The 57,671-nt window shown below is 73.2% G+C and carries 41 protein-coding genes, 2 tRNA genes and 3 pseudogenes (1 of these 46 running past the window's edge); 22 read left to right on the forward strand and 24 right to left on the reverse strand.

The genetic code is table 11. The annotated features are described in order from the left end of the window. On the reverse strand, window positions 1–252 hold a 252-nt coding region (locus VKV23_05505), incomplete at its 3' end, for an aminopeptidase P family N-terminal domain-containing protein (GenBank protein ID HLI15495.1). Between the two features lie 119 nt (window positions 253–371). Here VKV23_05505 and VKV23_05510 point away from each other — a divergent pair. The 4 genes from VKV23_05510 to VKV23_05525 are packed head-to-tail and all read left to right on the forward strand — an operon-like array spanning window position 372 to window position 3,758. After that, window positions 372–1,250: a sugar phosphate isomerase/epimerase family protein gene (locus VKV23_05510; protein HLI15496.1), complete on the forward strand. Its 879-nt coding sequence runs from the start codon at window positions 372–374 to the stop codon at window positions 1,248–1,250. A 55-nt stretch (window positions 1,251–1,305) separates the two neighbouring features. After that, on the forward strand, window positions 1,306–1,995 hold the full coding sequence (locus tag VKV23_05515; GenBank protein HLI15497.1) for a cyclase family protein: 690 nt from the start codon (window positions 1,306–1,308) through the stop codon (window positions 1,993–1,995). A gap of 7 nt (window positions 1,996–2,002) precedes the next feature. Continuing rightward, window positions 2,003–2,773 (forward strand): GntR family transcriptional regulator, encoded by a 771-nt coding sequence (locus tag VKV23_05520; GenBank protein HLI15498.1) that lies wholly within the window; start codon window positions 2,003–2,005, stop codon window positions 2,771–2,773. Next, window positions 2,760–3,758, forward strand: a complete 999-nt coding sequence (locus tag VKV23_05525; GenBank protein ID HLI15499.1) for an aldo/keto reductase — start codon at window positions 2,760–2,762, stop codon at window positions 3,756–3,758. Before VKV23_05520 ends, VKV23_05525 begins: the two co-directional genes overlap by 14 nt. 19 nt (window positions 3,759–3,777) lie before the next feature. Here VKV23_05525 and VKV23_05530 read toward each other — a convergent pair whose 3' ends face one another. The 5 genes from VKV23_05530 to VKV23_05550 form a co-directional block, all read right to left on the reverse strand. Continuing rightward, window positions 3,778–4,950 (reverse strand): ABC transporter permease, encoded by a 1,173-nt coding sequence (locus VKV23_05530; GenBank protein HLI15500.1) that lies wholly within the window; start codon window positions 4,948–4,950, stop codon window positions 3,778–3,780. A 23-nt stretch (window positions 4,951–4,973) separates the two neighbouring features. After that, entirely contained in the window at window positions 4,974–6,545 is a 1,572-nt protein-coding gene (locus VKV23_05535; GenBank protein HLI15501.1) for a sugar ABC transporter ATP-binding protein, read from the reverse strand. A gap of 249 nt (window positions 6,546–6,794) precedes the next feature. Further along, entirely contained in the window at window positions 6,795–8,087 is a 1,293-nt protein-coding gene (locus VKV23_05540; protein ID HLI15502.1) for a substrate-binding domain-containing protein, read from the reverse strand. A gap of 122 nt (window positions 8,088–8,209) precedes the next feature. Then, window positions 8,210–9,478: a hypothetical protein gene (locus tag VKV23_05545; protein ID HLI15503.1), complete on the reverse strand. Its 1,269-nt coding sequence runs from the start codon at window positions 9,476–9,478 to the stop codon at window positions 8,210–8,212. A 43-nt stretch (window positions 9,479–9,521) separates the two neighbouring features. Beyond that, entirely contained in the window at window positions 9,522–10,430 is a 909-nt protein-coding gene (locus tag VKV23_05550; protein HLI15504.1) for a sugar phosphate isomerase/epimerase family protein, read from the reverse strand. Between the two features lie 115 nt (window positions 10,431–10,545). Here VKV23_05550 and VKV23_05555 point away from each other — a divergent pair, with 115 nt between their 5' ends. Then, on the forward strand, window positions 10,546–11,307 hold the full coding sequence (locus tag VKV23_05555) for an SDR family oxidoreductase (GenBank protein ID HLI15505.1): 762 nt from the start codon (window positions 10,546–10,548) through the stop codon (window positions 11,305–11,307). Window positions 11,308–11,311: 4 nt separating this feature from the next. Here the strand turns inward: VKV23_05555 and VKV23_05560 are convergent, their stop codons facing one another. From VKV23_05560 to VKV23_05575, 4 genes are all read right to left on the reverse strand, one after another. Further along, window positions 11,312–12,283, reverse strand: a complete 972-nt coding sequence (locus VKV23_05560) for a phytanoyl-CoA dioxygenase family protein (GenBank protein ID HLI15506.1) — start codon at window positions 12,281–12,283, stop codon at window positions 11,312–11,314. Between the two features lie 110 nt (window positions 12,284–12,393). Further along, a complete protein-coding gene (locus tag VKV23_05565; protein ID HLI15507.1) occupies window positions 12,394–14,976 on the reverse strand; it encodes a glycoside hydrolase family 3 C-terminal domain-containing protein in 2,583 nt (860 codons plus the stop codon). 164 nt (window positions 14,977–15,140) lie between these two features. Then, the gene (locus VKV23_05570) at window positions 15,141–19,712 is read right to left on the reverse strand and encodes an IPT/TIG domain-containing protein (protein HLI15508.1); all 4,572 of its coding nucleotides are present in this window, start codon (window positions 19,710–19,712) and stop codon (window positions 15,141–15,143) included. Between the two features lie 150 nt (window positions 19,713–19,862). After that, window positions 19,863–20,303 (reverse strand): pyridoxamine 5'-phosphate oxidase family protein, encoded by a 441-nt coding sequence (locus tag VKV23_05575; GenBank protein HLI15509.1) that lies wholly within the window; start codon window positions 20,301–20,303, stop codon window positions 19,863–19,865. A gap of 192 nt (window positions 20,304–20,495) precedes the next feature. Between VKV23_05575 and VKV23_05580 the strand changes: the two genes are divergently transcribed. Both VKV23_05580 and VKV23_05585 read left to right on the forward strand, forming a co-directional pair. After that, window positions 20,496–21,548, forward strand: coding sequence for a site-2 protease family protein (locus tag VKV23_05580; GenBank protein ID HLI15510.1), 1,053 nt, complete (start codon window positions 20,496–20,498; stop codon window positions 21,546–21,548). Between the two features lie 92 nt (window positions 21,549–21,640). Then, entirely contained in the window at window positions 21,641–22,096 is a 456-nt protein-coding gene (locus VKV23_05585) for a universal stress protein (GenBank protein HLI15511.1), read from the forward strand. Here the strand turns inward: VKV23_05585 and VKV23_05590 are convergent. After that, the gene (locus tag VKV23_05590) at window positions 22,093–24,516 is read right to left on the reverse strand and encodes a heavy metal translocating P-type ATPase (GenBank protein HLI15512.1); all 2,424 of its coding nucleotides are present in this window, start codon (window positions 24,514–24,516) and stop codon (window positions 22,093–22,095) included. The two genes, VKV23_05585 and VKV23_05590, sit on opposite strands and share 4 nt — an antisense overlap. Window positions 24,517–24,699: 183 nt before the next feature. Between VKV23_05590 and VKV23_05595 the strand changes: the two genes are divergently transcribed. The 3 genes from VKV23_05595 (at window position 24,700) to VKV23_05605 (ending at window position 29,965) form a co-directional block, all read left to right on the forward strand. Beyond that, window positions 24,700–27,114, forward strand: a complete 2,415-nt coding sequence (locus tag VKV23_05595) for an HAD-IC family P-type ATPase (protein ID HLI15513.1) — start codon at window positions 24,700–24,702, stop codon at window positions 27,112–27,114. Window positions 27,115–27,170: 56 nt separating this feature from the next. Further along, the gene (locus VKV23_05600) at window positions 27,171–28,622 is read left to right on the forward strand and encodes an AAA family ATPase (protein ID HLI15514.1); all 1,452 of its coding nucleotides are present in this window, start codon (window positions 27,171–27,173) and stop codon (window positions 28,620–28,622) included. Between the two features lie 530 nt (window positions 28,623–29,152). Beyond that, a complete protein-coding gene (locus VKV23_05605) occupies window positions 29,153–29,965 on the forward strand; it encodes an SDR family NAD(P)-dependent oxidoreductase (protein ID HLI15515.1) in 813 nt (270 codons plus the stop codon). Between the two features lie 44 nt (window positions 29,966–30,009). Here the strand turns inward: VKV23_05605 and hisD are convergent, their stop codons facing one another. The 3 genes from hisD to VKV23_05620 all read right to left on the reverse strand — a co-directional run bounded on the left by hisD (window position 30,010) and on the right by VKV23_05620 (window position 33,537). Further along, window positions 30,010–31,281 (reverse strand): histidinol dehydrogenase, encoded by a 1,272-nt coding sequence (gene hisD / locus VKV23_05610; protein ID HLI15516.1) that lies wholly within the window; start codon window positions 31,279–31,281, stop codon window positions 30,010–30,012. A gap of 274 nt (window positions 31,282–31,555) precedes the next feature. Next, on the reverse strand, window positions 31,556–32,560 hold the full coding sequence (locus VKV23_05615) for an ABC transporter permease (protein ID HLI15517.1): 1,005 nt from the start codon (window positions 32,558–32,560) through the stop codon (window positions 31,556–31,558). Beyond that, on the reverse strand, window positions 32,557–33,537 hold the full coding sequence (locus VKV23_05620) for an ABC transporter permease (GenBank protein HLI15518.1): 981 nt from the start codon (window positions 33,535–33,537) through the stop codon (window positions 32,557–32,559). The genes VKV23_05615 and VKV23_05620 overlap by 4 nt, the downstream gene beginning before the upstream one ends. Window positions 33,538–34,057: 520 nt before the next feature. Between VKV23_05620 and VKV23_05625 the strand changes: the two genes are divergently transcribed. Then, a tRNA-Ser gene (locus VKV23_05625) sits at window positions 34,058–34,147 on the forward strand. Window positions 34,148–34,193: 46 nt separating this feature from the next. Here VKV23_05625 and VKV23_05630 read toward each other — a convergent pair. Continuing rightward, the gene (locus VKV23_05630; GenBank protein HLI15519.1) at window positions 34,194–35,231 is read right to left on the reverse strand and encodes a glycerophosphoryl diester phosphodiesterase membrane domain-containing protein; all 1,038 of its coding nucleotides are present in this window, start codon (window positions 35,229–35,231) and stop codon (window positions 34,194–34,196) included. 110 nt (window positions 35,232–35,341) lie between these two features. Between VKV23_05630 and VKV23_05635 the strand changes: the two genes are divergently transcribed. Together VKV23_05635 and VKV23_05640 are read left to right on the forward strand one after the other, a co-directional pair. Continuing rightward, a tRNA-Arg gene (locus tag VKV23_05635) sits at window positions 35,342–35,415 on the forward strand. 145 nt (window positions 35,416–35,560) lie between these two features. Continuing rightward, on the forward strand, window positions 35,561–36,697 hold the full coding sequence (locus VKV23_05640) for a tyrosine-type recombinase/integrase (protein HLI15520.1): 1,137 nt from the start codon (window positions 35,561–35,563) through the stop codon (window positions 36,695–36,697). Window positions 36,698–36,714: 17 nt separating this feature from the next. On the opposite strand, the pseudogene VKV23_05645 reads toward VKV23_05640, so the two are convergent. The 4 genes and pseudogenes from VKV23_05645 to VKV23_05660 form a co-directional block, all read right to left on the reverse strand. Beyond that, window positions 36,715–37,502 (reverse strand): annotated as a pseudogene (locus tag VKV23_05645) (transposase). Between the two features lie 195 nt (window positions 37,503–37,697). Beyond that, a pseudogene (locus tag VKV23_05650) lies at window positions 37,698–38,933 on the reverse strand (IS256 family transposase). Between the two features lie 137 nt (window positions 38,934–39,070). Then, a pseudogene (locus tag VKV23_05655) lies at window positions 39,071–39,361 on the reverse strand (transposase). A 150-nt stretch (window positions 39,362–39,511) separates the two neighbouring features. Continuing rightward, entirely contained in the window at window positions 39,512–40,435 is a 924-nt protein-coding gene (locus tag VKV23_05660) for a hypothetical protein (GenBank protein ID HLI15521.1), read from the reverse strand. Between the two features lie 318 nt (window positions 40,436–40,753). Between VKV23_05660 and VKV23_05665 the strand changes: the two genes are divergently transcribed. The 3 genes from VKV23_05665 to VKV23_05675 all read left to right on the forward strand — a co-directional run bounded on the left by VKV23_05665 (window position 40,754) and on the right by VKV23_05675 (window position 43,632). Next, window positions 40,754–42,013, forward strand: a complete 1,260-nt coding sequence (locus VKV23_05665; GenBank protein ID HLI15522.1) for a hypothetical protein — start codon at window positions 40,754–40,756, stop codon at window positions 42,011–42,013. A gap of 100 nt (window positions 42,014–42,113) precedes the next feature. Continuing rightward, entirely contained in the window at window positions 42,114–42,740 is a 627-nt protein-coding gene (locus VKV23_05670; GenBank protein HLI15523.1) for a hypothetical protein, read from the forward strand. Between the two features lie 481 nt (window positions 42,741–43,221). Continuing rightward, on the forward strand, window positions 43,222–43,632 hold the full coding sequence (locus VKV23_05675) for a PPOX class F420-dependent oxidoreductase (protein HLI15524.1): 411 nt from the start codon (window positions 43,222–43,224) through the stop codon (window positions 43,630–43,632). Between the two features lie 427 nt (window positions 43,633–44,059). Here VKV23_05675 and VKV23_05680 read toward each other — a convergent pair whose 3' ends face one another. The 4 genes from VKV23_05680 to VKV23_05695 form a co-directional block, all read right to left on the reverse strand. Beyond that, window positions 44,060–46,642, reverse strand: a complete 2,583-nt coding sequence (locus VKV23_05680; protein ID HLI15525.1) for an ATP-binding cassette domain-containing protein — start codon at window positions 46,640–46,642, stop codon at window positions 44,060–44,062. Between the two features lie 127 nt (window positions 46,643–46,769). Next, the gene (locus VKV23_05685) at window positions 46,770–47,918 is read right to left on the reverse strand and encodes a substrate-binding domain-containing protein (GenBank protein HLI15526.1); all 1,149 of its coding nucleotides are present in this window, start codon (window positions 47,916–47,918) and stop codon (window positions 46,770–46,772) included. An 85-nt stretch (window positions 47,919–48,003) separates the two neighbouring features. Further along, on the reverse strand, window positions 48,004–49,272 hold the full coding sequence (locus VKV23_05690; GenBank protein ID HLI15527.1) for an ABC transporter permease: 1,269 nt from the start codon (window positions 49,270–49,272) through the stop codon (window positions 48,004–48,006). Further along, complete coding sequence (locus VKV23_05695; protein ID HLI15528.1) at window positions 49,269–51,086, reverse strand: thiamine pyrophosphate-binding protein; 1,818 nt, start codon at window positions 51,084–51,086, stop codon at window positions 49,269–49,271. The genes VKV23_05690 and VKV23_05695 overlap by 4 nt, the downstream gene beginning before the upstream one ends. Before the next feature lie 330 nt (window positions 51,087–51,416). On the opposite strand from VKV23_05695, the gene VKV23_05700 reads away from it, so the two are divergent. From VKV23_05700 to VKV23_05725, 6 genes are all read left to right on the forward strand, one after another. Next, the gene (locus VKV23_05700) at window positions 51,417–52,385 is read left to right on the forward strand and encodes a Gfo/Idh/MocA family oxidoreductase (protein ID HLI15529.1); all 969 of its coding nucleotides are present in this window, start codon (window positions 51,417–51,419) and stop codon (window positions 52,383–52,385) included. Further along, on the forward strand, window positions 52,385–53,833 hold the full coding sequence (locus tag VKV23_05705; protein HLI15530.1) for an aldehyde dehydrogenase family protein: 1,449 nt from the start codon (window positions 52,385–52,387) through the stop codon (window positions 53,831–53,833). The genes VKV23_05700 and VKV23_05705 overlap by 1 nt, the downstream gene beginning before the upstream one ends. 75 nt (window positions 53,834–53,908) lie before the next feature. Next, window positions 53,909–54,319: a cupin domain-containing protein gene (locus VKV23_05710; protein HLI15531.1), complete on the forward strand. Its 411-nt coding sequence runs from the start codon at window positions 53,909–53,911 to the stop codon at window positions 54,317–54,319. Continuing rightward, the gene (locus VKV23_05715; GenBank protein HLI15532.1) at window positions 54,319–55,830 is read left to right on the forward strand and encodes an aldehyde dehydrogenase family protein; all 1,512 of its coding nucleotides are present in this window, start codon (window positions 54,319–54,321) and stop codon (window positions 55,828–55,830) included. Before VKV23_05710 ends, VKV23_05715 begins: the two co-directional genes overlap by 1 nt. Beyond that, the gene (locus VKV23_05720; GenBank protein HLI15533.1) at window positions 55,827–56,660 is read left to right on the forward strand and encodes a sugar phosphate isomerase/epimerase family protein; all 834 of its coding nucleotides are present in this window, start codon (window positions 55,827–55,829) and stop codon (window positions 56,658–56,660) included. Before VKV23_05715 ends, VKV23_05720 begins: the two co-directional genes overlap by 4 nt. A gap of 31 nt (window positions 56,661–56,691) precedes the next feature. Then, the gene (locus VKV23_05725) at window positions 56,692–57,603 is read left to right on the forward strand and encodes an IclR family transcriptional regulator (GenBank protein ID HLI15534.1); all 912 of its coding nucleotides are present in this window, start codon (window positions 56,692–56,694) and stop codon (window positions 57,601–57,603) included. Here the strand turns inward: VKV23_05725 and VKV23_05730 are convergent. After that, window positions 57,564–57,671: the final stretch of a N,N-dimethylformamidase beta subunit family domain-containing protein gene (locus tag VKV23_05730; GenBank protein ID HLI15535.1), read on the reverse strand. Its footprint extends 1,527 nt past the window's final position; 108 of the gene's 1,635 nt are visible here — the last part of the coding sequence; its start codon lies off the right edge, out of view; it ends in the stop codon at window positions 57,564–57,566. The genes VKV23_05725 and VKV23_05730 overlap by 40 nt on opposite strands.

A 57,671-nucleotide genomic window follows, 5' to 3' on the forward strand; every position in this document is an offset into this window, starting at 1 on the left:
GTCGCCCTGCTCGTAGAGGATCGGCTCGCGCCCTTCGACCAAGATCGCGTAGCGCAGCCCCGGCTTCAGGCGGTTCCAGCCCGGGGTGAGCGTCGAGGTGATGTAGCGGACGTTCTCGTCGTACATGCACAGGATCGCCCCGAGGCCGTGGCGGCGCATCGCCTCGCGTGCCCGGCCGAGGCGGTACTCGCGCATGCGGGCCCAGTTGATGCGCTCCTGCCAGTCCATCCCGACCGTGCCGAACGAGGCCATGGCGCTCCTTTCCCCGCTCCCAGGCGGGCACGTCCCCGCCTCCCGGCGGGCAGGCGCTGCGATCTTATAAGATGTGGCGCGACGACCCGCAAGTCCGCCCAGCCCTCGAGGAGACGCGCATGGCCGCACGGGACACGCAGGTCGAGCCGCGGCTCTCGATCAGCGCGGCGACGACCTACGACGCCAGCTACGAGGAGGACCTCGCCGGCTACGCGGCCGCGGGCGTCGCCGGGATCGGCATCTGGGAGTACAAGATCGTGGGACGCGACGACGCTGCCCTCGTCGACGCGCTCGAGGCGAGCGGCCTGCGCGCGACCGTGTGCGTGCCCGGCGCGCCGAGCATGTTCCCGAACACGCTCTTCCCCGCGCCGGCCGACCCGCGGGACCGGCTGGCGAGCCTGCGCGCGTCGATCAAGCGCTTCGCCCGCTTCAACCCTGCCTCCTGCCTCGTGCTCGCCAGCTTCCCCCCGGACGACGACCCGGAACGGGCGCGTCCGGTGATCGTCGACGGCCTGCGCGCCGCCGCGGAGACCGCCGGCGAGGCGGGCGTGCGCCTCGTGCTCGAGCCGCTGCGCCGCGAGCTCGGGACGCTCGCGGTGCTGCCATCCGAGGCGCTGGCGCTCATCGAGGAGGTGGGCGCCACGAACATCGACCTCCTCCTCGACACGTGGCACTTCTGGGACCTCCCGGGGATCCGCGAGGAGCTCGCGGCGCACGTCGGGAGGATCGGCGCGGTGCAGATCAACGGGCGCGCGCCGCAGCCACGGTCGTGGTGCGACCGCCTCCTGCCCGGCGAGGGCGTGATCGACCTCCCGGGGTTCATCGCCACCTTGGAGTCGGCCGGCTACCGCGGCTGGTACGACGTCGAGGTCTTCTCGGACAACGGCCGCTACGGCGAGCGCTACCCCGACTCGCTGTGGGCGCTGCCCGCCGCGGAGGTGGCCCGGCGCGCCGTGGAGGGGTTCCGCCGGGCCTGGGCCGCCTACGAGCAGCGATGACCGGACCACGACGGCGGTATCGTGTGCCGTCGCGGCGTGCAGGGAGGAGACCGACGTGCGCCTGATCGACCTCTCCCAGGACATCTACGAGGGCATGATGGTCTACCCGGGCCACTCGAAGACCGCGCTGTGGGACCACGCCTCGCACGAGGAGACGGCCTCCCGCTTCGAGGGCGGCTTCTCGTTCCAGACCAAGGCGTTCACCATGAACGACAACGGCCCGACGCACGTGGACTCGTTCTCGCACCTCGACCCGACGCCCGGCGCGCTCACGATCGACCAGATGCCGCTCGAGCTGTTCATGGGGACGGGCGTGTGCCTCGACGTGAGCGACGTTCCGGCGCGCACCGACATCGAGGCGTCGCACCTCGACGAGGCGAACGACCGGTCGCCGGAGAAGGTGGCGCCCGGCGACGTCCTCCTCCTCTACACGGGCACCTGGAACCGCTACCGGGGCGAGCGTCGGTACCTCACCGAGCACCCGGGCCTCGGCGAGAGCGGGAGCCAGTGGATCCTCGACCACGGCGTGAAGATCTTCGGCGTGGACTCGCCGACGCCCGACAACCCCGTGAGCCGGACCTATCCGTGCCACATGATGTGCCGGCGGTCCTCCATCACGCACTACGAGAACCTCGCCAACCTCGACCAGGTCGCCGGACGGCGCTTCACCTTCATCGGCTTCCCGCTGAAGCTCCGAGGCGCCCACGGCGGCCCGACGCGCGCGGTCGCGCTCGTCGAGGACTGAGGCCGCGGTGTCACCCGCCGAGCCCGAGACCAGCGCGCCGAGGACGCGCAGACCGGCCAGGCCCCGGTCCGCGAGCGACTTCCTCGACGACACCCTCGGGCGGCGGACCGCGCACGAGCTCGTGCGCGAGCACCTGCGCCGCGCCATCCTGAGCGGGGCGGCACCCGGCGGGTCGCGCCTCGTCCAGGCCGACGTCGCCGCGCGCCTTCGGGTCAGCACGACACCGGTGCGCGAGGCGCTGCGGGACCTCGTCACCGAGGGCCTCGTCGAGTTCGATCCCCACCGCGGCGCCGTCGTGCACAAGCCGAACCTCGAGGAGGTCCTCGAGCTCTACGCCGTGCGCGAGCTCATCGAGCCCTTCGCGCTGCGCTTCGCCTACGCGCGCCGGCCCGACACCACGCTCGCCGAGGCGAGCGCGATCCAGGCGCAGCTCGACGAGACGACGGACCCGAGCACGTGGGCGGAGCTCAACTGGCGCTTCCACGAGGCGCTCATCGCGCCGGCGAGCCAACGCCTGCGCTCGATCGTGAAGATGCTGCACGACGCCTCCGCGCTCTACGTCGCCCGGGCCGTGACCGTCGACGCGGAGCGGATCGCGTCCGGCAACCGCGAGCACCACGAGATGCTGGCGGCGCTCAAGCGCGGCGACGTCGATACCGCCGCGAGCCACCTCAAGGCGCACATGAGCTCGACGCTCACCGGCATCCTGATCTTCGCGCGCACCGAGCTCGACGGGGAGGTCGCCACCGAGGGCGCGCCGGCCGGTGACGCCCGCTGAGCCCGTGGAGTACGTCAACCTCGGCGCCTGCGGGCTGCGCGTCTCCCGGCTGTGGCTCGGCATGATGAGCTACGCCGACCACAAGCTGCGCGACTGGGTGCTCGACGAGCGCGACGCGCTCCCGATCCTGCGCGCCGCGGTCGATGCCGGCATCACCTGCTTCGACACCGCCGACATCTACGAGAAGGGGGGCAGCGAGGAGCTCTGCGGGCGGCTGCTCCCCAAGCTCCTGCGCCGCGACGAGCTCGTCCTGGCGACGAAGGTCTTCCTGCCGCTCGAGCCGGGCGAGAACGCCGGCGGACTGTCGCGCAAGCACATCCTGTCCGCGATCGACGCCTCGCTGCGCCGCCTCAACATGGACTACGTCGACCTCTACCAGATCCACCGGTGGGATCCGCGCACGCCGATCGAGGAGACGATGGAGGCGCTCCACGACGTCGTGCGCGCCGGCAAGGCCCGCTACATCGGCGCCAGCAGCATGCGAGCCTGGCAGTTCGCCAAGGCGCAGCACGTGGCCGCGGTGAACGGCTGGACGCGTTTCGTGTCGATGCAGAACCACTACAACCTCCTCTACCGCGAGGAGGAGCGGGAGATGATCCCGCAGTGCATCGACCAGGGGGTCGGCGTCCTGCCCTGGAGCCCGCTGGCGCGGGGACGGCTCGCCGGCAACGTGACCCGCAGCGGCGAGCGCCGGACGGTGCGCGCTCGCTCCGACGCCTTCGCCGAGTCGCTCTACGACGAGCCCGCGGACTTCGACGTCATCGAGCGCGTCGCGGAGGTGGCGAGGGAGCTCGGCGCGACGCCGGCGCGCGTCGCCCTCGCGTGGCTGCTCGGCCGGCCGGGCGTGACGGCCCCGATCATCGGCGCGACGCGCCTCGAGCACCTCGAGGACGCGCTCGCGGCCCTCTCGCTCCGGCTCGAGCCCGAGGTGTGCCAGCGCCTCGAGTCCCCCTACCGGCCGCACGCGGCGCGCGACTACTACTGAGCGCGTCGCGCCCCGTCTTCTACGGCCGGGCCTGCAGCTCCTGCGGGCGGCCGCGCCGGACGAAGTGCGCGATCGACTGCGCCACGCCGGACTGGCCGCCGCGGCGGGACCCCCGCCGTGAGCTGATCACCACCGTCGCGATGATGATCGCGCCCTCGGCCATGAGCTCCTCGGGACTCGAGACGCCGAGGATGACGAGGGCGTTGCCGATCACGCCGAGCAGCAGGGAGCCGACGAGCGCCCCGACGACGCTGCCGCGCCCGCCGGTGAGCGCCGTGCCGCCGATGATCACGGCTGCGAGCACGTTGAGGAGGTCGGACGAACCGCCGAGCGTCGCCGTCGCCGTCGTGTACTGGCCGAGGTAGATGAGGCCGCCGAGGGCGCCCCCGAGCCCGGCGAAGATGAACACGAGGACGCGCACTCGCTTCGTCTTGATCCCCGAGAACCGGGCGGCCGCCGCGTTGCCGCCCGTCGCGAGCACCTGGCGGCCGGCGCGGGTGTAGCCGAGGACGTAGACGCCGAGCAGGACGGCTCCGAGCGTCCAGAACACCGTGACGCTGATCGGGCCGACGTGGCCCTGACCGAAGATGCGGATGTAGGCGCGGTTCGAGACGCTGAGGGTGGCGTCGTTGGCGATCACCTCGGCGTAGCCCGACAGGAACCCGAGCATGCCGAGCGTCACGACGAACGAGGGGATGTTGAGCCCGACGGTGACGATGCCGTTGATCAGGCCGACCCCGAATCCGAGCCCGAGCGCGGCGAGGACGGCGATGACGACGCCGTGGGTCGGCATCAGGATCGCCGCGACGTAGGCGGCGACCGGGATGACGTAGGCGAAGGAGAGGTCGATCTCGCCGGCGCAGATCACGAAGACCAGCGGCACCGCCATGACCGAGTCGGCGCACGTCGTGTTGACGATGCTGACGAGGTTCGTCGTGCTGAAGAACGACGTGTGGTTGAGGACGATGGCGAAGATCCCGACGAACGCCACGAGGACGATGACGAGCAGCCCGGCGTTCTCGCCGTGCAGCGTCTTCGAGGTCGTCTGGCGCAGCCAGCTCCTGAACGGCGACGACCCACCGGCCTCCCAGGCGGCGGGGACGGGCTCGGGCTCTTCGGTCCCGTGGCGAGCGCCGGCCTGCGGGGGCGCCGGCGTCAGCGTTCCTGGATGTCCGCTCTCACCTGATGACATCGACGGCGCCTCCGTTCGCACCTCTAGCCTCCCGCTGGCAGCGCCTGTGCATGCGCCGCTGCCAGCTGCGAGCGCCGCTGCATCTTCGCGAGGATCGTGGACTCGTCGAACTCGGGCGTGCCTCGCCCGATGCTCTCCTGGATCGTCCCGTCCGACAGGACGAGGATGCGGTCGGCGACGGTCAGCAGCTCGTGCAGGTCCGAGCTGACCCACAGCGCAGCGTTGCCGGCGGCGACGAACTCGTGCACGTAGCGGGCGACGTCGCGCGAGGCGCCGATGTCGACGCCGAAGGTCGGCTCGTCGAGCAGGAGCAGGCGCGCGTCGGTCTGCACCGCCTTGGCGATGACCACCTTCTGCTGGTTGCCCCCGGAGAGCTCGGACACGACCTGGTCCGGGCCCTTCGCGCGGATGCCGAGCTGCTGCATGGCGCTGCGAGTCCGCCGCCGGGCACGCGACATGCGCAGCACCCCCCACGACCGAAGTCGGTCGAGCACCGACAGCGCCACGTTCTCCACGATCGCGCTCGACAGGACGAGGCCGTGCACGGCCCGGTCCTCGGGAATGAGGTAGATGCCGCGCCTGATCGCATCGGCCGGGTGCCCGGGCCGCACGGGCCTGCCGAACAGCCGGACCTCGCCGGCCGCCGGGCGGATGTCCCCGTAGAGGACCTTGAGGAGCGTGGACCGCCCGCTTCCCGCGAGCCCGACGAGACCCACGATCTCGCCTGGCAGCACCTCGAAGGAGACGTCGTGCAGCTTGCCGGGCACGAGGAGCGACCGGACCTCGAGCGCGACCTCGCGGCCCTCCCCGGGTCCCGTCCCCGTGGCCGCGGACTGGCGCGCCTGCGACGCGTACTGCTGGGCGAGCGCCGAACTCTCGCCGACGATCGCGGTGATGAGCTCGTCGATGTTCGTCTGCTGCGTCGGGCACGACAGCGTGACGCGTCCCTCGCGCAGGCACGTCACGAAGTCGGCGATGTCGAAGACCTCGCCGAGGTGGTGCGTGATGAGGACGACGCCGACGCCCGTCGCCGCTGTCGCCCGGATCACCTTGAACAGGTCCTGGACCTCGCTCCCGCCGAGGGGTCCGGTCGGCTCGTCGAGGATGATGAGCCGGCGGGCGACGCGCAGCGCCTTCGCCACCTCGAGCATCTCCTGCTCGACGGCGCTCATCTCGCCGACGCGGCGGCCGAGGAGCGCCGGCGAGACGCCGAGGCGAGCGCAGATCTCGGCAGCCTGCCGGTACTCGACGCCCCGGCGGATCCGGCGCGTGATGCCGCGCACCTCGTTGTTCAAGAACAGGTTGTCGAGGCCGCTGAGCGTGGGCACGAGGCTCCGCTCCTGGTAGACCATGCCGACGCCGAGCGACCGCACGAGCGAGGGCGTTGGTCGCCTGAGGACGTGACCGCCGAGAAGGATCTCGCCGGCGTCGGCCTGGTGCACGCCCTGCAGGATCTTCATGAGCGTCGACTTGCCCGCGCCGTTGTGGCCCACGACCGCGTGAATCTGGCCGGGCTGGACGGCGAGGCTCACGTCCTGGAGGACGTAGGTCCCGGCGAAGCTCTTGTAGATGTGCCGCAGCTCGACAGCCGGCACTGGCGAAGTGGCCGACATCAGGACTTCCCCTCGGGTCCCTTCCGGCACCGGCGCGGCCCCCGCTCGCCCGCGCCCTTGACCCACGCACAGCATGCCACAGCGGCGGGCACCTCGGTTCCCGGGGCCCGCACTGCGTCAGGGCCGACAGCGTCCTTCGACGGCGGGGGGCCGCCCGCCCGGCGGGTCGTCCGACCCGTCGGGCGGTGCGGCCCCCGGATGCCGGTGTTCAACACGACACCCGTTGCGGCCTCAGCAGTCGGCCGGCGGGCACGGGATGTTCGGCCCGTGCATGTAGATCCAGGCGTTCCGGTAGTTCTTCGACGTGACCGCGTCCGTGGGGACGATGACGAAGCGCGGGTACTTCGCGTGGATCGCGCGCAGCGCACCGAGCGCCGCCATGATCCGGCCGCCGTCGTAGATGTTCTGGGCCATGTCGACGGTGATCAGGCCGCCGTGGGCGAGGGAGTGCGTCCCGGCCTCGGCGAGGTCCATCGTCACGACCTTCACCTTGTTCTGCAGGTGCAGCGCCGTGATGGCAGCCGCCTCGCCGAGCGCGGGCGGGTTCTCCCACGGGGCGAAGATGACCTGCACGTTCTTGTGCGTCTGCAGGAACGACTCGGTGTAGGACTCGGCGCTCGTCGCCGTCGGGCTCGAGAAGCCGGAGTTCGTGCACGAGGCGCACGCCGGTCCGTTGGCCGCGACGACGTGGATGTTCGGGTACTTCTTCAGGCCGTCGAGCAGGCCGCTCTCGCGCAGCAGGATCGCCTGGACGTCGTTGATCCAGTGGATGTACCCGAGCGTGACCCCGTGCGGGTACTTGTCGTGGATCGCCTTGGCCATCTGCAGACCCAGGTAGTACCAGTCGTAGCCGACCAGCGCGTTCAACTGGCCGCTGGGCCCGAGCGCGAGGCCCGGGCCGTCGTTGCCCCACGAGATGAGGATCTTGTGGGCGCGGATCACCGGGCCCATGAGGCTCGCCATCTGCGACGGGTTGAGCGTGCCACCCGCGATCACGATGTCGGGGTTGAGCGGCATGACGGCGCTCACGTCACCGGCGACGCCGGTGGGCGAGAACTCGGAGTCGGTGACCCGGATGAGCCGCACGCCGAGCGCGTTGAACTCGTTCCGGATGCCGTCGATCATCGCCTGGTTGTAGGTGACGTTGCTCCAGTTCAAGAAGACGGCCTTGAGGTGCAGCTTGCAGATCCGCTGCGCCTGGGCCGGCGTGATCTTCACCTGCGTGTAGGGAACCGGGAAGATCGAGGCCGCCGAGGCCGGTCCCCCCCAGTCCTTCGCCGAGTCGTGCACCTTGATGAGCGACGGCGGCGGCAGCGTCGTCGCCGGGTCGAGGTTCGCCGGCAGGGTCGGGTTCGGCAGGAAGTGCGCCTTGGCGCAGTTCGTGACGAGACCGCCGGGCTTGGGCAGGAACGCCGGCCGGCTCGTGGCGCTGGCGGGCACTGCCAGGGGCGCGACCAGCCCGAGGAGCCCGACGGCCCCCGCGAGGGGCCAGGCGGCCCTGCGGAATCGACGCTTCAGTCTCACGTGCTCTCCCCCATGCTCGGGCGCGCCGGACCGTCGCCACCCGGACGACCCCGGCTCTCGCCATTTCTTGTAAATTGCATAATACCTCGGTTACCGCTCGTCAAGGAGGTCGAGGCGCTCGGTCAGCGACTCGCCGAGCGGTCGAAGGCCAGGACGTAGACGCCGCTGTTCTTCTCCGACACGTAGATCACGCCGCGCCGGTCGACGAGGACGTCCTCGGCCTGGTGCACGAGGGTCGTCGGGAGCGGCCCCCGCCGCTCGGTGGGGTCGTCCGGGATGAAGTAGCCGACGATGTGCGGGTCGCGTGGGTCGCGCACGTCGTAGATCTGCAGGCCGGCGTTGAAGTAGGTGAGGTAGACGAGGTCGTCGTTCGGCGCCAGGCAGGCGAGCCCCTGGTGCTGGTGCTGGTTGTGCGGACCGAACCTCCCGCCCTTCTCGCAGAAGCTCGGGGCGTCGTAGCCGGGGGGGACCCGGGGCTGGGGGAAGAGCGCGAGGAGGACCGGGTCCTCCTCGTCGCTCACGTCGACCGTGCCCGCGAAGCCCGCCGGCTCGTCGCAGCGCTCCCGCAGGGCCTCGCTGTTCACGACGACGACGTCGCGTCCCGGGAGCGGCACCGCGGAGTGGAGCGCGATCGTGCTCCCGAGCGGGGGGTGGAAGGGCAGGTTGGACACGAGGCGCGGGGCACGCACGTCCTCGACGTCGAGGATCACGAGACCGCCGCGCATCCACGGGCAGTAGGCCCTCGTCCCGAGCACGTAGGCCCCGCCGTGCAGCGAGAGCCCGTGGCTCGGGTGCTCCTCGCTCGGGTAGGGCCTGCCGCGACGCAGCCGGCGCAGGTCGTCGGACGAGTACTGCTCGCCGCCGGCGCGGTGCTGCCCTGGGTACCACCAGGTCCCGAGGTGGCGAGGCGAGGCCGGTTCGGAGATGTCGACGGTCGCATAGACGTGGCCGTCGAAGCCGGGAAGGGTCGTGGTCGCGTGGACGACGTCGCCCCCGTTGTAGAAGTTGCGGTGCGTACCGCTCGCCCCGCTGCGCCACTGGCCGAGCAGGCGCGGGTCGTCGGGCTCGGAGACGTCCCAGACGAAGAAGCCGTCCATCGGCTCGGCGTCCGAGCCGCCCGCCGACCAGCCAGGGGGGACGTGCTCGAGCGCGGTGATCATCTTGCCGTCCGCGACCTGCACCTGGATGGTCCAGGTGTTCGGAGGACCCTCGACCCAGCGCAGGAAGCGCGGGCGCTCCGGCTCGGTGACGTCCACGATCGACCATCCCGAGTGCCACAGCGCCGCGACGTACAGGAAGAATCGTCCGTCGCGCTCTTGCAGCGCGAGCTTGAAGCTCGAGCGTCCCTGCAGGTCCTCGTACGCCAGGAGCTCGACGTTCTCGCTCCACACGGAAGGGTCCTCCCCTCGCTCGTCCCCAGGCGCGGGCGTCGCCCTAGGCCGGTCGGCGCCGCTCGCTCCAGAGCCGCTCGAAGGACGAGACGCACCGCCGGCACACCTCGTAGGGATCGAGCGCCCAGACGGAGTCCGGGACCGCGCTGCCGAAGCGCCCGTCGTCGGAGAACACCTCGACGTCGTACCATCCGTCGTAGCCGGCAGCGTCGAGCACGCCGAAGATCGACCGCAGGTCGATCTTCCCGTCCCCCGGCAGCCGCCGGTCGCACCACCCCAGGTAGGGATCGCGCCGGTCGTTGATCTGGACGCCGACCAGCCGGTCGGCGAACCGTGCGAGGTCCGCCTCGATCCCCGGGAGGTCCCAGAAGTGCCAGGTGTCGGCGATCACCGCGACGTTCGGCTCGCCGACGTCGTCGATGAGCCGCACCGTGTCGGGCAGCGTGGTCACGAGCGAACCGGCGTCCGCGCGGTACGGCTCGAGCCCGATGGTGATCCCGAGGCTGGCCGCGAAGCGGGCCACGGTGCGCAGCCCCTCGACCGTCACGCGGCGCATCTCCTCGACGTCGCGTCCGCGCGGGTCGCCCGTCACGCACAGGACGGCGACCGGGTCGAAGGCCGCCAGGCGCTCGATCGACGCACACATCGCCTTCACCCGCTCGGCAGGCTCGCTCGGCTCGGTGAAGTAGGCGTCCGGGTAGACCGAGGGAACGGTCCCGGTGCACAGCGTGGCTCGCAGGCCAGCCTCGCGCACCGCGGCGACGACGTCGTCGTCCCGGCCGGAGGGCGGGAGCTTGAACTCCCAGATGCCGATGCCCGGAGCACCAGCCGCCTTGCACGCCGCGATGTCGACCTCGACGGGGGCGCCGTAGGTCGTCACGGCAGCGATCGACAGACGTGGCAGCGACATCTCGCGTCCCCCCTGGAACGAGGCTGACGGCCCAACGGCCATCAGATATCCTACACGATCTGCTCAGATCGGGCCGGCCCGGACGGCGCCGTGCCCGTCGGCACAACACCCGGGCAGCCGCCCGCCGGCGGCGAGCCAGCGAGCAAGGGGGCTTGAGGTGGCGACGAACGTGATCGTGACCGGCGCGGCCGGCGGGATGGGCGCGGCGACGGTGCGCCTGCTCGCCGAGCGGGGCGTCAACGTTCTGGCGGTGGACCGCGACGCGGAGGCGCTCGAGCGCCTCGCGAGCGAGCTCGACGGCAAGGGCTGCGAGATCGTCGGGCGAGTCGCCGACGTCGGCAGCGCGACCGACGTGAAGGCGTTCGTCGACGAAGCCGCCGAGCGGTGGGGCGGGCTCGACGGGATCTTCAACATCGCCGCCATCCTCGGCGAGTTCGCGCCGATCACCGAATCCTCCGACGAGGGCTTCGACGAGGTGATCCGGGTGAACACGAAGAGCGCCTGGTACGGCATGAAGTACGCCATCCCGCACCTCATCGCGCGCGGCGGTGGCGCCGTCGTGAACACCGGGTCCTACCTGGCCTGGCACGGCTGCGGCCTGCTCGGTCCGTACAACGCGTCGAAGCACGCGCTCGTCGGTCTCACGAAGACGGCGGCGATCGAGTACGCGAAGTACAACGTGCGCGTCAACATCATCTGCCCCGGCTCGATGGACACGAAGATGAACATCGACACCGCCGCGGGCTTCCACCCCGAGGACCCCGAGGCGGGTCTGCGCGAGCTCGCCGCGAACACCTTGACCGGCCGGGTCACCCGCCCGGAGGAGGTGGCCACCGTCGGCGTCTTCCTCCTCCTCGATGCACCGATCCAGATGACTGGTGCGCTCGTGCCGGTCGACGGCGGCTACTCGGCGAAGTAGGGCGCTACGCGCAGAGGTTCCCCGTCGGGCCCCAGCGGAAGAACTGCTCGGGCACGAGCTCGTCGGGCAGCTGGCCGCGCACCTCGTCCCACAGGCGCGCCCAGGCGGCGGGATCGGCCAGGGCGGACGCGGGCGCTGCCGCGGAGCGCGCGACGAAGGCCGGGAACAGCGGCCGGCCCGTCGCCTGCCCCGTCGGCTGGTAGCGCAGGTCGAGGCTGACTCGCACGTCCGACTCGCTCGTGTTGTGGAGCGAGGCGTGCACGGTGCGCCGGTCGAGGAAGACGACGCTGCCGGCCGGCACCTCGAGCGCGACGGGCTCGCCGAGCTCGCAGACGAGCTCGGCCGGTATCTCGTACTGGTTGACCTGGAGGCAGTGGCGAAGGACCGGCGCGCGCTGCGAGCCGGGGACGACCTGGAGACAGCCGTTGCGCACCGTGGCGTCGGTGACCGCCACCCACGCGGTCACGAGGCAGGTGTCGTCGGCCTCGGCGAGCACCACACCGCTGTCTTGGTGCCAGGGGACCATCGCGGCGAGGAAGCCGGCGTCGCGCGGCATCGCCGCCTGCGGCAGCTTGATCCGCAGGTGCTGCACCGGGTTGCAGGTCACCTCGGGACCGACGAGGCAGGCGACGGCGTCGAGCAGGCCCGGGTCCACGAGGACGTCGAAGACGCTCCGGCGGGTGTTCATCGGCGTGTCGCGATCGACGTGGCCGCGCACGGGGAGGCTGATGTCGAAGTGCTGGCTGTGGTCGCGACCGGTCGCTCGCGCCAGCTCGACGAGCTGGCGCTGCCAGGGGAGCGCGGCGACCGCCGCCTCGACCTCGCCACGTTCGATGGCCGCGGCGACGAGCCCGACGGCGATCTCGGCGCAGTCGTCCAGCACGGCGGCGAGGCGCGCCGCGCCGACGACGCCCTCGACGACGAGGTAGCCGTCCTCGAAGAAGCGGCCCAGCTGGTCGGCACCGAGCGTTGCCATCCGCACCACACCCCCACGGAGGCGGCGACGGCCCGCCTGCGCGCCCGCGCACGATAGGCCCCGGCGCACGCCGTGTACAGGGCGAGGGGGGCGCGCCCCCCCGGGCCGCCTCAGGGCAGCTCGACGGTTCCCGAGAGGCGGAGACGTCCGGACGACTGGCCCACCCAGACGACGTAGCGGCCGGGGACCGTCGACCAGGTGCCGTCGACGAGGCAGCGGAGCGCGCCGGCCGGGACCGACAGCGTCACCCGCCTGCTCGCCCCCGGCCCGAGCGGCACGGTGGCGAAGGCCACGAGCTTGCGCGGCTCGCCCGCCGCGCTCGGGAACGCGAGGTAGGCCTGGACGACCGCCGTGCCGGCACGGCGCCCGAGGTTCGCCACCGACACGGACGCGGCGATCGAGTCGCCCGCTCGCTCGACGGCGAGGTCCGAGAGGAGGAAACGGGTGTAGGACAGCCCGTAGCCGAAGGGGAAGAGCGGCGTCTGCCCGGTGAGCTCGTCGTAGCGGTAGCCGATGGCGAAGCGCGTGCCGAAGTGGACCACCCCGTCGACGCCCGGCCACGACGCGACCGAGGCCGCGTCGCCCTGCGAACGGGAGGCCGGGAAGGTGATCGGCAGGTGCCCCGCCGGGTCGAACCGCCCGAAGAGCACCGCCGCCGTGGCCGCCCCGTCCTCCTCCCCCGGGTACCACGCCTCGAGGACGGCGCCGACGCGCCCGAGCCAGGGCATGAGGACCGCGCCGCCGGTGTTGAGGACGACGACCGTGCGCGGGTTCGCCCGGGCGACGGCCTCGATGAGGGCGTTCGCGTCCCCGGGGAGCGACAGTCCTGGACGGTCGACGCCCTCGCTCGACCAGTCGCTCACGAACACGACGGCGGCCTGCGCGTGGCGGGCCGCTCGCGCCGCGGCCTGGATCGCGGGCGTCTCGAAGCGCATGCCGATGCGGGGAGGGCCGGCGAGCGTCGGGAACCAGGCGACGTCGAGCGCGTAGCGGCGACCGGCGACGAGGGGCACCGACACGGCCCACGTCGAGCGGCCCTGCTCGCCTGGCTTCGCGTACAGCAGCCGGCCGTCGATCCGGAACCAGATGTCGCCGCCCCCGGTGATGGAGAAGGTGTACAGGCCGCTTCGCGCCACGACGAGCGTCGGGCGCCAGTGGTCGAGGTAGGTGAGGTCTCGCTGCGGGATCGATCCCGTCGCGGCGGCCTTCGAGGCGTCGAGCTCGGCGAGCACCGCGGCCTGGCCGAAGGGGGTCATGCCGATCGGGGGGTCGGGGACCGGCTCGTCGCTCGATCCCGGCCCGAGGTCCCCGAGGGGGATGGGCGGGAGCGGCCGATCGCCGCTCCCGCCGGGCTCGTAGGTCACCGCGCGCCGCAGGTTCCGGCGGATCGCGCCGAGCGGCGTGATGCGGAACGGCGCCACGACGTTGGCGCTGCCGAACCCCGCCGTCATCGCCTGGCTCGAGGCGTCGACCCCGATGACCGCGAGGGACCGCAGCCTGCGCGCGTCGAGCGGGAGCAGCCCGCCCCGGTTCTTCAGCAGGACCATCGAGCGCTCGGCGGCGGCGAGCGCGAAGGCGGCGTGCGCCGGACTGTCCACGTGCCGCCCGATCCAGCCCCGGCGCGGGCGGGAGATGAGCCCGTAGGCGAACATCTCGGCGAGCACCTTCTCGACCGCGTCGCGGACCGTCGAGCGCCTGAGCGCGCCCGAGGCGACGAGCCCGGCGAGCTCGCCGGGCGAGGCACGCTTGATGAGGTCGAGACCGGCAGCGAAGGCCCTCGCCGGCTGGGCCACCGAGTCGAGATCGGAGCGGACGAAGCCCGCGAAGCCCCAGCGCCCGCGCAGGACGTCGTAGAGTCCGGGGTCCTGGCACGCGTTCGTGCCGTTCACGAAGCCGTAGGCGCACATGACCGACGCGACGTGGGCCACCTCGACGGCGGCGCGGAAGGGCGGCAGGTACACCTCCGCGAGGGCGCGGCGCGAGATCACCTGGTCGAGGTGGACGCGGTCGATCTCCTGCGTGTAGCCGGCGAAGTGCTTCGCCTGGGCCATGACGCCTTGGGACTGGATCCCCTCGATCTCGGCGACGCCCATCCTCGCGACGAGGAGCGGGTCCTCTCCGTAGCTCTCGAAGGCGCGCCCGGACTCCGGGACGCGCTGGACGTTGAGGTCGGGGGCCTGGACGACGTCGATGCCCTGGCCGCGGGCCTCGGCGCCGAGCACCTCGCCGTAGCGGCGGGCGAGGTCGGGGTCGAAGCTCGCGGCGATCCCGAGGGACGAGGGCAGCTGCGTCACGCCCACGTCGTGGAAGGCGAGGCCGTTCGGGCCATCCTGGAGGGTGAGGGGCGGGATGCACAGCGAGGGGACGCCGGTGTTCTCGTTCTCGTAGCCGTTGCGCGCCCGAAGGACGAGGAAGGCGAGCTGCTCGCGAAGCGTCATCCGCCGGACGACCTCGGCGGCGAGCTGGTCGGGCGAGCTCGCCGCCGCCGCGGCCGGGCTCGCCCACGGGCAGCGCGCCCCCCGGTGGTGCCCGGCCGGGTGCGGGTGCCGGGTTCGCGCCGCGGCGACGGGCGCGAGTGCGAGGGCGGGGAAGCAGCACGCCAGCGCGAGGGCGGCGAGACCGTGGCGCGCGGTGCGCGAGCGCCTCGGGCCGGCCGCGAGCAGGCGAACGGGAGGGCTCGGCCGCAGGAGCACGCTCGGACCTCGTGGGGGGCTTGGTCGGGCGACGGGGAGGCTAGCACCGCCCGTCTCGCACCGGTCCCCGCCCGCCTCGCCGCGGGCGGGCGGCACCTCGCCGCGGCGCCTCGAGGGCCGAGGGTGCCCCTGCCAGCGGGCCGGGGACGGCGAGGCCCGGACCGCTAGTTCGTCGCCAGCCCCACCACGCTCCCCGCGCTCGAGCCGGCCCGCCCCTCGTAGCGGGCGTCGCCGAAGGCGTAGACGGCGCCGGTTCGGGTAGCGAGCCAGTAGCCGCGGCCGTCCGGGGTGGCCGCGAGCGCGACGACGGGTCCGTCGGCGACGCCAGCGGCGGAGCCGTAGCTGCGGGCATCGCCGAAGGCGTAGACCGCGCCGGCGCGCGTCGCCACCCAGTACCCCTTCCCGTCCGGGGTGGCCGCGATGGCCGCCGCGACGTCGCCGGCGCCGAGGACGGGCGAGCCGAGCCGGACCGCCGAGCCGAGCGCCTCGACGCTGCCGTTCGCGCCGAGGAGCCAGCACCCGTGCCCGCCCGAGGAGGGCGCGAGGCCCACGACGGGGGAGGAAGGCCGGGGGCGCGCACCGCCGAAGGCGGGGGCGTCGCCGTAGGCGTAGACGGCGCCCGAAGGCGAGAAGAGCCAGTACCCCCCGCCGTCGGCGTCGGCGACGATCCCCGCGACGTGCACCGCCGGGCCCCCGTGCGGTGACGCGTCCCCGAACGCGTAGACGTTCCCGCCGGCGGTGGCGAGCCAGTAGCCCTGGCCGCTCGGCGTCGCCGCGATACCGACGACGCGCGCGCCGGGCGGCGAGCCGACGAGCCCGCCGAGGGCCGGGAGGCTGCCGAAGCCCACGACCTCGCCGGCCGAGGTCGCGAGCCGGTACCCGTCGGCGGAGAACCGCACCTCCACCGGGCCACGCCTCGCGGCCGGCCCGACGCCGTGCCGCTCGTTCACCGCGGCGACGGAGAAGGTGTACGCCGCCCCCACCGAGAGCCCGCTCGCCACGGCGGCGCGGGCACCGGGTCCGACGCGCCAGTGCAGGACCGGCACGCCCGGCGCGCTCGCCGAGACCGCGTAGCCGGTGATCGGCGAGCCGCCGTCGCTGAGCGGGGCCCCCCAGCGCAAGAGCGCCCGGTCCCCGTCGATCGCGACGCGAAGGCCGACGGGCGGGCTCGGCGGGCTCGGCAGGTAGCGGAAGGTCGTCGCGGGCGACGTCAGGGTGCGCCCGGCGCGCGTCACGACGCGGATCGGCACGCTCGCGCCGGCCCGCCCGGGAGCGGAGCTGACGACGAGGAGGTAGGGGTCGCCGTCGGGGTAGCCCGACCCGGCGGCGAGGCGGCGCGCCAGGTTGCGCCCGAAACGGACCGCGACGGCGCCGTCGAGGTTGTCCCCGAACAGCGCGACGCGCGTCCCGCCGGCGGCGGGGCCGCTGCGCGGGTGCACCGCCGCGAGGCTCGGCGAGGCGGGGTTGAAGTAGACGAAGGTGTCGACCGACGGGTTGCGCCGGGCGCAGCCCGTGGGGCTGCACGGGACGACGTCCACGGGGCCCGGCAGGCTGCTCGGCGCGACGACCGTGATCGAGCGGTCGGAGACCACCCGCACGTCGTAGCTCGTCGCCGCGCCCGATGGCGAGGTCACGTCGAAGGGGATGAAGGCGACGTCGCGCACCTGGGCGAGGCCGGAGCCGGTGATGCGCACGAGCGTGCCGCCCGTCGTCGGACCGCCGTAGGCGCCGATCCGGCGGACGAGGGGGATGCCCGCGTAGGCGAAGCGCACCACGTTGCTCCGGCCCCCGACGCTCTGCACGCTGACGCCTCCTGCCAGCGGCTTCGGCTCCGCGCTCGCGCTGGAGGCCGCCGGCGGCGGGTCGATCATGATCGTGCTCGAGGAGATCTCGGTGATCTGGAGCTGCTCGCTCGAAGGATCGCTCGGCGGGCCGAAGTTGACCCACTCGAAGCTGTTGAAGGCGAAGCCGCTGCCGTGGATCGTCACCGGCGTGGACCCCGACGCGTCCGCGGGGTTCGGGGAGATCGAGGTGATCGTAGGTGCCGGCGCGTAGTCGTACTCGGTCGCCGCGGGAGCGACCTCCGTCTCGGGCGTGGGGTCGACGACGCCAGCGGGTGTGAAGACGACGGGCCCCGAGAGCGACGGCAGGATCGGCGCCGTCGGGCTCGTCCCGCCGGCGCCCGCCACGACGACCTGCACCTGGCACAGCGTGGCCGGGTCGAAGCCGGGGCCCGAGGCGCAGCTCGTCGCGCTCGACTCCGGCGGCACGGTCGCCGTGAGCTCGAAGTCGCTCACGACGTGGACGTCGCTCGCCGGAACACCGCCGAAGGTCACCGAGACGGGCCCGCCCACGAGGAAGCCCGCGCCGAAGACGTCGACCGTGTTGCCGCCAGCGACGTTCCCACCGCTCGGCCCGATCCCCGTCACCACCGGCACGGGCGAGGAACCGCTCTCGGCGACGTAGTCGTAGGTCGCCGCCGGGCCGGGAGCGCTCGTCGCGATCGCGTCCTTTGCGAGGACCGTCACGGTGACATCGACCGGGCCGGCGCCCGCGAAGCTCGCCGCGCTCGGTGAGCGCGTGCTCGGCGGCGCGACCACCGTCACGGAGCTCGCGCCGACCGAGGTCACCTGCGCCGGCGCGGCGCCGAAGTCGACGCGCAGCGCCCCTGGGTCGCCCGCGGGGAAGCCCGAGCCGGTGATCGTCACCGCGGTGCCGCCCCCGCTCGGGCCGTACGCAGGGCTGAGGCCGGTCACCGTGGGTCTCGGCGGCACGACGAGGGAGCTGCCCGTCGCGAGGGCGCACAGGGTGTCGGCGAGTCCGCCGCCGGCGGGCCGCGTCAGGACCGGCGAGCCGAGCCCGGTGGCGAGGTCGTAGCCGGGACCGGCCGAGTAGCCCTGACCCAGGCCGAAGACGTCGTTGGACCCCCGGGTCACGTCGTTGAAGTCCCCGGGGTAGTCGAGGGCCGCCGCCCGGTAGAGCAGGGGCGCGAGGAAGCCGAGGGTCGGACCGGCCGCCGTCGTCGAGAGCGAGGCGCAGGCCGGCGAGCTCGCCGTGTCCGCCATCATCGCCGCCCAGATCGGCGTCGCGGACGAGGTCCCCCCGAGCGTGGTCCACCCCGCCGAGCGACGCGGCCGGCGCGGGGCGTCAGCGCCGAGGCGCGGCGTCGGGCCGAAGGAGCTGCTGTAGACGGTGATGCCCCGCCACTCGTCGGCCGACGCGCTCACGTCCGGGACCTGGCGGTTGGCGGTCGGGTCGACGCCGGGGACGCCCGAGTCCGCCTGCCAGGCGGGGCTCGGCCACGTCGTCGAGATCCCGCCGCCCGTGCCGCCCCAGTTGGCCCCGTCGTTCCACACCGTCTCGGCCCCGGCGAGCGGCGGGTCGTCGCGGCTGAGCGAGGTCCCGCCGACCGCGACGACGTAGGGCTGGGCAGCCGGGTCGTCCACCGAGAGGTACGGCTTCACCGGCACGTTCGAGGCGAAGGGCGTCCCGGCGCAGTCGTCGGACCCCGTGTCCCCCGTGGCGGCGAAGACGGTCTGGCCCTGGGCGGCAGCCTCCTCGAACAGGTAGTTCTCGAGCTGCTGGGCACCGGGCGCGGCGACCTGGAGCGCCGACTCGCACTGGCCCCAGCTCGTCGAGACGATGTTCGCCGCGTCCTGGCTGACGATCGCGTTGTACTCGTCGAGGGCGCCGAAGGTGGTGTTCGGCGCCTCGTACACGAGGACCTGCGCCTGGGGGGCGAGGGCGACGAGGTTCTCGAGGTCGAGGATCGACTCGCCCGAGCCGGACCCGCTCAGGTCGAAGCCGTCGACGGGGACCGTGGTCACCTGGCTGGTGCGGTCGGCGCCGAAGTAGCAGCGCTCGAAGGTGGCGAGGTCGTGCCGCGAGAAGGGCTCGAGCTCGTAGAGCGCGATGCGCTGCCCTGCGCCGAGGCCACCGCGGGCGAACAGGCCGCTCAGGCCGTAGGCGGCAGCCACCTGGGTGTCGGTCCAGCCTCCCGCCGCCCGCGCGGCCGCCGTCGCCGCGGCGCACGCCCGCGGCGTCGTCGAGGCCGGCCCGCCGCCACCGACCCTCGGCGCGAGGCGCGCCCGTGCGGGCGGGTGCGCCGGGCGCGCGAGGAGCGCGTGCGGCACGACGAGGTTGTCGAGACCGAGCACGCTCGCCACGTCGCCCGCCCAGCGCGCCGGCAGGAGCGGCGCCGAGGTCGCGGCCCAGCCCTCCTGTCTGCCTGGGAGCCGGTAGCGCTCGAGGCGCACGTGGAAGGCGGCCTCCACGCGCGCCGCGCTGCCGGCAGCGGGGACGACCATCCGATTCGCCGGGACCCGACCGACCTCGAGGCCGGCCGCGCGGAGCCCCCGCGTCACCGCCGCGACCGCGGCCTCGGTCGGCCCGAAGCGGCGGGCGAAGGCGGCCGGCGTGAGGAAGTGCCGGTACAGGCGCGAGCCGGGATCGGCCACCGCGGCCGCGTAGGCGGCGAGGCCGGCCGGGTCGCGCGGCCGCAGCGCCACCCCCACCTGGAGGATCCGGCGCGCCCCGAGCGCGCCGCCGGGGCGGGCCGAGCGCGGCAGGCGGGCGGGGGCGCCGACCGCCACGAGCGCTACCGGCCCCGGCTCGGCCCCGGCGGCCGCCGGCGAGGCGGCGACGGCGGCCAGCGCGAGCGCCGCGCCGAGGAGCCGCGGTCCGGCCCGGCGCGCCCGGGCGGCGGGCCCGCGGCGCTGCTCGGCGCTCGGCGCCACGACCACCCCCTCCCCGTCTCGGCACGCTCCTGACACGGCTCGACCCCCGGCGTGGCCCGCTCGGACCAGGTGCGGGGCAGGGGCCGTACAGCCCCCGAGCGGGCGCACGATAGCCTGCGGCGCGCGCGGGACCGGACGCGCGGGCCCCGTTCAGGAGGGCGGCGCCGGGGCCTCGGAATGCCGGAGACGCCGCCCGGTGATCTCGCTCGCGACGATCCGCACCCAGTGGCCTCGCTCGCCCGTCACCCACGTGCGCAGCGGGAGGGCGCGCTGGCGCTCCGAGCGCTCGTCGAGCGCCGAGGTGATCTCGCGGCCCACGCCGCGCACGAGGACGCTCCAGCCTTCGCGGACCGCCGGATCCAGCTCGTCGACCTCGAAGGCCACCTTGTCGAGGCTCGAGTGGGCGAGCTTCGTCCCCGGGTCGCTCCTGAAGACGATGTCGTCTCCGTCGAGGACGTAGTTGACCGGGACGACGAGCGGCTGGCCGTCAGCGACCACCGCGAGCCGACCGACGTCCTTCGTCGCGAGCAGGCGGCGGCACTCGCTCTCGTCGAGCTCGTCCAGGCTCCCTGTGCCGCTGTCGGTGTCCATCGCAGATCGCGCCTCCCATCGAGGTCACGCTCGGGCCCGCTGCCGCGAGGCTGCACACGAGTCTGCGTCGCTCGCGTCCCGCAGGCCAGGGCGGAAGGTCACGGCCGGCTGCAGGACCTCGCCGCGTCCCGGGTCGAGAAGGGGCCGGGCGCCCCTAGCGCGCCGCACCCGGCGCGCCTCGACTCGGGGTCGATGAGAGGTTCGGTCCGCGTCGCGACGGTGGCCGGCATCCCCCTGCGCGTCCACTGGAGCCTCGGCCTCCTCGTGGTCCTCGTCCTCGCCACGACTCCCTCGGGCGGCAGCGCGCTAGCCGGGCGCGCCGCCTACGTCGCGGGCCTGTTCGCCTCGGTGACCGTCCACGAGCTCGCCCACGGGATCGTGGCTCGCCGGCGCGGCCTCGTGGTACGCGACGTCGTGCTGCTCCCGATCGGCGGCGTCACCGAGGTCGAGCACCTCGGTGAGTCCGCGCGCGACGAGCTGCGCGTCGCGATCGCCGGGCCGGCCTCGTCGCTCGCGATCGGCGCGCTCCTCGCGGCGGCCGCGGCCGGCGCGGGCTCGGCGCTCGTGCCGCCGGCCATCTTCGAAGGTGCCTGGCTGCCTCGCTTCGCCTGGGCGAACCTCGTGCTCGGCGCGTTCAACCTCCTCCCCGCGATCCCCCTCGACGGCGGGCGCATCCTGCGCGCGCTCCTCGCCCAGAAGGACGAGGAGCGCGGGACGGTCGTCGCCGCGCGCGTCGGCGAGGTGCTCGCCGTCGCGATGGTCGTCGCGGGGCTGCTCGTCGACCTCTGGCTCGTCGTCATCGGCGCCTTCGTCCTCGTGGGCGCTCGCGCCGAGCGGGCCGCCGCCGTGCTGCGCGCCTCGCTGCACGGCGCGCGCGTCGTCGACCTCATGAACCTCGAGCCCGCCGTCCTCGACGCCGCCGCCACGCGGGTCGAGGCCGCGCGAGCCCTGCGCCGCGCGCCGGATGGCGTCGTCTTCGTCACCGAGGCCGGCCGCTACCTCGGCACCCTCACCGAGCGGGCGCTCGAGCGCAGCGACGCCGAGCACGCGGGCGGCGCCGCCGACCGCGACGCGCCCGTTCTCGAGGCGACGGCCGAGCTCTACCCGGACGCGGCCGAGGCGCTGGCGCGCTCCCGCCTGCCCGCCCTCGCCGTCGTGTCCGACGGCGAGATCGTCGGCGCACTGCGTGCCGACGACCTCGACCGCCTCGTCCGCCGACAGGCTCGCGCCGGCGCCCGCCGCTGACGCCCCGCCCGCCAGGACGAAGGTCCCTGGCGGCGCGAGGTAGCGGGCGCCCATCCTCGAGACGACCACGAACCGCACCGAGCCGGGGCGCCATGTACGAGATCCTCGCAGCGATCGACGGCTCGCTCGCATCCGACCGGGCCCTCGAGGCGACCGTCGAGCTCGCGAGGGCGACGGGCGGGCACGTGCACGTCGTGCACGTGCGCGAGCTCGCCACCGTCGGCGCCTACGGCGCCGTCTACCGGTCCGAGCCCGAGGAGGCGGAGCGCCTCGTCCAGGGCTACGTGGAGCGCCTGCGCGCCGCAGGCGTCGAGGCCGACGGAGCGCCTCGCGACGCCACGCACCCCGAGGTGGCGCGTGACATCGTCGAAGCCGCCCGGGAGCACGACGCGTCGGTGATCGTGGTCGGCTCGCGCGGCAGGGGCGACATCGGCTCGATCGCCCTCGGGAGCGTCTCCCACGACCTGCTGCGGCGCGCCGACCGCCCGGTGCTCGTCGTCACCGCGCGCTGCGCGCGAGGCCCGGGCGACGGCCAGCGCTCGGCCTAGGCCTCGCTGCCCACGCGGTCGGCCGCCGGCGCCCCGTCAGTGCTCGCGAGCGAGAAGTAGGCCTCCTCCTCCTGGGCGTTGTGCAGGCGGACGAGCGCGTCGAGCCCGTAGAGCAGGCGCGCGAGCTCGCGCTGCTGCTCGTCGTCGGGACCGCCCTGGTCGAGCTCGCCGGAGAGGCCGGCGAGGAGGCGGGCGAGGTGGGCGATCTCGACGTGGGAGCGGCTCATCGGCCCGGTCGGGTCCCGGCCGCCGAGCACGCGCGCGACCGCCGGGTAGAGCTTCTCCTCCTCCAGGCGCTCGTGGGGCAAGAGCTCGCGCTCGAGGAACTCGCACAGCGCGCGCAGCTCGGCCCGCGCCACCTCGGGCGCCAGCGTGCCGAGCGAGTCGGCGAGCGCCCGCCCGCGCGCGAGGCGGTCGGCGAGCTGGCGGTGCTCGCCCTCGAGGCGCCGGGCGAGCTCGGCCGGCGGGCCCACGAGGCCGCGCGCTGGGCGCTCGCCGAAGGCGGCGCGCAGGGCGTTGGCGATCGCGACCACGTCGATCCCCTCCTGGAGGATCGCCCCGGCCAGCGGGGGCAGCCGGCCGAGCGCCGCCGCGACCATCGCGACCAGCGACAGCGCCATGCCGACGGCGGCGCTCTCGAGCGCGATGCGACGTGCCCGGCGCGCGACGCGCAGCGTCGCCACGAGGCCGTCGAGGCGGTCGAGGGTGAGGACGACGTCCGCGGCGTCCGACGAGGCGGACGCCCCGCGCCCGCCCAGCGCGACGCCGACGTCAGCCGCCGCGAGCGCCGGAGCGTCGTTCACGCCGTCGCCGACCATCACCGTGGTCCCGGCGGCCCGCTCGACCCCAATCGCAGCGACCTTCTCCTCGGGGCTGCGCTCGGCGAGCACCTCGTCGACGCCGAGCACGGCCCCGACGGCCTCGGCCGCCGGCTCGCGGTCGCCGGTCGCCATCACCACCCGCGACACGCCGAGCTCGCGCAGCGCGCGAATCGAGCGCGCCGCGTCCGGACGCAGCGGGTCGTCGAGCACGACCGCCCCAGCGAGGCGGCCGTCGACCTCGACGAACACCGACAGCGCCCCCTCGAGCGCGATCCGCCGGCGAACGGCGCGCACCCACGAGGCGTCCTCGGTGGCACCCAACCAGGACAGCCGCCCGACGCGGACACGGCGACCGCCGATCTCGCCTGCGACGCCGCCCGCGACGGACTCCTCGACGGCGCCCGGCCACTCGAGCGCGATGCCCCGTGCGGACGCCTCGCGCACCACGGCGGAGGCGAGCAGGTGGGCCGAGTGCTGCTCGAGCGAGGCGGCGAGGCGCAGCACCTCGCCCTCGTCCGTCCCGGGCGCGGTCACGACCTCGCGCACGCGCGGCGCTCCGCGCGTCACCGTCCCGGTCTTGTCGAGCACGACGACCCGGGTCTGCGCCAGGCGCTCGAGCACGCCGCCGCCCTTCACGATCACCCCGCGGCGCGCGGCCGTCGACAGGCCCGAGACGATCGCGACGGGGACGGCGAGCAGGAGCGGGCACGGCGTCGCCACGACGATGACGGCCACGGCGCGCGTCGCGGACCCGCTCGCCGCCCAGGCGCCGCCAGCGAGCGCGAGCGCGAGCGGCACGAAGCCTGCCGCGAGACGGTCGGCGAGGCGGGCGGCCGGCGGGCGCTCGTCGACGGCGCGCCGCACCAGGCGGACGATCGCGGCGAAGGTGCTCGCCTCCATCGAGGCCACCGCACGCAGGTCGAAGGCGCCGCCCACGTTGACCGAGCCACTCGCGACGACCTCCCCCCGGGCAAGGGCAACGGGGAGGGGCTCACCGGTGATCGAGGAGGCGTCGACGGCGGCTTCGCTCGACGCCACGCGACCGTCGACGGGGACGACCTCCCCAGGCTTGACGAGCAGGAGGTCCCCTGGCTCGACGGCCCCGGGGTCCACCTCGACGAGGGCGCCCCCCTCGTAGCGGTGCGCGACGAGGGGGGCGCCCTCGAGCAGGTGCCGCAGGTCGCGCGCCGCGCGCTCGCTGGCACGAGCCTCGAGGACCCGCCCCGTCGCGACCATGAGCCCGACGACCGCGCCAGCGGCGAGCTCGCGCACCGCGAGCGTGCCGACGAGCGCCAGGACGGCGAGTACGTCGACGCCGATCCGCCGCCGCCAGGCCTGGGCGGCGACGGCCCCGGCCGTCACCGCCAGCGCGAGCAGGGCACAGGCAGCGAAGAGCGCGTCCGAGGCGCCGGCCGCCCCTGCCAGGCGCGCGCCGACGCCGGCCGCGATCGTTCCGGCCGAGGTGGCGAGGAGCGCGCCGTCGCGCGCGAGGGCGCCCGAACGCCAGGGGCGCCCCGTTCCGGCGCCGAGGGCGCGCCCGCCGGCCGGAGGACGCCCCTCCACCCGGACCTCACCGGCCCCGGCACGCACGCGACTCACGGAGCCATCGTCCCGCCAGGAGGGTCGGGACAGCGAAGGCACGAGCGGAGAGCCGAGCGCGCCACGGCTCCAGTATCGAGGGGCGGCGCGGCCGGCCGAAGTGCCGGAGGTCCCGACGCCCGCCAGCAGGTTGCGACCGAAGACCCTGGTCGGGACGTGCGGGTAGCACGACGCTGAGCGCCGATGCGCGCCGCACCGGCTCCGGTCACCCCCGACACCCGAGCCGGCGGCCTGAGCGACGCGGGCGTCGCCGAGCGGGTCGCGCGCGGGGCGATCAACGGGCGCGCCGCCGGCACGAGCCGGGGCTGGCGGTCGATCCTGCGCGCCAACGTCCTCACGCGCTTCAACGCGCTCCTCGGCGCCATGTGCGTCCTCGTCCTCGTCGTCGGGCCCCTCGAGGACGCCCTCTTCGGACTGATCCTCGTCATCAACACGACGATCGGCGTGATCCAGGAGGTGCGCGCCAAGCGGACGCTCGACCGGCTCGCGCTGCTCCACGCGCCGCGCGCCCGAGTCATTCGCTCGGGGGTCCCCCGGGAGGTCCCGACCGCCGAGATCGTCCTCGACGACCTCCTCGAGCTCCGTCGGGGCGACGAGCTGCCGGTCGACGCCGTGCTCGTCGAGGGCTCGGGAATCGAGGTCGACGAGTCGCTCGTCTCGGGCGAGTCCGAACCGGTCGACAAGGCAGTCGGCGACTCGCTGTACTCGGGGAGCTTCGTCGTCGCTGGCGAGGGCGTCGCCGTGGCAACGGCTGTCGGCGAGCGCTCGCTCGCCAGGAGCCTCGTCGACGAGGCGAGACGGCTCCGTCCGGCGAGCTCCGAGCTGCAGCGCGCCATCAACGGCATCCTGCGCATCGTCACCTGGGTCATCGCACCGCTCACCGCACTGCTGTTCTGGAGCCAGCTGAGCGGCACCGCGACGACCGCCGACGCGCTGCGGGCCTCCGTGGCCGGGACCGCCAACCTGGTCCCCGAGGGGCTCGTCCTGCTCACGAGCCTCGCCTACGCGCTCGGCGCGCTGCGGCTGACCAGGTCGAACGTCCTCATCCAGGAGCTCCCCGCCGTCGAGAACCTGGCACGCGTCGACGTGCTGTGCTTCGACAAGACGGGGACGCTGACCACCGGACGCCTGCGCGTCGAGCGCCTCGAGCCCCTCGTCGAGCACGTGCCGCTCGGTGACGTCCTCGCCACCCTCGCGGCCACCGAGGCCGAGCCGACGCCGAGCCTGCAGGCGATCGCACGAGACTGCGGCGGCTCCCGCCTCGCCGGACGAGCCGCCGTGCCCTTCTCCTCGGCGCGGCGCTGGAGCGGCGTCGAGGTGCCCGGGCTCGGCAGCTACGTCCTCGGCGCGCCCGAGACGCTCCTCGCCGCGCGCCCCGACGCCCGTCTCGCCGGGCGCGTCGAGGAGCTCGCCCGCCACGGCGTGCGGGTGCTCCTCGTGTGCCGCTCGCCCGAGGCGCTCACGCCGGCGCGCCTGCCGGCCGGCCTCGAGCCGGTCGGGATCGTCGGCCTCGCCGAGGAGCTGCGGCCCGACGCGGCGGACACGGTCGCCTTCCTCGTCGCCCAGGGAGTCGAGCTCAAGGTCGTCTCGGGGGACCACCCCGCGACGATCGCGGCGGTCGCTCGCGCCGCCGGTGTCCCCGAGCGCGGCGAACCCGTCTCGGGCGAGGCCCTCCCGGCGAGCGGCTCCGCGCTCGAGCGCCTCGTCGAGGACCGCTCGGTCTTCGGCCGCATCGGGCCGCGGCAAAAACGCGAGCTCGTCGAGGCACTGCAGCGCCGCGGCCACGTCGTGGCGATGACGGGCGACGGGGTGAACGACGTGCTGGCGCTGCGCCGAGCCGATCTCGGGATCGTGATGGGGAGCGGCAGCCCGGCGAGCCGGGCCGCCGGGCGCGTCGTCCTCCTCGACAGCGCCTTCGCCGCCCTCCCCGAGGTGCTCGCCGAGGGCCGCCGCGTGCTCGCCAACGTCGAGCGGGTCGCCAAGCTCTTCGTGGCGAAGACCGTCTACGTCGCGCTGCTCGCGCTCGCGATCGGCGCCGCGCACCTCGCCTACCCCCTCTTCCCGCGCCACTTCACCCTCGTGAGCACGCTCACGGTCGGCGTACCGTCCTTCTTCCTCGCCCTCGGCCCGGCCACGACGCGGCTTCGGTCGGGGTTCGCGGAGCGGGTCGCGGACTTCGTCGTCCCCGCGGGCGTCCTCGCCTTCGCCGGCGCCTTCGGGAGCTACCTCTACGCCCGTACCGCTCCGGGATCCACGCCCGCGGCTGTCCGCACCGCGACCACCCTCGCGATCGGCGTGGCCGGCCTCGCCGTGCTCGCCAGCGCGGCTCGGCCGCTCACCCGCTGGCGCATCGCCCTCGTCGCCACCATGGCCCTCGGGCTCGTCGGCGCCCTCGGCCTCGGCGCGTCCAGGCGCTTCTTCGAGTTCTCGGGGCCGAGCCCGGGCACGCTCGCGGCCGTCCTCGCCATCTCGCTCCCTCTCGGCGCGCTCGTGCTCCTCGCCACCTCGCGCTCGAACGGCCGCGTCGGCGCTGCCGTCGCCGCAGTGGTCCCCCGTCGGCGCGAGGACGCGCGCCGCCCGGCGGGGTCGCAGCAGTGAGTCGGGGCTCGGGCCTCGACGGGGTCGCCGGGCAGGCGCCTGCGGCGCCGGCCAGGGTGGTCGAGACCCACGTCTCGACGGTCTTCCTCGTCGGCGAGCGCGCGTACAAGCTGAAGAAGCCCGTCGTGGCCGACTTCGTCGACCTCTCCACCCTGGCGGCGCGCCGGGCCGCCTGCGAAGCAGAGGTCGAGCTGAACCGCCGCCTCGCCCCTGACGTCTACGAGGGCGTCGCCACGGTGTGCGGGCCGGGCGGCGAGCCCTGGGACCACCTCGTCGTGATGCGGCGGCTGCCGGACGATCGCCGCCTCACTCGGGTCGTCGAGCGATCGCGCTCGGCCGGCGAGCAAGCGGTCGTCGCCGTCGCGCAGGTGGTCGCGAGCTTCCACAGGCGCGCCGAGCACTCCGAGCGCATCGACGAGGCGGGGGCGCCGGGGTTCGTCCTCGCCCTGTGGTCGTCGAGCCTGCGCACCCTCGAGGGCAGCGAGCTCCCGGCCGGCGCCCGGGAGCTCGCGGCGCGCATCGGCTCGCTGGCCCGCCGCTACGTGCTCGGCTGCGCGCCGGCCTTCGAGGTGCGGGTGCGCTCGGGGCGCATCGTCGACGGCCACGGCGACCTGCAGGCAGACGACGTCTTCTGCCTCGACGACGGACCGAGGTTGCTCGACTGCCTCGAGTTCGACGCCGAGCTGCGTCACGGCGACGTGCTCGCCGACGTCGCCTTCCTCGCCATGGACCTCGAGCGCCTCGGGCACGCGAAGCTCGCCGAGTGCTTCCTGCGCGCCTACGCCAGCGCGTCCGGAGACGCCTGGCCGGCCTCGCTGCGCGAGCACTGGGTCGCCTACCGGGCGCTCGTACGCGCGAAGGTGGCGGCTCTCCGTGCGGCCCAGGGCGACGTGTCGGCGAGCGCACGCGCGGCGAAGCTCCTCGCGCTGTGCTGGGCGCACCTCGAGGCTGCCATCCCCCGGCTCGTCCTCGTCGGGGGCCTCCCCGGCACCGGCAAGTCGACGCTCGCCGCCGGGATTGCCGCGGCGCGCGGCTGGCAGCTGCTGCGCAGCGACGTGGTGCGCCGGGACCTCGCGAACGACCAGCAGGCCTCGCCAGGCGCCCCGGGCTTCGGCACCGGCCGCTACCGTCCCGGCGAGGTCGCGAGGACGTACGCGGCGATGCTCGCCCGAGCCGTCGAGCTGGTGCGAGGCGGCGAGAGCGTCGTCCTCGACGCCACGTGGACGAGCCGTCGGCAGCGCCAGCTCGCGGCGCTCGCCGCGGCCAGCTGCGGCGCGCACCTCGTCGCGCTCCGCTGCGACGCGCCGCTGGCGCTCGCCGCGCGACGCATCGCGAGGCGCGCCGCCGCGGGTCTCGACGCGTCGGAGGCGAGCGCGCGAGTCGCGCGCGAGATGGCGGCGCGTGCGGACGCCTGGCCGGAGGCGGCGACCGTCGACACGACCGGGGCGAAGCGTACGAGCCTCGGGGCCGCCCTCAAGGCCATCGCCGCCTCCAGGCCGACGGGCTGAGGACGACCGATCGCGGACCTCGCCGACGTACCGAGAGCTCGGAGACGACGGGGCCAACGAGCACCTGGCGGCTCTCGCCCTCCTGCGCCCCACCGGTGCGGACCGCCCATGGAAACGACCGGCGTGCGCTGCGCTGACGCGCCGCAGCGGTCGGGGGCGTGCCGGACAGGGTGTTCGTCCGTCGTCGCTCGACGCCCCGTGCCGAGGCTTCGCCCCGCGCGGGCGCATCGCCCAGCCGCCTTCGCGCGCTTCGTGGCGCGAGGCGCAGGCTGCGGCCAGCCGACGTCCGGCCGGAGCGAGCGCGCGGCACCCTGCTCGCGGGCGTCGGTTCGCGCGCCCCTCCGCCTGGGGGCGGCCGCCCACGAGACGGCAGTCGCGCCGGGGACGCCCGACGTGCCGCCTTCGCCTCGTGTTCTCGCCGGGACGCACGCGCCGCCGCCTCGCCCGAGACAGGCCCGCCTCCGAGGCCGCCCCGGCCGCTGGGCCCGAGGGGCGAGCCGCGCCGATCGCCCGTCTAGGATGCGCCCGACATGCGAGCGCGTGCCAACGAGACGGCGCCCGCGACGAGGCTCGACGGGGAGGTCGCCGCGGTGACGGGCGCGAGCCGCGGGATCGGTCGCGCCATCGCGCGCGCCTTCGCCGACGCCGGCGCCGCAGTGGCCCTCGCCGGCCGCGACCGCGCCGAGCTCGAGAGCGCCCGGGCAGAGGTCGAAGCCCGGGGGGCGCGCTCGCTCGCCGCCTACTGCGACGTGCGCGACCCCGACTCGGTGGACGCCTTCGGCGATGCCGTGCGCGAGGCGCTCGGTCCGCCGACCGTCGTCGTCGCCTGCGCGGGAGTCGCCGGACCAACGAAGCCGCTCCACGAGCTGGCTGTGTCCGAGTGGGAGGAGTGCGTCTCGACCGATCTGACAGGCGTCTTCCTCACGTTCCGACGCTTCATCCCGGCAATGCTCGAGCGGGGCGCGGGCAGCTTGATCGCGATCTCCTCCATGACCGGCAAGCGGCCCCTCGCCGGGCGTAGCCCGTACGCCGCGGCGAAGCTCGGCGTGATCGGGCTCGTACGGACGCTCGCGCTGGAGCTCGGACCGTTCAACATCCGCGTCAACAGCGTCTGTCCCGGGGGCGTGGACGGCCCGCGCATCGACCTGGTCCTCGAGAACCAAGCCCGCCTGCTCGGCATCTCCGTCGACGAGGCGCGCCGGCAGATGACCGAACCCGCTGCCTTGAAGCGCCTCGTTCGCCCCGAGGAGGTCGCGAGCGCGTGCGTGTTCCTGGCGTCTGCCGCCGGATCGGGGATCACCGGCGAGGACCTCAACGTCACCGCCGGCCTCGTCATGTACTGACAGGTGACCGCACGCGCCGCGGCGCGCCGGACTCGGACCGCGGGCTAGCCCCGCGACCAGCGCCGCAGCCGGAGGTCCGCCTGCTCCTTGTGCCCCCAGAAGCGTTCGACCTCGCAGATGCCCGAGACGTGGCGCCCAACGACGACACTCGCCTCGCGCGTCGCCCGCTGGTAGGTGACCGTCTTCAGGAACTTGCCGACCCACAGGCCGCCCGTGTAGCGGGCCGCGCCGCGCGTCGGGAGGATGTGGTTCGTGCCGATGGCCTTGTCGCCGTAGGCGACGTTCGTCGCCTCGCCGAGGAAGAGCGCGCCGTAGTTCCGGAGGCGTTCGAGGTAGTAGTCGGGGTCCGAGGTCAGCACCTCCACGTGCTCGAAGGCGAGCTCGTCCGCGAGGGCGACCGCCTCCTCGGCGCTGTCGACGAGGTAGATGCGCCCGTAGTCGCGCCACGCCGGCCCCGCGACGTCCGCCGTCGGGAGCGAGCGCAGCTGGCGCTCGCACTCGGCGAGCGTCTCGCGCGCGAGCCGCTCGCTCGTCGTGATGAGCACCGCCGGCGAGGTCGGGCCGTGCTCGGCCTGGCCGAGCAGGTCGGTCGCCACGAGCTCGGCGTCGCAGCTGTCGTCGGCGATGACGAGCACCTCGGTCGGGCCCGCGACGAGGTCGATGCCAACCGTCCCGAAGAGCTGGCGCTTCGCCTCCGCGACGTAGGCGTTGCCCGGACCGCAGACCATGTCGACGCGCCCGATCGTCTCGGTCCCGAGGGCCATCGCGGCGATCGCCTGCACCCCGCCGAGCACGTAGATCTCGTCCGCACCCGCGAGGTGCATCGACGCGATCGTGGCCGGGTAGGCGCCGCCCTCCAGCGGCGGCGTGCACGCGATCACCCGAGGGACCCCGGCCACCTTCGCCGTGAGGATACTCATGTACGCGGAGGCGACCATCGGGTAGCGGCCGCCCGGCACGTAGCACCCGACGTTCTGGACCGGGATGTGCCGATGGCCCAGGCGCACACCCGGGATCGTCTCCACCTCGAGCTCGTGCAGGGTCTCGAGCTGCGAGGTGGCGAAGCTGCGCACCTGGTCCTGCGCCCATCGGATGTCGTCCAGCGTGCTGGTCGGCACCTTGGCCAGGCTCCCCGCGATCTCGTCGTCGCCGAGGCGGAACGACGGCGGGCTCCAGCCGTCCAGCGTCGCGGACAGCTCCCGGACGGCGGCGTCCCCGCCGGTCCGCACCCGGTCGATGAGCTGGGCGACCCGAGGCGCGATCTCCTCGCTCGCGTCCGCGGGCGAGCCGAGCCCCTCCTTCACGGTCCGTACCATCGCCCCTCCTTGGCTCGCAGAGCGCCGCGGCTGGCGCCGCCCAGCGGCTGCCCGTCGAGCCGCGCCGGATCCGAGGCGCCCACCACCTTCAGCGCTCGGCCGGCGCGGTGCAAGTCGCCGACGCGCGCTCGTCGGACAGCTTCGTCGAGCGCCAGACGCTACATGTGCGCGAGGGCGACGCCGAGAGGTGTCGGTCCCGCGAGCTGCGAGAGACGCGGCGCGACGCGCGATCGCGACGCGCACCTCGATCGGCGCGTGGAACGCCCCAGGCTCGTCACGTCGGCTGCCGCCTGCCTCGAGCGAGCACGGCCGCCACGAGGATCGCCACCGCGAAGACGATGTCCTGGAGCGGGCCTCCCAGCCTGGCGCCGCCCAACATGGTGCTGAGCGCCTGGAGGACGATCGCCCCGGCCACCGTGCCGAGGAAGAGCCCCCTGCCGCCGGTCGCCGAGGCGCCACCGACCATGACGGCCGCGAGCGACAGGAGCAGGTACGGGTCGCCGATCGACAGGTAGCTCTGGCCTCTGAAGCCCGCGAGGAGCAGGCCACCGATGGCAGCGCTGACGCCGCTCAAGACATAGGCGCCGACGATCGTCGACCGCCTGCACGTGGACGCCAGCGCGGGCGGCCGCGCGCCCATGGCAGCGGGCTGGAGGGTCCTGCCGCGGGCCATCTTGGCCGTGACGGCTGTCCCGAGGATGAGGAACGCGAGCAGGACGACGACGAGCGCCACGAGCGCGCCTCCGGAGAAGCCCCCGACGGCAGCCTTGGTGATCACCGCCGGCGCCGACCCCGTCGGCTGCCCGCCCGAGGAGACGAGCGCCGCTCCTTCGACGACGGAGTTCGTCGCAAGCGTGACAATGACCGGTGACGTCCGAGCCACCGTGACGACCAGCCCGTTGACGAGACCGATGAGCGTCCCGATCCCGAGCACGAGCAGGACGGCGGCCGGAGCGTGCGAGCTCAGCCCCTGCGTCACCCCGGTCAGCACGACCGCCGCGAGCGTCATCGTGGCCGGGACCGACAGGTCGAACCCGCCGGTCAGCACCACAAGGCCCTGTCCGAAGCCCACAAGGGCAGTGAGCGTCGCCAGGCTGAGAACCGTCCGCACGTCGCTCGCCGAACCGGACCTCGTACCGACGAGGCGCGTGCAGGCGAGGAGGACGACCGCGACCACGTAGAGTGCGACGACCCCCCGGTTGGTCGCCCCGAGCAGCCACCTCCGGACGGAGGCACGCCGGCCTGCCTCGGCGACCGGTCGCTCGAGCAGCGAGCTCACGCGCGCCCGTCCTGCGGTGCGGCGGGTGTGCTCGCGCCCGGCGCCGCCGGGCTCCCCCACCGGCCGACCCCGCTCCCGCCGTCGAGGACGAGCCCCTTGAGCACCGCAGCGAACAGGATCGCACCGTTGAGCACGCCCGTGTAGAAGGCCGGCACCTGGAAGGCAAAGAGGATGTCGTCGACCGAGGTGACGATGAAGGCACCGAGGATCGCCGTGAGAGGATCGCCGCGGCCGCCGCCGAGCCGAGTACCGCCGAGGACGACTGCGGCGATGGCGGTGACAACGAGCGTGCTGCCGAGGTTGGGGTCCCCGCTGCCGCTCATCGCGGTGAGGAGCAGCGCCGCGGCGCCGTAGAAGAGACCCGCCAGGGCATGGCCGGCGACGATCGTGCTCCGGACCCGCCTGCTGCTCGAGGGCGCGGCTTCGGCCTCGGAGCCGAGGGCATACAACCTGCGAACCCAGCCAGTCCGCTTCGTCGCCCACCACACGAGCACAGCCGCCACCAGGAGGTAGGTCGAGTTGGGGATGCTGATCAGGAAAGATCCGCTCAGGGTGCTCGCGAACCCGGATTGGACCGTCCCGCCAGGCTGCGACCTGACGAGGAGCGCCACGCCTTGCCAGAGGAACGACATCGACAGCGTTACCAGGATCGACGGGAGGTTGAGGCCGGCGACGAGCAGCCCGTTGGTCGCGCTGACCGCAACGCCAGTGGCGAGCACCTCGATCGAGACGCCCAGCTGGGAGCCTGCGGAGGCGCCCATCTGGCTGACGAGGATCACGTTGAGCAACGAGAGGATCGAGCCGATCGACAGGTCCAGCCCTCCAGCGACGACGACGACGGCCTCCCCGGCGGCGACGAGGCCCAGGCCGATGCCGCCGTTGGCGAACCCCTGGACCGACCCGGCCGTTCGCGCGCTCGGGTCGACGGACCAGTAGACGGCCAGCAGGACGAGGAGCAGCAGGACGGCAACGACCACGGAGCGCCGCTCGGCCCCCCACGCGCGGGCGTGCACCAGCAGCGACTGGGTCGGCGCCCGACGCGGCGCTTCCGCGCTCGTCAGCAGCTGACGCCCGACACCAGCCATCGCGGACGACGCCTCCTTGATCGCTCGCGCGCCGCTGCGAGTATGAACGGGCGACCAGCCTGTGTCATCGTGAGGACGCCGTTCGTTGAAGCGTCGCCGACCTCGTGCGAATGCCAGGGGCTGCTGTACCTGGTCGGCGATGGCGCGGATGCCCGAGCCCCGCTGCGCCGCACGTCACGCCCACGTCCTCGACGCAGCCGCGAGCCACAGGCACGGCGTCGACACTGCGCAGGCGACCAACCAGGACCAAGCCACCTCACAATCACTCACGGCCGTCACGCTGCTGCGACCGGCCGCGGCCTCGGAGCAACCGATGATCGAACGAGTGCCGGGTCGGTGGCGCGCCGAGCCGGTCATGGCGCCGACCGCCAGCGCGCCAGCCGCGAGGTTGCGGGTTAGAGTACGGGCACCGGGAGAGGTGCGAGAGCGGCCGAATCGGGCTCACTGCTAATGAGTTGACCCGGGGCAACCGGGTCCGAGGGTTCAAATCCCTCCCTCTCCGCTCACCGATCGAGGGGTGCCTCGCGCCTGTCGCCGGCGACGTGCGCCTAGTTTGGCTCGCCGCCCTGCCGGCGACGGGGCGGGGGCGGCTTGGGGGACGGCGCCGGCCAGCCCCGACGAGCGCCGCCTCGCCCGTCCGTCGCTCCTGCCTCGCCCCCTCGCGCTCGTGCTGGTTCGACCTCCGCGGGTGTCTCCGGTGGCTGCACGTCGCTCGCTTCACCGCCGTCCGCGACCTCGGGTACGCCGGGCCACGCTGCTGATTCCTCGCGTGGCGCGACACGGGTCGCGCCACCGAGCTCCGCCAACAGCTCGATCCCCCCTTCGCGTGCGACCGACGCCGCGTTCGCGCCCTCGACCGTCGCGCGCAGGTAGAGGTAGACGACGGCGACGAGCGCGATCTGCACCGGCGAGAGCAGGAGCTCGAGACAGTACGCGACCACCTGTGATGCCGTCGCGTTCGCGGCGCCTGACGACGCGAAGAGCGCGCCGACGATGAGGCCGACGACGAGCGAGATGACGAGCACGGCCGCCTCGACGAGGACAAACGCGCCGAAGACCGTCCACCACCGCCCCCGCACGAGCCGGCGAGACCGCCTGAGCGCGTCCCACCCGCCGCGACGTTCGATCACGATCGCAGGCATCGCGACGAACCAGGCGAACCAGAGGTAGATCCCCGGAGCGACGAAGCACACGAGACCGAGGAAGCCGAGAATCACGATCGCGCACGCGCCGGAGAAGAGCGGTCCGACCCGTGCCGCGGCAACCCGTACCGACTCCCTCCAGTCGGCAACCCCGCCGACGGCCGCGCTCACGGCAGCGTGCACCCCCGTCCCTACGGCGAGGAGGCCTCCCAGCGCGATGACCAGGGCACCGAGCACCGCCAAGAGCTCCGTCGAGCTGCTCGCGCGGCTCGCGCCGCTCCTGTAGGAGTCGAGTGCCCAGCCGCCGAGCGCGAGACACGGCGCGAGCGCGACGGCCGCCGCAGCCAGCAGGCACCGGTAGTGGGATCGTGCGAGGCGGAAGGCGGCGCCAGCGAGGTCGCCCGGTCCGGGTCGCCTGACCAGTCCGTCCGCCGCCGTGGACATGGAGGAACGCTACCAAGACGACGTATGTCCACCCTGCCCCGACCGTGGTGCGCTCCGAGTAACCTGTTGACCGCTGAGCGAAGGAGCCCTCGGGCCCTCTGTTCACGCGGGCGCTCGTAGCTCAATTGGAGAGAGCATCTGACTACGGATCAGAAGGTTGGGGGTTCGAGTCCCTCCGAGCGCGCTAGAACAGTCCAGGTCAGACGGTCTTCTCGGGTCGTCGTCGCATCCTTGAGTTAGCCTGACCCTCGAAAACCCAACACGAAACCCAACAACGCTGTTGGGCGGGTCGGAGAGGGGGCCTCGAAGTGGCCGGCAGCATGAGGCAGGTGGGCAGGGACACCTGGGAGCTGCGGGTGTACCTGGGCAGGGACTCCGAGGGGCGGGTGCACCACCGCCATGCCCGCTTCCGGGGATCGCGCCGCCAGGCGGAGCGCGAGTTGGCCCGTATGGTGGCCGAACAGGAGGCCAGGCCCGCCCCCGCACTCGAGGAGCCCCGCCTATGGGGCCCTTCGACAACGGTCAACGACGCCATCTCGGCTTGGCGGGACAACGGCTGGGAGGATCTCTCGCCCAAGACCGCCCGCCACTACGAGAGCATCTGGCGCGTGCACATCTTCGCCTCGATCGGCCGGCGGGGGATCTCGTCTCTTACCACCTACGACGTGGAGCGTTTCTATCGTTCCCTCAAGGCGGCCGGCCTGTCGCAGGCGACAGTCCGCCAGGTCAAGTCGGTGCTGCACCGAGCCTGCCGCCTGGCGCAGAAGTGGAGCGGCGGCAGCTTGCACAACCCGGCCGCGGACGCCGATCTTCCGGTCTGGAGGCTGGAGGAGAAGCGTGAGGGCGTGCGAGCCCCTTCGCTCGGCGAGGTGCGGGCGTTGATCCAGGCGGCGATGGCGGCGGAGATCCGCTTCGGGACCCTTGTGCGCTTGCTGGCTGCCACCGGCATGCGCAGGGGGGAGGCATGTGCCCTTCGCTGGAGCGACGTTGAGTTCGACACGGGTCTGGTCACCGTGGACGAGAGCGTGGTTGGCGCCAAGGGTGGGGCAGTCGTCAAGTCCCCAAAGACCAAGGCCAGCATCCGTAGGCTGGCCTGCGATCCGGCTACCGTTGCCGCGCTCCGGGAACTGCGAGCCGAGCAGGAGCGGCTGGCTTTGGTCTGCGGCGAGCCACTGACCGAAAGCGCGTTCGTCTTCTCCTTCGAGCCAGCGGGTCAAGTGCCTCCCTATCCAGACTCCTTCAGCCACGCCCTCGCCCGCCTGCGAGATAAGGGGCTGGTGGCCCCGGACGTGCACCTGCACTCGCTTCGACACTTTCACGCGACTGCACGCGACCCCGTGATCAGCGAGGCTCAGAAGCAGGCCCGTCTCGGCTGGTCCACCGTGCAGATGGCGCGCCACTACACCGACGGCCTGTCCGAGGAGGATCGTCGGGCTGCCGAGCACGTGGGCGAGCTTCTCGGTTGAGAGCCCGGACCCGACCGCCGGGCGGTGTTCCAGACCTCGCGACGGACCTCGTCGAGGACGTCGGTGGCCCACTCTGGACGACATGAAAGCTGTCGATGCAGAGCGTGGCGTTCTTGGCCCGCTCGGCGACGACGTCGGCTATCCCCTCGGCCCCGTCGGCCGAGACGAGGGTGATCTGCGCACAGCGCTCTTCGCCGAGCAGGTCGAAGAACCTGTTCAGCGTCTTCTTGTCCCGGCCGACCGCCGCCCAGACGAGGCGCCGCGAATCGTGGTCGACACAGATCGTCAAGTAGCGGTGCCCGCGCTTGTAGCTGATCTCGTCGATGCCGATGCGACGGAGCCCGTCGAAGAGGTCGTGCGCGGCGCGCCCGCCCGCGACGACGCGGGAGACGACCGATCCCACCGTGCGCCAGGCGACACGCATCATCGAATAGACCGTCGACTTCGCGGTGTGGGTGACGAGCCAGGCCACCTCGTCGTCGAAGTCCCGGGTGTGGCCGGCCCCGTGTCGGGCCCACGGCACCTGGGCGACCGTCGGTCCGTGGGTGGGGCAGCTCACCCTCGGCGAGTCGGCCTCGAGAAAGCACATCACCGTCCCGAGGTCGAGACACCGCCAGCGTCGCCGCCCCTCGCCCTGGTCATAACCTGGAGCACGGACCCCGCAGCGTCCGCAACGGCGCTTGGCCGCCTTCCTCGGGCGCACGTGCGCGACGACCGCGTTCGCCTCCTCGTCGACCTCGACCGACTCGATCACGGTGGCCTTGTCGACACCGAGCATGCGCCGCCATACGTTGGCACCGAGCAACGTCGTTCTCCTTGCCTCGTCTTCGGACCCTTCGTCAGGTCGAAAACGTAGACAGGAGGCGGCGTTGCTCGCGTCTCAGCTGCTCAACGCGCCCACGGATCGGTCAGGAGAGCCACAAAAGCCGACGCCCGGCGCAGGGGTCAAGTCCGGCGGAGTGGTGTATGACGACTTCCGTGTCAACCGTGTTGCCTCGGTTCAGCTGATGGCTTCGAGCTCCGCTGGCACCACCTCCTTCGGGTCGGTTCCGACTGCGCCGCCGGCGGCGGCGCTCAGACGGGCTTTGGCGAGTGACTCGGCGCTCATGGAGCGTCGTGCCACGGCCCACTCGTCGTGCTGTTCGGCGAGGACGGCGCCGCAGAGGCGGATGAGGGCCGGGCGGTTGAAGAAGATGCCGACGACGTCGGTGCGCCTCGGAGCTCCTGGTTGAGCCGCTCCTGGCCGTTGTTGGACCAGATCTGGCGCCAGTGCTCGACGGGGAACGTGGAGAAGGCGAGGAGGTCGGCCTCGGCGTCGGTGAGGAACGCTGCTGCGTCGGGGAACTGTCGCTCCAGCTGGTCGACGACCCGGTCGCACTGAGCCTTGACCTGGGCGGCGTCGGACTGCGCGAAGATCGTGCGCACGAGGGTGGCGACCATCGCCTGGGCGGACTTCGGCACCCGGGTGAGCAGGTTGCGCATGGCGTGGGTGCGGCACCGCTGCCAGGTGGTCCCGGGCAGCACTGCCGCGATGGCGTTCTTCAGGCCTTCGTGGGCGTCGGAGACGACCAGGGCAACGCCGGACAGCCCCCGGGCAACCAGGCCGCGGAGGAACGCCGTCCACCCAGCCCCGTCCTCGGTGGTGAAGCAGTCGACGCCGAGGATCTCCCGATGGCCCTCCGCGTTCACGCCCGTGGCGATCACCGTCGCCACGCTCACCACCTGCCACCCTCTCGCACCTTGTGGAACAGGGCATCGAGCCACACAGAGGTGTAGGGGCCGGCGTCGAGGGGGCGGTTGCGGAACTCGGTCACCTTCTGGTCGAGGTGCTTCGCCAGCTCGGAGACCTGGGACTTCGGCATTCCGTCGATGCCCATGGCGCGCACCAGGTCATCCACCCGGCGGGTCGAGACGCCCTCGACATACGCCTGGCACACGACGCTCACGAGCGCCTGCTCGGCTCGCCGGCGAGGCTCCAGCAGGTTCGGGAAGTACGCGCCCCGCCGCAGCTTGGGATGTCCAAGGTGATCGTGCCCGCCCGGGTGTCCCAGCGCCGGCGCCGATGCCCGTTGCGGCTGTTCACCCGGGCGTCGCTGCGCTGGCCGTAGCTAGCGCCGCAGAGCACGTCGACCTCGGCGTCCATGAGCAGCTCGGCCGCCATCTTCACCATCTCGCCGAGCAGTTCACTGCCCGCCTCGGACTCCAGGTACTTGCGCACGAGCTCACCCGCGCCCATCGTGTTGGTGACGACCACCGTGTTCTCCCTTCAGTTCCATCGCTGGTTCTTGAAGGTTGACACGGTGGTCGTCGCGTCTGGGGGACCCTCATGAGGGGCTACCCCTCGTACACCACTCTGGCGGACTCAACTGGCGCAAGGATCTCGTTGGCCCGGCGGAGCTCTCGGTTCTCCTGCTCCAAGGCCTTGATCCGCGCGGCCTACTCGCTCGTCACCCCGGGCTTGACCCCGTCGTCGATGTCGGCCTGACGCACCCAGGCCCCCACCGACTCCTCGCCGTAGCCGAGCTGGCGGGCGACGCGCCCGATCGTTCCGTGCTCGGTGCCGAGCTCCGCGCGCGACTGTCGGACGAGGCGGACGGCCTGCTCCTTCTCCGCCGGCGTGTACCGGCGCGTCGACCGCTTCCCTGGGATCTTCTCTGTTGGCATGGCTCCATCTTCCTTTCCAAGGTGTGGAGCCTCCAAGGGACCCAGTGTGGTTCATGCCGTCGGCCGGCCCGCACCCGACCGATGCTTGATCCGACGACGACGACGACCGACTACAACAACCGACCAAGCCAACTCCGCGGAGGAGCGCTATCAGGTCCGATCACCGCGAATTCTGTTGATCGCAGAACGCGAGGATCCCTGATCGTCCACACCGTTGTTGGTTGCCGGCGGGGCAGGAGTGACTGGGGCTTCGAGTCGGTCTTCCAACACCCAGTACGTGTTGCGCATCCGCCTGTAGTCGAAGATGTCACCCTGCGGGATCTTCTTCACCGTCACGAGGCCGCGCTCGGCGAGCTCTCGGACACCCTTGGTCCACGTCTCGGGTGAGAGGTCATAGCGGATGTGGGCCTGACGAGGCGACACCCACTGAGCAGTGGGGCGGCCGCCTTGCAGGTCCAAGAGGATGATGAGGATCGCCAGCGCTGCTCCGGATAGCACGACGATCCAGCCGTTGCGCCACAGCCCGAGCGGTAGCCGCACGTAGCGGTCGTCTCCGCCAGACGGCCGAACGTAGGGGTCGCCGGTCCCGGACTGGCTGAGGAGTCGCACCGGTCCCGGAGCACCGCGCGCCCGCTCGGAGACAATGAAGCGGTGCGACGCGAGCCATCTGATCGCGTCGCTCACCCGCCGGGCCCCGAGATGGTCGGGGTCGGCGAGATCGAGGGTCTCAGCCCACGAGCGCGCAGGGATCGCCCCTTGGATGTCGTAGGGCGGGCTCACGGCGAGCATCGCCATCGTGAGGTAGAGCTTCAGGCGGACCTCGCCTCCGCGGCCGCCCCGGACCATCTCGGCAAGCGGAGGTGGCGGCGCCGCTTCGTCACGACGGCGCACGAACGCCTCGGAGAGTGCGACGGCACTCCGCCGCTTCGAGCGCTCGACCAGGACTTTCATGCGGCGTAGGGCCACTTCGGAAGGTTGGGCTGAGAGGTTCTTCGCCTTCGCAGCGGTCGATCCGGGCGTGCGAGGCGTGCTTGGTTGCTCTGGTCGTTCTTGGAAGTCCTTAATGTCCGCCACAAGCGGGACTTTACTACAGAGAGGCGTACACGTGGATCCGGTAAGAGCGGTCTTTCTGTCTGGTGCAAGCGATATCTCTGATGGGCACAGGCGGCTTGTTCACGCGGATGTCCAGCGGTACCGGTTCTAAATCCCCATGGTACTGTGCGACTGGAGGCGCAGGTAGATGAGAAAGGGCCCGCTCCGGTACGAGCGAGCCCCCTCCCTCGGCTCCGACAAAAGCCAAAGCCGGCACCGCGGTAGCGGTGAATGTAGCAACCTCATCCTACCGTCGGCACCGGCCTGATTGCCCTGTATGGGCAGGAAGGAGCGTGTGCGATGGTCGTACAGCTCAACGCCAGTGACGTCCCGCGGCCCGTCGAGGTCGATGAGCACGGTGTGCACATCAACCTGCTGGAGGATGACCCGACTGTGGTGCGGGTGGTCGGGGAGGCGGACGATCCCGAAAGGGCCGTCCGCACCTTCCTGCGGGTCGGGGCGGCAGCCACCTTGGTGGCCAAGACGGACTTCGAGAGCCACGTGGTCGAACGCCGCTTCGACGGGATGACCCGCAGGTTCGATTCCTCGCTCGACGCGGCGGTCACGAAGATCACCGACGTCGGCGCCAAGCTGCTCGATGAGGAGACCGGAGCCCTTCCCAGGACCTTCCGCGAGCTTAAGGACGGCATCGGAGCCATCCTCGACGAAACGTTCAACGAGGACTCGAAGAAGAGCGCCGTATCGAAGTTCGACGCCGTCCTTCGGGCGGCAGTGCAACAGCTCCACGACGAGGTCCGCAAAACGTTCGACCCCGACTCCGAGGACGCGCCTCTGTCCAAGACGCGGCGGGAGATCTTGGAGGCGGTGCACGAGCACTTCCGCGACCTGCGGAGCGACATCGGGGAGCTAACGACTGCTCTCGCGGTAAAGAACGCCCGGGCGGTGGCCGAAGAGCGGACGGCGGTGAAGGGGTTCTCCTTCGAGGACCTGGTCGAAGAGGGGCTCACCCGGATAGGGGCCGTCCACGGCGACGTCGTCGAGCGTGTCGGGACGCGGACCGGCGCGGCGGGCACGAAGGCCGGCGACCTGCTGGTCACTGTCAACCCCGACGACACCGCCGGCAACGACGCGCGCTTCGTCGTAGAGTGCAAGGACCGCAAGCTGAGCCACTCGAAGGTGATCGAGGAGCTCGAGCGGGGCGCCGCCAATCACGACGCCGTCGCCTCACTCGGGGTCTTCAGCCGTCAGGACCTGGCTCCCACCACGATGCCGTTTGTGTGGTGGGGGAACCGGGCAGTGCTCGTCTACGACAAGGACGACCCCGACGACGCGGCCCTGCAGCTCGCATACTGCTGGGCCCGCTGGGTCACCCGGCGCGAGCTCGCCGGGCGGTCGGAGACCTTCGACGCGGCACGGGCCGAGGCGGCGCTCCAGCGGGCCCGAAAGGCGCTCGCCAAGCACCAGGCGGCGCGTGCGTGCTTCACGTCGGCGACGAACAAGATCTCCGAGGGCAGCCGCCACGTGGACGGTCTCGTCGAGGAGGTCCGCGCAGCGCTCAGGGAACTCTGGGACCAGCTGGAGGACCCCGGATCGGACTGACCCCGACGTCAGGTGATGCGAGAGGGTGGCCCGTATGGGCCACCCTCTCGACCAGCACTGATCCGAAAGCCCCTCGGCGTCACGGTGAGAGAATCCGATCATGCTGTCCGACGAAGTTGCCCTGGCAATCGCGCAGTTCTTTGCCGAGCGTCGCGGACCGTCCCATGACGAACTGGACCGGCTGATCGCGCGAGCTGGACTCGCACACGTCGATCCCCGGAGGACTGATGCCGTGGCCGGCAAGATGAAGCGGGTCCGGGCCGTCCTCCTGTACGCCACGAGCAACGACGAAGAAGCCGGCGAACGCCTTGTGGGATCGCCAATCTCGGCGTTGCGAGCGGCGGGGTCGTTCAGGCCGGGCGACGACAACTACGCCGGGGCTGTCGCCGTCCAGGCCCTGCAACGTGCTCTGTCGACCCTCGGCTTCGATCTCACGGCCGATGGAGTGGTCAATCCCAAGTCGATGGAGGGGCTGAACGGCAGCCAGATGACGGACGCGCTCCGAGCCCTTGTGAAGCGCGCTCGATCCGCCGGTGACGACGCCGCCCTGCGGATCGGGGCGGCGAAGGAACTGACGGAGGCGACCGCCCGGCACGTGCTGGTCGAGAGGGTCGGCAGCTACCCCGCTCACGGAAACTTCCAGACGACTCTCCACCAGGCGTACACCGTCCTCGGCCTCGCCGCGCCCAACCCGAGCGACCTGGGCGCCCTCGTCGGAGACGCATGAGAGAGCGTCGAGCGGGCCCTGTCCATCCTTGCCTGCGCAGTCAACCGCTACCGCAACGAGGCCGGGTCCAGCCATGGTCGCCCACGGGCGAGTACGGCGACCCAGGACCAAGCGAGGTTGGCTGCCGCAGCCTCTGCGCTCGTCAGCGAACTCTTGCTGTCTGAGCTCTGAATGTCCCGCCTGGCGCCGTTTTCCCAAGTGGCGGCGACGAGTGGGAGCTCAACTACCGTCCGGAAGCCCTGCAAGCCGCACAACCGTGTGTCGGGATCGCGGGGGGAAGGCTGGCACGCGACACGCCGCCCTCGTCTTGCTCGATATCCGCGTGGACACGAACTGCTCGTGCCACCGGCCGAGGATTCGTCAGCGCCTTGACGGACCCGATGGCCAGATCCCACCAGAGTCGGCCACGATGCCGCGAGCCGTGGACCGAAGGCAGGTGGCCTCCGGGCGTCGGTTTGTACCTCCCTGGTACGTTTCCGTCGTGGACATCGGCGAGGCCGTCGCCTTCATCGGCGCGAACCACCGTGCGGTGCTCGCGACGACTCGCGCCGACGGCCACCCGCAGCTGTCGCCGGTAACTGCCGCCGTCGACGAGCACGGCGTCGTCCTGATCAGCACGCGCGAGACCGCGATGAAGACGCGGCACCTGCGCGCCGACCCGCGCGCCGCGCTGTGCGTGTTCACCGACGCCTTCTTCGGACCGTGGGTCCAGGTCGAAGGCGAGGTCGAGATCGTCTCGCTACCGGCGGCCATGAACGGCCTCATCGACTACTACCGCCGAGCCGCCGGCGAGCACCCGAACTGGGACGAGTACCGGGCCGCAATGGTGCGCGAGCGGCGCGTCCTGCTCCGCCTCCACGTGCGGCGCGCCGGCCCCTCCGTCTCGGGCTGAGCCGCTGGCTCGCGCCTCGCTGTGGACCAGCGGGCTCCGTGCTGGGGACAAGCCGGGGATCGCCTCGGTCTCCTGTCGAGAACCTCGGGATCTCTGCCAAGAACCTTGACGGGAGCTTCTCGCTGCCGGATGCTTCACGGCGTAGGGTTCGCGGCGCTCGGGAGAAGCGGAGCGCGGTGGGCCGGCCGCAAGGCACGGTCCGCAGGGCTCGCCCCCCGGTGCCCCGTCCCTACGGTGCGTGGTGCGCGGCACCGTGCGGAGCGCTTCGGCGCGATGGCGGCGCCGCGGGGCTGGCGGATGGTGGCCCGCCGAGCCGCCGGTCGCGAGGCCGGCGGACGGCCCCAGCGCACGGGTAGCGGCCCCGGGGAGTCCGCCGGCTCGACCGGCGGCTACCCGGGGCTGCGCCGCGCCGTGGGGGGCGCAGCGGTCAGACGAGCCGGTCCCCGTGCCGTGGACGGCGCACGACCCCGGCGACCCCGACGATGAGCAAGAGCGCGAGGCCGGTCATGATGTTCTCGGCGAAGGGGTTGAAGTTGAGCAGGTCGAAGCCGTTCACCATGACGGTGAGGACCAGCACCGCAGCGGTCAGGCCACCGAGGCTGACGTAGCCGCCGAAGAAGCTCGCCCCGCCGAGGATGACGGCCGAGATCGCCTGGAACGCGAGCCCCGACCCCGAGTTGGGCGCGCCGCTGCCGAGGCGCGAGGTGAGGTAGAAGCCGGCGAGGCCTGCCATGAGACCGCTCAGCGCGTACGCGAACACGAGCAACGGCCCGCTCCGGATGCCGTTCGCACGCGCCGCGTGCGGATCGCGGCCGAACGCGAACAGGTGCTTGCCGAACGGGCTCCGGTAGAGGAAGAGACCAGCGAGGAGGAGGAGGGCGGCGAGCACGATCGTCGCCACCGGGACAGGACCGATGCTCGACGACGCGATCTGCCAGTACGTGCGCGGGATCGGCCCGACGCTCTGCGGGTACCAGATGAGCGCGAGGCCGTTCACGACGAGCGCCACCGCGTAGGTGACGAGGAACGAGGGCAGCCCCGCGAGCACGAGACCCGCGTTCACGAGCCCGGTCAGCAGGCCGATCCCGACGAACGCGGCGACGGCGAGCCCGAGGTCGTGGTCGACGAGGAGCTGGGCGGTGACGAGGTTGGTGAGCGTCAGCGTGGCGCCGATGCTGAGGTCGATCCCCGCGGTGAGGATCACGACGAGCTCACCGAGGCCGAGCAGACCGAGGATCACGACCTGACGGCCGATGTCCTCGAAGTTCGTGGCCGTCCCGAAGAACGACGTACGCGACGCCAGCGCGACGCACATCGCGGCGAGGGCGAGCAGCGGGACACCCGCGCTCGAGGTCGCGAACCTGGCGATCGAGGTGCCGGGCCGGTGCACGGCTCGGAGCGCTGCCCGCAACGCAGCGGCGACGCCCCCGAGCGGGCGGGTGGGCCCGCCGACCGCCGCCGCGCCCTCGAGGGGCGGAACTGCCGCCGTGCGGGGGGCGCTGCTCGTCATCGCGCGCAGCAGCTCCTGGCGGGTCACGCGCTCCCCGTCGAGCCGCTCCACGATGCGCCCGTGCACCATGACGATCGCCGAGTCGCACAGCTCGACGATCTCGCGAGTGTCCGACGACACGACGAGGATCGCCATGCCGTCGGAAGCGAGCTGGCGGAGCACGCCGTAGATCTCCTCGCGGGCCGCGACGTCGACGCCGCGGGTCGGCTCCGCGGCGATGAGCACCCGAGGCGTCGACGCGAGGCAGCGGGCGAGGAGGACCTTCTGCTGCTGGCCCCCGCTCAGCATCGAGCACTGCCGGTCGAGCAGCTGCGGCGCGAGCGCCACCCGTCGGGCAGCCTCCTCGGTGCGCTCCGCGATCCGCCGTCGCGACACGAGCGGGCCCCGCCGGGACGAACGGAGCACGCACGCAGCGACGTTCTCACGCGCCGAGCGCACGAGCACGAGGCCGTCCCGCTTGCGATCCTCCGGGGCGAAGGCGACGCCGGCGCGCACCGCCGCCTGCGGGCCGCGATCGTCGATCCGCCTCCCCGCGCAGGCGACCCGGCCGGCGATCGGACGGCGCAACCCGGCGATCGTCTCGGCGACGGCCGTCGCGCCCGAGCCGCGCTGTCCGGCGAGGCAGACGATCTCCCCGCCCTTGAGCTGGAGCGAGACGTCGCTGAAGCTGTGACCGCTCAGGCCCTCGACCTCGAGCACGGTCTCGCCGGCGCGGCGGGCCTCCTGCGAACGACCACCCGCCCTCGCGTCGCGCCCGACCATGAGCCGTACGAGGGAGCGCTCCTCGGTCTCCCCCGGCGACACCTGCGCGACGACGCGGCCGTCGCGGATGACGGTGATGCGGTCCGCGAGGGCGAGGACCTCCTCGAGGCGGTGCGAGATGTACAAGATGGCGAGGCCCTCCGCCTTGAGGGCCCGGACCACTCCGAAGAGCACCTCGCTCTCCCGGTGGCTGAGCGCCGACGTGGGCTCGTCCATCAGGAGCACGCTGACCTCGCGGCTCAGCACCCGCGCGAACTCGAGGAGCTGGCGCTCCGCGACCGACAGGCGAGCCACCCCCGTCCCGGCGAGCGCGCCGTCGAGGCCGACGCGCCCGAGCGATGCGCGCGTGGCCCGGAGCAGCTCACGCCGGTCGATGAGGCCGATGCGCCCCCGCGGCTCCCTGCCGAGGAAGGCGTTGTCCGCCACGGTGAGGTTGTCGAGGACCGTGAGCTCCTGGTAGACGGCGCCCACGTGCCGCTTCAGCACCTCGGAGGTGCCCAGCCCCGAGATCGGCCGGCCGTCCACGAGCACGCTGCCGGCGTCGGGCTGGAGCATCCCGGTGACGAGGTTCACGATCGTGCTCTTGCCGGCGCCGTTCTCACCGATGAGGGCGTGCACCTCGCCCCGTCGGCACTGCAGCGAGACGCCGCGCAGCGCCTGGACGCCCGGGAAGGACTTCGAGACCTCGCGCAGCTCCAGCGCCGGGACCTCGTCCTCGGGTGATGGACCGTCAGGCATCGCAGCTCCTCGCGTCAGGGGCACCGCTCCCGGCGGGCCGGGAGGCCCCGACGCCGGAGCGCTGCTCCGGCGCCGGCGCCTCTGGCCACCGGCGTGGGGGAGATCGCCGTCGGGCCGCCCGCACTCCCTACGACTTGCAGTAGGGGTTGAACCTGCACGGCATGGGCCCCGCCCACCACGCGTTGTCCGACTCCTTCAGGCCGACGTAGTGGGAGATGTTCGACGCGGTGATGTTCGGCTTCGGCACGATGAAGTCCTTCGGGACCGGCTTGCCCTCGAGGATCTTCACCGCCTGGAGCACCGCGTACATCCCGACGTCGACGGGGATCGGCGTGATGATCGACGGGATGTGCGTCTCAGCGACGATCTTCATCCAGCCGTTCGCGTCGTCCCCGGTCCACGCCTTGATCTGCGAGACCCGTCCGGCCTGCTTCACGGCGTCGTAGCAGCCGACCCCCTGGTTCCCGCTGATCGAGGCGACCGCCTGGATCGACGGGTAGCGCGTCAGGATCGCCCGCATCTCCTGCTCGCAGACGGCCGGCTGGTAGTTGGCGTACTGGGTCGTGAGCACCTTGATGCCCGGGTAGTGGGCCAGGATCGACTTGATGCCGTCGACCTCCTGCACCGTCGCACCGTTGCCCGGCTGCCCGCCGATGATGACCACGTTCCCGTGCCCGTGCAGCCGCTCCGCGACCCAGGCACCCTGCAGCAGCCCGTTGTTGTTGTCGCCGTCGTTCAGGAACTCCGTGTAGTTCGAGCAGCTGACGGCGCGCTCCTCGATGAGGACCGGCACCCCCTCGCGCTCGGCCTTCGCGATGGACGGGCACAGGGCGGAGGTGTCGGTCGCCGCCAGGATGATGGCGTCGACGTGCTGGGCGAGCAGGTTCTCGATGTCGCTGATCTGCTGGCTGATCGAGTCGTTGGCGTTCGTGTACACGAGCTTCGCCTTGCCGTGCGTGAGCGCGATGCCGTACTCAACCTCGGCCTTCGCCATGATGCGCCAGGAGTTCGAGAGCGACGCGTCCGCGTAGCCGATCTTGAACGGCGGCTTCTTCTTGAACTTCGTCGTGTTCACCATCACGCCCTTGAACGGCGGCGTCGGCAGCTTCGGCGGCTTGAACACGAAGGTGTCGCGCCCCCCGCTCGACGGCGCCCCCGCGGCCGCCGTCCCTGCCGCCGCGGCGACCGTGAGCAACGCGGCGGCCGCCGCGACGGCGGCCCTCCCGAGAACCCGGCTGCTCGATCTCGGCAGCCGGTGCTTGACCTCGCTGCGCATCACACGTTTCCTTTCTCTCCATCCCCGCTGCGCTCCGGACTGCGGCTCGCGCCGCAGGCCGAGGCGCGGCTGGTCGACTTGTCGTTCAGCGCCCGAAGGCGTTCAGCGGCTCCTCACCTCCAAGCAGCACCCCCCTTTCTCCTCCGTCACCGCTCCGGCTGGGCTCGGAGCAGACCTCGCGCGCCGCCGGATCCGCCGTGTGCGGCCCCAGCAGCTCGGGCCGCTTCCGCCGAGGCCGGCGGCCTCCCAGGCGATCCGCGAGCACGACGAGTCGCGCCGCGACGCGGCCGCTCCCTCGCTCGAGGCGGGCGTGGAACATCAGCCCGAGCACGAGGATGGCGCCCGTGGCGACGGACTCGTAGCCGACGGGCACCCCCGACATCGTCAGGAGGTCGAAGATCACGCCGAGCACGAGCGCGCCCCCGAGTGCGTTCGACGCCTCCCCCCTGCCGCCGAACAGGCTCGTGCCGCCGATCACCGCCGCGGCGATGGCGCTCAGCTCCATGCCCGAGCCGAGGAAGCTCTGCCCCGACCCCTCGTAGGAGGTCTCGAAGATCCCGCCGAGCACCGCGCCGAGGGCCGAGAGCGCGAAGGCCCAGACGAGAACCCGCCCCGTCCGCACGCCTGCCGCGATCGCGGCACGCCGGTTGCCGCCGACGAGGTAGAGCTCCCGCCCGCTCGCACTGCGCCGGAGCAGCAGGCGCGTGCCGAGCGTCGCGACGAGCAGGACGGGCAGGCCGATGGGGATCCCGCCGAAGGAGCGGACGGCGAAGCCGGCGAAGCCCGGTGCCAGGTTGCTCGCCGGGCCGCCGGACGTCCACAGCAGGTTCGCCCCCTCGAGGATCAGCATCATGGCGAGCGTGACGATGAACGAGGGGATGCGGGCGAGCACGACGAGGGCCGCGTTCACGACCCCGACGCCGACGCCGATCGCGACGGCGAGCGCGACGATCGGCAGGATCATCGAGTTCTGCGAGGCCATGAGGTTGGCGAGGATCACCGAGGTGAGCGAGACGATCGAGCCGACCGAGAGGTCGATCTCCCCGGCGATGAGCGCGAACGTCTGGCCGAGCGCGAGCAGGGCGACGGGCGTCGCCTGGCTCACGATGTTGTCGAGGTTGGCGACGGTGAGGAACTGCGGGAAGGCGACGGCGCCGGCCACGATGAGCGCGCCGAGGAGCGCGTAGCAGCCGGTCCGGGAGGCCGCGTTCGTGACCCGGAGCGCCCGGACGCGCTCGTCCTGGCTGAGCGGACGCGCCCACGCCCCGGCCGACGCAGGTGCAGCCGGGGCCGGGACCGGTGCGGCCAGCTCGGAGAGCCCCGTCCCGGTGACCCGTGGGCCGAGATCGGTCACGGCCGCGTCCTGTCGGTGCGCCCGGGCGGCACGACGTCGTCACGGCGCGAGCTCGGCTGGGGGTGCGGGAGCGGCGGCAGCGCCCACGAGCCCGTCGCCAGCGGGGACGCCTCGGGGTCCACGACGACGCTCACGACCGATGGCCGGCCCGACTCGATCGCCGCCGCGAGCGCCTCGGCGAGCTCGCCTGGCTTCTCGACGGCGAGCCCCTCGGCCCCCATGGCCCGCGCCATCGCCGCGTAGTCAGCGGAGTAGGGCTGGCCGTCCTCTCGCGCGAAGCTCGTCGCGAACTCTCGGCTCGGCCCGAAGTAGCCGCGCTGGATGTCCCGAATCGAGATGTAGCCGCCGTTGTTCCACACCACCCAGGTGACCGGGATCCCGTACTCGACGGCGGTCGCGACGGCACCGGGCAGCATGAGGAAGCCACCGTCGCCGACGACAGCGGCGACCGGCCGGTCCGGGGCGGCCAGCTTGGCGCCGAGCACGCCGGCGACCCCGAACCCCATCGCACCGAATCCCCAGCTCTGCAGGAGCGACGCGGGGCGGGGCGCCTGCCACGCCTGGACGATCCAGTTGTGGTGCACGCCGACGTCGGACACGAGGATCCCGTCGGCCGGGAGCACCCGGCGCAGGTCGTGCAGCAGCCGCTCGGGCCGGATGGGCGTCGCCTCCGAGCGCGCGTGCTCCGCGCCGGTGCGCTCCCAGTCACGACGCCACGAGGCGATCTGCGACCGCCAGGCGCGCCGCGCGTCGGCGGCCCCGAGGTCGGCACGCCCGGCGAGCGCCACGGCGAGGGCGCGGAGGAACGCTCGCGCGTCGGCGACGATGCCGAGCTCCACCGGGTAGTTGCGGCCGAGCTCCTGCGGGTCGATGTCGACGTGGATGAGCTTCGTGGGAGGGATCCGGTAGGTGTAGCCGGGGATCCACGAGCTCGCCGCCCGGTCGTCGAAGCGGGTCCCCACCGCCAAGATGACGTCGGCGGTGCTCGCCGCCCTGTTCGCGGGGAGGCCGCCGTTGCGGCCGACCTCGCCGACCGCGAGCTCGCTGGCGGGATCGAAGCAACCCTTCGCCGAGGGGCTCCAGGCGACCGGCAGGCCGAGCAGCCTCGACACCTCGACGAGGGCCGCAGCCGCTCCGGCGACCTCGACGCCGTGGCCGGCGATGGCGAGGGGGCGCTCGGCGGTCACGAGCAGCTCGACGACGGTCTCGAGGTCCTCGGGTGCGACGCCGACGCGCGACGAGATCCCGCGGCGCCACGCGGAGGGCTCGGGGAGCTCGACCTCCGCCTCCTCCACGAACACGTCGAGCGGCACGTCGAGGTTCGCCGGGCCGGGCCGGCCGGTGAGCATCGTCGAGAAGGCCTGGCGCAGCATGAGCGGGAGCTGCTCGGGCCGCGTCGCCTGGAAGCTGCGCTTCACGTAGGGACGGACGACGCTCGGGAAGTCCGCCTGGAAGTAGCGCCCCGTCTCCTGGAAGGCTCCCCGGTTGAACTGCGTCGTCGGGATGTTGCCGGTGATGGCGAGGAAGGCCGACGAGTCGAAGAGCGCGCCCGCGAGCGCGATGACGAGGTTCGCCGAGCCCGGGCCGCACGAGGTGAGCGTGACGGCCGGCCGGCGCGCGACCCGGAAGTAGGCGTCGGCCATGAAGCCCGCTGCCGCCTCGTGGTGGACGGAGACGACGCTGAGGCGGTCGCGAGCGTCGAGGAGGGCGTCGAGGAGGCCGACGTTCCCGTGCCCGCAGAGCGCGAAGACGTGGCGGACGCCCTCGCGCTGGAGGTACTCGGCGATCATCTCCGAGCCGCGCATGCGAACCATGACCGAGCCCCCCTCCGACCCGCACTCCGGCGAGCACCCGCCGAGATCTTCGGGTGCGAGCGTCGCGCCGAGCCGCTGTCCTCCTGCTGCGTCTCGCCTGTTGCGTCTAGCGCACTCGCTTGCGCACCCCACACGAGTATGCGACACTCGCCGGTAGCCGTCAAGCAGCGGGCGCGACGGCGCCGGTCTCTGCTGGCGCTGCGTGTTGACGCCGGCGCGACCGCCGGGGAGCATCTCCCTCGGTGCCCGCCGGGCAGCGCGTGGTCACGGCGCGGCCGGGTGCGAGCGCTCGGCCGGTCCGGGAGGTTGCGACGTGTCGGGGAGGTTCGCATGGACGGCCTGAGGTGGGCGCTCGTCGGCACGACCGGGTGGGCGGACGCGCTCTTCGCGCCTGCGCTGCGGCGCACGCCCGGGGCGGTGCTGCGCGGCGCGGCGGGGTCGGGCGCGGACGGCTCGACCGCGTTCAGGGATCGCCACGGCGCCGAACGTGCCTACCGCGACCTCGAGGAGCTCGCCGCGGACGACGCCGTCGACGCCGTGTGGGTCGCCACGCCGAACGACCTGCACGCCGCCCAGGCGATCCGCCTCCTCGAGGCCGGCAAGCACGTCCTCGTCGAGAAGCCGCTCGCCACGCGCGCGAAGGACGCCGAGCTCGTCGTCGACGCGGCGCGCCGCAACGGGCGCGTCCTGCGGGTCGGCTACCACCACCGGTTCCGCTCGGTGCACCAGGCCCTCCGCCGCTACGTCGCGGAGGGCCGGCTCGGCACGGTCGGCGCGGCGCGCTTCCACGCCTTCTCCGCCTACCCCCACGAGCCGCCGGCCTGGCGACGCAGCCCGGAGCGCAGCGGCGGCTGGGCGATCAACGACGTCGGCACGCACCTGCTCGACCTCGTCCTGTGGATCCTCGGGCCGGCCGAGCTCGCGGGCGCCTGGTTCGGCAACCCCCGCTTCGGCCTCGACACCGACGACACCGCCACGTTGCTGCTGCGGCTGGCCGGCGGTGGTTCCTGCGTCGTGGACACCTCGACGGCGCTCGAGAGCCCCGGCGCGAGGATCGAGCTCTACGGCACGCTCGGCTACCTGCGAGCCGAGCGGAGCTTCGAGGGGGCGGCCGTCCTCGACACCTCCTTCGGCGACGCGCAGCACTACCCCGAGGACGACGCCTTCCGCCTCGAGGTCGAGGACTTCCAGCGCGCCGTGGCGGGCGGCGAGTCGATCGGGGAGGCCGGGGAGCTCGCCGTGGAGAACGTGCGCCTCATCCAGGAGGCCCGCGCGCTCGACGCCCGGCGGGGCGCCTGATGGGACACCCCGAGCTGGCGGACGCCAAGCGCCTGAGCGGCGTCCTCGTCGACGGCCGCTGGCTCGAGGACGGGCCGGAGTCGCCGGTCCTCGACAAGTACTGGCGCCGCCCCGTCGCCACCGTCGCGTGCGCGAGCGCCGAGCACGTGGACGCCGCGCTCGACGCGGCGTGGCGGGTGGCGGAGGGCGAGCCGCTCCCACCACGCCGGCGCGCCGAGGTCCTCGAGGCGGCGGCCGGTCTCCTCGCGTCGCGCGCCGAGGAGGTCGTCGGCCGCTACGTCGACGAGACCGGCTTCACCGTACGCGACGCCGAGACCGAGCTCGCCCGGACCCGCGAGATCCTCCGCCTGTGCGCGGAGGAGGCGCGACGGATCGCCGGCGAGGTCGTCCCGATCGCAGGGGCCCCCGGCGGGGAGGGCCGCCTCTCGTTCACGCTGCGGGTCCCCGTCGGCGTCGTCGTCGCCATCTCGCCGTTCAACGCCCCGCTCAGCACCGTGGCCCACAAGGTCGGGCCGGCGCTCGCCGCGGGGAACGCCGTCGTGCTGAAGCCGGCGAGCGCGACGCCGCTGTCGGCCATCCACCTCTGCCGCGCCCTGTGCGACGCCGGCCTCCCGCCGGGCCACCTCGGGCTCGTGTGCGGACCGGGGTCGATCGTCGGCGAGCGCCTCGTCCCCGACCGACGCGTCCGGTACTTCAGCTTCACCGGCTCGACGCGCGTCGGCCTGCTCGTCAAGCAGCGTTCCGGGATCGCGAAGACCCAGCTCGAGCTGGGCGCCAACAGCGCGACCATCGTCTGCGCGGACGCCGACCTCGACCTCGCCGCCCAGCTCGTCGTGCGCGGCGGCTACCGCAAGGCCGGACAGGTGTGCACCTCGGTCCAGCGAGTCCTCGTCGAGGAGGCGGTCGCGCGCGACCTCGAGGACGAGCTCGCCCGGCGGGTCAAGGCCCTGCGCGTCGGCGACCCGCACCTCGAGGGCACCGACGTCGGGCCGATGATCGCCGAGGAGGAGGCGGCACGTGCCCTCGGCTGGGTCGACGAGGCCGTCGCGGCCGGCGCTCGCCTCCTCGCCGGCGGCACCCGCTCGGGGCCCGTCCTCGAGCCGACGCTGCTCGGAGACGTCCCGCTCGAGTGCCGGATCATGCGCGACGAGATCTTCGCCCCCGTCGTCGCGCTCCACCGGGTCGCCGACCTCGACGAGGCGATCTCGGTCGCCAACGCCACCGCCTACGGTCTCCAGGCCGGCGTGTTCACGCGCAGCCTCGACGGCGCGCTGCGCGCCGTGCGCGCGCTGCGCGTCGGCGGCGTCCTCGTGAACGACACCTCGAGCTACCACGCCGACCTCATGCCCTACGGGGGGGTGAAGGACAGCGGCTACGGCCTCGAGGGACCGCGCTACGCCGTCGCCGACATGACCGACACGCGCACCGTCGTCATCAGGGCCTCCTAGCGCGAGGCGCCGGCGCTCGGGCGCGACGAGGGCCGGCCCCGACACCCGGGGCCGACGGAGGGAAAGGGGGAGCACATGGCAGGCCAGGGCATCGTGCGCAAGGTGACGGAGTTCGAGTGGGTCGACCTCGCCGGGCACCGCGACGCGGCGCTCACGAAGCTGCTCGTCACGAAGGAGACCTGCGGGGCGCAGAACCTCGACGTCTTCCTGTCGAGCTACGCGCCGAAGGCCTACGCCGAGGAGCACGTGCACGAGCGGACCGAGGAGTGCTTCTACATCATCGCCGGAGAGGGCCTCTTCGTCCTCGACGGCGAGCGCCACCTCGTCGGCCCCGGGACGATCGTCTTCGCGCCGCCCGGCACGCGCCACGGCATCTTCAACACGGGCATGTCGGACCTCGTGTTCGTCGTCGCCGCCTCGCCGCCCGAGCCCGAGTTCCACGAGCAGTACGCCGACTACTTCGTGGCGCCCGGCGAGGCCCGCTGATGACGAGCACGACGGCGCCGGGGGCGGCGCTCGCCCCGGAGGTGCGCGCGTTCCTCGCCCACGACCACGGCGTGTGGATCGACGGGGAGGAGCGCCCGACCGCCGGCCGTCTCGAGGTCCTCGACCCCTCCTCGGGCGAGCGCCTCGCCACGGTCGGGCGCGCCGGCGCGGCCGAGGTCGACGCCGCCGTTGCGGCGGCCCGGCGCGCCTTCGAGGACGGTCGCTGGTCGAACCTCGCGCCCGAGGGGCGCGAGGAGGTCCTCCGACGCCTCGCCGACCTCGTCGAGGTCCACGGCGACGAGCTCGCCGCCATCGACTGCCTCGACAACGGGATGCCGCTGCGGCAGGCGAGCGGCGAGGTGCGCTCGGCGGCAGCCCACCTGCGCTACTTCGCCGGCTGGTGCTCGAAGATCCACGGCGAGACGCTCCCGCTGGCGCGCGGCGGCCGCTTCCACGTCTACACGCGGCGCGAGCCCGTCGGCGTCGTGGGCGCCATCACGGCGTGGAACTTCCCCCTCGACAACGCGACGTGGAAGATCGGTGCGCCGCTCGCCTGCGGGAACTCGATCGTCTTGAAGCCGGCCGAGGAGACGCCCCTCAGCGCCCTCCTCCTCGCTCGCCTCGCGCTCGAGGCGGGCGTGCCCCCGGGGCTGCTCAACGTGGTCACCGGGGTCGGCGAGGAGGCGGGCGCCGCGCTCGCCGCCCACCCCGGCGTGGACAAGGTGGCCTTCACGGGCTCGACCGAGACCGGCCGCCGGATCGTCGAGGCCTCGGCCGGCAACCTGAAGCGGGTGACGCTCGAGCTCGGCGGCAAGTCGCCGCTCATCGTGCTGCCGGACGCGCCCCTCGAGTCGTGCATGCCCGTCCTCGTGCGCGCCGTCATGCACAACGCCGGTCAGGTCTGCTCCGCGGGGTCGCGGGTGTTCGTCCACAAGGACGCGCTCGAGGGCTTCTTCGGCGAAGCCGAGCGCGTCGCGCGCTCGATCCGACTCGGGCCGGGGCTCGACCCGGCGAGCGAGATGGGGCCGCTCGTCTCCGCCACCCAGCTCGAGCGCGTCCTCGCCTACATCGCCTCGGGGCGCGACGAGGGCGCCCGCCTCGTCACCGGCGGCCGGCGGGCGACGGGCGCCCTGGGCGGCGGCTACTTCGTCGAGCCGACGATCTTCGCCGAGGTCGCCGACACGATGCGCATCGCGCGCGAGGAGATCTTCGGGCCGGTCATGTCCGTGCTCGCCTTCGACGACCTCGACGAGCTCGTGGCACGTGCCAACGAGAGCCACTACGGGCTCGCGGCCGGGGTGTTCACCCGGGACGTCTCCCGCGCGCACTCGCTCGCCGCGGCGCTGCGCGTCGGGACCGTGTGGGTCAACTGCTACAACGAGTTCGACCCTGCCGTGCCCTTCGGCGGCTACCGCCAGAGCGGCTACGGCCGCGAGCTCGGGATGGCGGCGCTCGAGGGCTACACGAACCTCAAGTCCGTCTGGGTGAAGCTCGACGCGGTGGCGCCGTGACGCACCGCCGCCTCGGCGCGGCCACCTACGGGTTCCTCTACTCCCACAGCCTCCCCGACGCGCTCCGGGCGCTCGCCGAGGCCGGCGTGCACGACGTGGAGCTCACGGCCGCCGCGCCGCACGTCGAGGACGGCGTGCTCGCGCCGCGCGACGCGGCGGCCCTGCGCCGCCTCGTCGGCGAGCTCGGGGTGCGGCTCGTCTCGCTGAACCCGACGTACCTCGACCTGAACCTCGCGAGCCTGAACCGAGGCATCCGCGAGGAGAGCGTCCGGCAGCTGCTGGCCGCCCTGCGCCTGTGCCACGACCTCGAGGCCGAGCGCCTCGTCCTGTTCGGCGGGCGCCGCCACGTCCTCCTCCCGGCGCCGATGGAGCGCGTCGAGCCCGTCCTCCTCGACGGCCTCGCCACCCTGGCCGCCGAGGCGGAGCGCCTCGGGGTGACGATCGGCCTCGAGAACGGCCCCACCCTCCTGCTCGAGCGAGGGCGCGACGTGGCGCGCGTCCTCGAGACGGTCGGGCACCCGCGGCTTCGCGCGGTGTTCGACGTCGCCAACGCGTGGATGGTCGAGGAGCCCGCAGCCGGGATCGAGCCCCTGCTCGACCGGCTCTGCCTCCTCCACCTCTCGGACACGACGAGGGCGCGCTGGGCGCACGCGCCGGTGGGCGAGGGCACCGTCCCCTTCGCCGCGTTCGCCGAGCGCCTGGCGCTCGCCGGCGGCGACGAACCCAGTATCCTCGAGGTGATCGAGATGGGCGACCCCCTCGGCGGGATCAGGCGGTCGATCGACCGCCTGGAGCCGCTCGGCTGGGCGACGAGCGCGCCATGGCGCTGAGGCCCGCCCCCACGACGCAGCGAGGTGGTCGATGGCGAAGCGCCACAGCGAGGCCGCCGTGCGCGAGACCCCGGCGGGCCTCGTCGAGAGCCTGGAGCGCGGCCTCGCCATCCTCTCGCTCTACGACGAGGAGGCGACCGAGCTCGGCGTCGGGGAGATGGCGCGCGCCCTCGGCGTGCACCGCAGCACCGCCTCGCGCCTCGCGGCGACGCTGAGCCGGCGGGGCTTCCTCGTCCCCTCCGGGGAGCAGGGCCGCTACCTGCTCGGGGCGTCCCTCGTGCGCCTCGGGTCGCTCGCGGCGCGCCAGGTCGACGTCCGGTCCGCGGCGCTCGGGCCTTTGCGCGAGATGGTGGACGCCCTCGGCGAGACGGCCCACCTCGGGGTGCTCCAGGGCAGCGAGGTGGTGACGGACCTCCTCGTGGACGGCTGGCACAGCGTGCGCTTCCACTCGACGGTCGGCAAGCGCTCGCCGGCGCACTGCAGCGCGATGGGCAAGATGCTCCTCAGCGCCCTCGACGACGGCGAGCTCGAGGCGCTCTTCGGACGCGGACCGCTCGAGGTGCGCACGAGGAAGACGATCCGGAGCCTCCCGGCCCTGCGGCGCGAGCTCGCCGCCGCCCGCCGGCGCGGCTACGTCGTCGACGACGAGGAGCTCGAGGTCGGACTGCGCTGCGTCGCTGCGCCGGTGTTCGACTACAGCGGGCGGATGGTCGCCGCCGTGAGCGTCTCGGGTCCGGTCGGGCGACTCGACGGCCGGGCGATGGACGACGCCATCGACGCCGTGCAGCGCACCGCCGCCGCCATCTCGGCCCGACTCGGGGCGCGCGACGGATCGCTCGCCAGCCGGGCGGGCGCGCCCGCCGCCGTCGAGGCCGCACCGGCCGGCCGGCGCCGGCGCGCCGCTCACTCGCTGCCGAGCGTGACCGGCGCCGACGCCGGGTAGAAGCGGCGCCAGTTCGGCCGGGAGGGCTCGAGGCGCGAGGCCGGTCCGGCCGCGAAGACGCGCAGCAC

The organism is Acidimicrobiales bacterium (genome assembly GCA_035294085.1).
Taxonomy (GTDB): Bacteria; Actinomycetota; Acidimicrobiia; order Acidimicrobiales; family Bog-793; genus DATGLP01.

Coding starts and splice junctions, on each gene's coding strand:
- VKV23_05700 (HLI15529.1), top strand. CDS start 51,417: ATGGACGGCCTGAGGTGGGCGCTCGTCGGCACGACCGGGTGGGCGGAC.
- VKV23_05685 (HLI15526.1), bottom strand. CDS start 47,918: ATGCGCAGCGAGGTCAAGCACCGGCTGCCGAGATCGAGCAGCCGGGTT.
- VKV23_05585 (HLI15511.1), top strand. CDS start 21,641: ATGTACGAGATCCTCGCAGCGATCGACGGCTCGCTCGCATCCGACCGG.
- VKV23_05575 (HLI15509.1), bottom strand. CDS start 20,303: ATGGACACCGACAGCGGCACAGGGAGCCTGGACGAGCTCGACGAGAGC.
- VKV23_05510 (HLI15496.1), top strand. CDS start 372: ATGGCCGCACGGGACACGCAGGTCGAGCCGCGGCTCTCGATCAGCGCG.
- VKV23_05715 (HLI15532.1), top strand. CDS start 54,319: ATGACGAGCACGACGGCGCCGGGGGCGGCGCTCGCCCCGGAGGTGCGC.
- VKV23_05710 (HLI15531.1), top strand. CDS start 53,909: ATGGCAGGCCAGGGCATCGTGCGCAAGGTGACGGAGTTCGAGTGGGTC.
- VKV23_05580 (HLI15510.1), top strand. CDS start 20,496: ATGAGAGGTTCGGTCCGCGTCGCGACGGTGGCCGGCATCCCCCTGCGC.
- hisD (HLI15516.1), bottom strand. CDS start 31,281: ATGGTACGGACCGTGAAGGAGGGGCTCGGCTCGCCCGCGGACGCGAGC.
- VKV23_05605 (HLI15515.1), top strand. CDS start 29,153: ATGCGAGCGCGTGCCAACGAGACGGCGCCCGCGACGAGGCTCGACGGG.
- VKV23_05665 (HLI15522.1), top strand. CDS start 40,754: ATGGTCGTACAGCTCAACGCCAGTGACGTCCCGCGGCCCGTCGAGGTC.
- VKV23_05630 (HLI15519.1), bottom strand. CDS start 35,231: ATGTCCACGGCGGCGGACGGACTGGTCAGGCGACCCGGACCGGGCGAC.
- VKV23_05680 (HLI15525.1), bottom strand. CDS start 46,642: ATGCCTGACGGTCCATCACCCGAGGACGAGGTCCCGGCGCTGGAGCTG.
- VKV23_05530 (HLI15500.1), bottom strand. CDS start 4,950: ATGTCATCAGGTGAGAGCGGACATCCAGGAACGCTGACGCCGGCGCCC.
- VKV23_05560 (HLI15506.1), bottom strand. CDS start 12,283: ATGGCAACGCTCGGTGCCGACCAGCTGGGCCGCTTCTTCGAGGACGGC.
- VKV23_05550 (HLI15504.1), bottom strand. CDS start 10,430: ATGGCCGTTGGGCCGTCAGCCTCGTTCCAGGGGGGACGCGAGATGTCG.
- VKV23_05595 (HLI15513.1), top strand. CDS start 24,700: ATGCGCGCCGCACCGGCTCCGGTCACCCCCGACACCCGAGCCGGCGGC.
- VKV23_05705 (HLI15530.1), top strand. CDS start 52,385: ATGGGACACCCCGAGCTGGCGGACGCCAAGCGCCTGAGCGGCGTCCTC.
- VKV23_05695 (HLI15528.1), bottom strand. CDS start 51,086: ATGGTTCGCATGCGCGGCTCGGAGATGATCGCCGAGTACCTCCAGCGC.
- VKV23_05670 (HLI15523.1), top strand. CDS start 42,114: ATGCTGTCCGACGAAGTTGCCCTGGCAATCGCGCAGTTCTTTGCCGAG.
- VKV23_05725 (HLI15534.1), top strand. CDS start 56,692: ATGGCGAAGCGCCACAGCGAGGCCGCCGTGCGCGAGACCCCGGCGGGC.